The 55,441-nt window shown below is 73.4% G+C and carries 59 protein-coding genes, 1 tRNA gene, 1 pseudogene and 1 other annotated feature (2 of these 62 running past the window's edge); of the genes and pseudogenes, 23 read left to right on the forward strand and 38 right to left on the reverse strand.

Features of this window, described 5'->3' with window-relative positions; genetic code table 11:
* Positions 1 to 59, forward strand: the final stretch of a protein-coding gene (locus ACZ5HG_RS12915; protein WP_464176876.1) for a hypothetical protein. The gene continues 73 nt to the left of window position 1, outside the view; the window shows 59 of its 132 coding nt (coding positions 74-132); its start codon lies beyond the left edge, outside the window; it ends in the stop codon at positions 57 to 59.
* A gap of 74 nt (positions 60 to 133) precedes the next feature.
* A complete protein-coding gene (locus ACZ5HG_RS12920) occupies positions 134 to 436 on the forward strand; it encodes a DUF7662 domain-containing protein (RefSeq protein ID WP_464176878.1) in 303 nt (100 codons plus the stop codon).
* 36 nt (positions 437 to 472) lie between these two features.
* On the opposite strand, the gene ACZ5HG_RS12925 is transcribed toward ACZ5HG_RS12920, so the two are convergent.
* From ACZ5HG_RS12925 to ACZ5HG_RS12950, 6 genes are all read right to left on the reverse strand, one after another.
* A complete protein-coding gene (locus ACZ5HG_RS12925) occupies positions 473 to 907 on the reverse strand; it encodes a hypothetical protein (protein WP_464176880.1) in 435 nt (144 codons plus the stop codon).
* A gap of 125 nt (positions 908 to 1,032) precedes the next feature.
* Complete coding sequence (locus ACZ5HG_RS12930; protein WP_464176882.1) at positions 1,033 to 1,359, reverse strand: histone-like nucleoid-structuring protein Lsr2; 327 nt, start codon at positions 1,357 to 1,359, stop codon at positions 1,033 to 1,035.
* A 273-nt stretch (positions 1,360 to 1,632) separates the two neighbouring features.
* Positions 1,633 to 2,870, reverse strand: a protein-coding gene (locus ACZ5HG_RS12935; RefSeq protein ID WP_464176884.1) for an IS3 family transposase whose coding sequence is annotated in 2 segments (ribosomal slippage) — positions 1,633 to 2,591 and positions 2,591 to 2,870 — 1,239 coding nt in all. Because the reading frame shifts where the segments join, the coding sequence is not laid out codon by codon here.
* Positions 2,479 to 2,592: a sequence feature (AL1L pseudoknot), on the reverse strand. Its footprint overlaps the gene before it by 114 nt.
* 87 nt (positions 2,871 to 2,957) lie before the next feature.
* Positions 2,958 to 3,197, reverse strand: a complete 240-nt coding sequence (locus ACZ5HG_RS12940; protein ID WP_464176886.1) for a hypothetical protein — start codon at positions 3,195 to 3,197, stop codon at positions 2,958 to 2,960.
* A gap of 99 nt (positions 3,198 to 3,296) precedes the next feature.
* A complete protein-coding gene (locus tag ACZ5HG_RS12945; RefSeq protein WP_464176888.1) occupies positions 3,297 to 4,100 on the reverse strand; it encodes a DUF2690 domain-containing protein in 804 nt (267 codons plus the stop codon).
* 237 nt (positions 4,101 to 4,337) lie between these two features.
* A complete protein-coding gene (locus ACZ5HG_RS12950; protein WP_464176890.1) occupies positions 4,338 to 4,616 on the reverse strand; it encodes a helix-turn-helix domain-containing protein in 279 nt (92 codons plus the stop codon).
* Between the two features lie 172 nt (positions 4,617 to 4,788).
* Between ACZ5HG_RS12950 and ACZ5HG_RS12955 the strand changes: the two genes are divergently transcribed.
* Positions 4,789 to 6,021 carry a hypothetical protein gene (locus ACZ5HG_RS12955; RefSeq protein WP_464176892.1) on the forward strand — a complete coding sequence of 411 codons (1,233 nt, stop codon included), beginning with the start codon at positions 4,789 to 4,791 and terminating at the stop codon, positions 6,019 to 6,021.
* Between the two features lie 6 nt (positions 6,022 to 6,027).
* Positions 6,028 to 6,702: a class F sortase gene (locus tag ACZ5HG_RS12960; RefSeq protein WP_464176894.1), complete on the forward strand. Its 675-nt coding sequence runs from the start codon at positions 6,028 to 6,030 to the stop codon at positions 6,700 to 6,702.
* Between the two features lie 174 nt (positions 6,703 to 6,876).
* Here the strand turns inward: ACZ5HG_RS12960 and ACZ5HG_RS12965 are convergent, their stop codons facing one another.
* Genes ACZ5HG_RS12965 through ACZ5HG_RS12975 form a run of 3 tightly spaced genes read right to left on the reverse strand, consistent with a single transcriptional unit; the run spans position 6,877 to position 8,492 of the window.
* Positions 6,877 to 7,734, reverse strand: coding sequence for a helix-turn-helix domain-containing protein (locus ACZ5HG_RS12965; protein ID WP_464176896.1), 858 nt, complete (start codon positions 7,732 to 7,734; stop codon positions 6,877 to 6,879).
* On the reverse strand, positions 7,731 to 8,264 hold the full coding sequence (locus ACZ5HG_RS12970; RefSeq protein ID WP_464176898.1) for a DUF6879 family protein: 534 nt from the start codon (positions 8,262 to 8,264) through the stop codon (positions 7,731 to 7,733). The genes ACZ5HG_RS12965 and ACZ5HG_RS12970 overlap by 4 nt, the downstream gene beginning before the upstream one ends.
* A gap of 48 nt (positions 8,265 to 8,312) precedes the next feature.
* Positions 8,313 to 8,492, reverse strand: coding sequence for a hypothetical protein (locus ACZ5HG_RS12975; protein WP_464176900.1), 180 nt, complete (start codon positions 8,490 to 8,492; stop codon positions 8,313 to 8,315).
* A gap of 371 nt (positions 8,493 to 8,863) precedes the next feature.
* Between ACZ5HG_RS12975 and ACZ5HG_RS12980 the strand changes: the two genes are divergently transcribed.
* The 9 genes and pseudogenes from ACZ5HG_RS12980 to ACZ5HG_RS13020 all read left to right on the forward strand — a co-directional run.
* Positions 8,864 to 9,184: a hypothetical protein gene (locus ACZ5HG_RS12980; RefSeq protein ID WP_464176902.1), complete on the forward strand. Its 321-nt coding sequence runs from the start codon at positions 8,864 to 8,866 to the stop codon at positions 9,182 to 9,184.
* Positions 9,181 to 9,387: a hypothetical protein gene (locus ACZ5HG_RS12985; protein WP_464176904.1), complete on the forward strand. Its 207-nt coding sequence runs from the start codon at positions 9,181 to 9,183 to the stop codon at positions 9,385 to 9,387. The genes ACZ5HG_RS12980 and ACZ5HG_RS12985 overlap by 4 nt, the downstream gene beginning before the upstream one ends.
* A 309-nt stretch (positions 9,388 to 9,696) precedes the next feature.
* Positions 9,697 to 10,395: an MT-A70 family methyltransferase gene (locus ACZ5HG_RS12990; RefSeq protein ID WP_464176906.1), complete on the forward strand. Its 699-nt coding sequence runs from the start codon at positions 9,697 to 9,699 to the stop codon at positions 10,393 to 10,395.
* A gap of 15 nt (positions 10,396 to 10,410) precedes the next feature.
* The gene (locus ACZ5HG_RS12995; RefSeq protein WP_464176908.1) at positions 10,411 to 10,608 is read left to right on the forward strand and encodes a hypothetical protein; all 198 of its coding nucleotides are present in this window, start codon (positions 10,411 to 10,413) and stop codon (positions 10,606 to 10,608) included.
* Between the two features lie 34 nt (positions 10,609 to 10,642).
* Entirely contained in the window at positions 10,643 to 10,837 is a 195-nt protein-coding gene (locus ACZ5HG_RS13000; protein WP_464176910.1) for a hypothetical protein, read from the forward strand.
* Positions 10,838 to 10,854: 17 nt separating this feature from the next.
* Positions 10,855 to 12,981, forward strand: a complete 2,127-nt coding sequence (locus ACZ5HG_RS13005) for a type IV secretory system conjugative DNA transfer family protein (protein ID WP_464176912.1) — start codon at positions 10,855 to 10,857, stop codon at positions 12,979 to 12,981.
* Positions 12,982 to 13,147: 166 nt separating this feature from the next.
* Positions 13,148 to 13,945, forward strand: a complete 798-nt coding sequence (locus ACZ5HG_RS13010; RefSeq protein ID WP_464176914.1) for a replication-relaxation family protein — start codon at positions 13,148 to 13,150, stop codon at positions 13,943 to 13,945.
* Between the two features lie 20 nt (positions 13,946 to 13,965).
* A complete protein-coding gene (locus ACZ5HG_RS13015; RefSeq protein WP_464176916.1) occupies positions 13,966 to 14,415 on the forward strand; it encodes a hypothetical protein in 450 nt (149 codons plus the stop codon).
* A 91-nt stretch (positions 14,416 to 14,506) separates the two neighbouring features.
* Positions 14,507 to 15,571 (forward strand): annotated as a pseudogene (locus ACZ5HG_RS13020) (recombinase family protein); the annotation flags it as partial.
* Between the two features lie 315 nt (positions 15,572 to 15,886).
* Here ACZ5HG_RS13020 and ACZ5HG_RS13025 read toward each other — a convergent pair.
* From ACZ5HG_RS13025 to ACZ5HG_RS13085, 13 genes are all read right to left on the reverse strand, one after another.
* The gene (locus ACZ5HG_RS13025; protein WP_464176918.1) at positions 15,887 to 16,129 is read right to left on the reverse strand and encodes a hypothetical protein; all 243 of its coding nucleotides are present in this window, start codon (positions 16,127 to 16,129) and stop codon (positions 15,887 to 15,889) included.
* Positions 16,130 to 16,247: 118 nt separating this feature from the next.
* A tRNA-Ala gene (locus tag ACZ5HG_RS13030) sits at positions 16,248 to 16,323 on the reverse strand.
* Between the two features lie 87 nt (positions 16,324 to 16,410).
* Complete coding sequence (locus tag ACZ5HG_RS13035; protein ID WP_464176920.1) at positions 16,411 to 17,106, reverse strand: histidine phosphatase family protein; 696 nt, start codon at positions 17,104 to 17,106, stop codon at positions 16,411 to 16,413.
* Complete coding sequence (rsfS, locus tag ACZ5HG_RS13040; RefSeq protein ID WP_464176922.1) at positions 17,103 to 17,501, reverse strand: ribosome silencing factor; 399 nt, start codon at positions 17,499 to 17,501, stop codon at positions 17,103 to 17,105. Before rsfS ends, ACZ5HG_RS13035 begins: the two co-directional genes overlap by 4 nt.
* A 57-nt stretch (positions 17,502 to 17,558) precedes the next feature.
* On the reverse strand, positions 17,559 to 19,253 hold the full coding sequence (locus ACZ5HG_RS13045; RefSeq protein ID WP_464176924.1) for a hypothetical protein: 1,695 nt from the start codon (positions 19,251 to 19,253) through the stop codon (positions 17,559 to 17,561).
* Positions 19,250 to 19,852: a nicotinate-nucleotide adenylyltransferase gene (nadD, locus tag ACZ5HG_RS13050; RefSeq protein WP_464176926.1), complete on the reverse strand. Its 603-nt coding sequence runs from the start codon at positions 19,850 to 19,852 to the stop codon at positions 19,250 to 19,252. Before nadD ends, ACZ5HG_RS13045 begins: the two co-directional genes overlap by 4 nt.
* Positions 19,853 to 19,890: 38 nt before the next feature.
* Entirely contained in the window at positions 19,891 to 20,043 is a 153-nt protein-coding gene (locus tag ACZ5HG_RS13055; protein WP_464176928.1) for a hypothetical protein, read from the reverse strand.
* Between the two features lie 58 nt (positions 20,044 to 20,101).
* A complete protein-coding gene (locus ACZ5HG_RS13060; RefSeq protein ID WP_464176930.1) occupies positions 20,102 to 21,472 on the reverse strand; it encodes a glutamate-5-semialdehyde dehydrogenase in 1,371 nt (456 codons plus the stop codon).
* Positions 21,473 to 21,552: 80 nt separating this feature from the next.
* Positions 21,553 to 22,722 (reverse strand): glutamate 5-kinase, encoded by a 1,170-nt coding sequence (gene proB, locus ACZ5HG_RS13065; protein ID WP_464176932.1) that lies wholly within the window; start codon positions 22,720 to 22,722, stop codon positions 21,553 to 21,555.
* 67 nt (positions 22,723 to 22,789) lie between these two features.
* A complete protein-coding gene (obgE, locus tag ACZ5HG_RS13070) occupies positions 22,790 to 24,304 on the reverse strand; it encodes a GTPase ObgE (protein WP_464176934.1) in 1,515 nt (504 codons plus the stop codon).
* Positions 24,305 to 24,394: 90 nt separating this feature from the next.
* On the reverse strand, positions 24,395 to 24,649 hold the full coding sequence (rpmA, locus tag ACZ5HG_RS13075) for a 50S ribosomal protein L27 (protein ID WP_464176936.1): 255 nt from the start codon (positions 24,647 to 24,649) through the stop codon (positions 24,395 to 24,397).
* A gap of 63 nt (positions 24,650 to 24,712) precedes the next feature.
* On the reverse strand, positions 24,713 to 25,021 hold the full coding sequence (gene rplU / locus ACZ5HG_RS13080; RefSeq protein ID WP_464182157.1) for a 50S ribosomal protein L21: 309 nt from the start codon (positions 25,019 to 25,021) through the stop codon (positions 24,713 to 24,715).
* A 259-nt stretch (positions 25,022 to 25,280) separates the two neighbouring features.
* Positions 25,281 to 28,964, reverse strand: a complete 3,684-nt coding sequence (locus ACZ5HG_RS13085) for an Rne/Rng family ribonuclease (protein WP_464176938.1) — start codon at positions 28,962 to 28,964, stop codon at positions 25,281 to 25,283.
* A 314-nt stretch (positions 28,965 to 29,278) separates the two neighbouring features.
* On the opposite strand from ACZ5HG_RS13085, the gene ACZ5HG_RS13090 reads away from it, so the two are divergent.
* From ACZ5HG_RS13090 to ACZ5HG_RS13110, 5 genes are read left to right on the forward strand one after another with little or no spacing between them, the layout of a single operon-like run.
* The gene (locus ACZ5HG_RS13090) at positions 29,279 to 30,763 is read left to right on the forward strand and encodes a cytochrome ubiquinol oxidase subunit I (protein ID WP_464176940.1); all 1,485 of its coding nucleotides are present in this window, start codon (positions 29,279 to 29,281) and stop codon (positions 30,761 to 30,763) included.
* Positions 30,764 to 30,776: 13 nt separating this feature from the next.
* Positions 30,777 to 31,820 (forward strand): cytochrome d ubiquinol oxidase subunit II, encoded by a 1,044-nt coding sequence (gene cydB / locus ACZ5HG_RS13095; RefSeq protein ID WP_464176942.1) that lies wholly within the window; start codon positions 30,777 to 30,779, stop codon positions 31,818 to 31,820.
* Positions 31,821 to 31,836: 16 nt separating this feature from the next.
* Positions 31,837 to 33,558, forward strand: coding sequence for a thiol reductant ABC exporter subunit CydD (gene cydD / locus ACZ5HG_RS13100; protein WP_464176945.1), 1,722 nt, complete (start codon positions 31,837 to 31,839; stop codon positions 33,556 to 33,558).
* Positions 33,555 to 35,483: a thiol reductant ABC exporter subunit CydC gene (gene cydC / locus ACZ5HG_RS13105; RefSeq protein ID WP_464176947.1), complete on the forward strand. Its 1,929-nt coding sequence runs from the start codon at positions 33,555 to 33,557 to the stop codon at positions 35,481 to 35,483. The genes cydD and cydC overlap by 4 nt, the downstream gene beginning before the upstream one ends.
* Positions 35,468 to 37,267, forward strand: a complete 1,800-nt coding sequence (locus tag ACZ5HG_RS13110) for a GAF domain-containing sensor histidine kinase (protein WP_464176949.1) — start codon at positions 35,468 to 35,470, stop codon at positions 37,265 to 37,267. The genes cydC and ACZ5HG_RS13110 overlap by 16 nt, the downstream gene beginning before the upstream one ends.
* 107 nt (positions 37,268 to 37,374) lie before the next feature.
* Here ACZ5HG_RS13110 and ACZ5HG_RS13115 read toward each other — a convergent pair whose 3' ends face one another.
* Complete coding sequence (locus ACZ5HG_RS13115) at positions 37,375 to 38,004, reverse strand: response regulator (RefSeq protein ID WP_464176951.1); 630 nt, start codon at positions 38,002 to 38,004, stop codon at positions 37,375 to 37,377.
* A 196-nt stretch (positions 38,005 to 38,200) separates the two neighbouring features.
* Here ACZ5HG_RS13115 and ACZ5HG_RS13120 point away from each other — a divergent pair, with 196 nt between their 5' ends.
* Positions 38,201 to 39,154, forward strand: a complete 954-nt coding sequence (locus ACZ5HG_RS13120; RefSeq protein ID WP_464176953.1) for a phosphoglycerate dehydrogenase — start codon at positions 38,201 to 38,203, stop codon at positions 39,152 to 39,154.
* A 207-nt stretch (positions 39,155 to 39,361) separates the two neighbouring features.
* Here ACZ5HG_RS13120 and mutM read toward each other — a convergent pair whose 3' ends face one another.
* The 11 genes from mutM to ACZ5HG_RS13175 all read right to left on the reverse strand — a co-directional run bounded on the left by mutM (position 39,362) and on the right by ACZ5HG_RS13175 (position 49,503).
* The gene (gene mutM, locus ACZ5HG_RS13125; RefSeq protein WP_464176955.1) at positions 39,362 to 40,279 is read right to left on the reverse strand and encodes a bifunctional DNA-formamidopyrimidine glycosylase/DNA-(apurinic or apyrimidinic site) lyase; all 918 of its coding nucleotides are present in this window, start codon (positions 40,277 to 40,279) and stop codon (positions 39,362 to 39,364) included.
* A 40-nt stretch (positions 40,280 to 40,319) separates the two neighbouring features.
* Positions 40,320 to 41,039 carry a ribonuclease III gene (rnc, locus tag ACZ5HG_RS13130; RefSeq protein ID WP_464176957.1) on the reverse strand — a complete coding sequence of 240 codons (720 nt, stop codon included), beginning with the start codon at positions 41,037 to 41,039 and terminating at the stop codon, positions 40,320 to 40,322.
* A 73-nt stretch (positions 41,040 to 41,112) separates the two neighbouring features.
* The gene (rpmF, locus tag ACZ5HG_RS13135) at positions 41,113 to 41,307 is read right to left on the reverse strand and encodes a 50S ribosomal protein L32 (protein WP_464176959.1); all 195 of its coding nucleotides are present in this window, start codon (positions 41,305 to 41,307) and stop codon (positions 41,113 to 41,115) included.
* 2 nt (positions 41,308 to 41,309) lie between these two features.
* Positions 41,310 to 41,888, reverse strand: coding sequence for a YceD family protein (locus ACZ5HG_RS13140; RefSeq protein WP_464176961.1), 579 nt, complete (start codon positions 41,886 to 41,888; stop codon positions 41,310 to 41,312).
* Between the two features lie 107 nt (positions 41,889 to 41,995).
* A complete protein-coding gene (locus ACZ5HG_RS13145) occupies positions 41,996 to 42,478 on the reverse strand; it encodes a hypothetical protein (protein WP_464176963.1) in 483 nt (160 codons plus the stop codon).
* The gene (gene coaD, locus ACZ5HG_RS13150; protein WP_464176965.1) at positions 42,475 to 42,966 is read right to left on the reverse strand and encodes a pantetheine-phosphate adenylyltransferase; all 492 of its coding nucleotides are present in this window, start codon (positions 42,964 to 42,966) and stop codon (positions 42,475 to 42,477) included. The genes ACZ5HG_RS13145 and coaD overlap by 4 nt, the downstream gene beginning before the upstream one ends.
* Before the next feature lie 68 nt (positions 42,967 to 43,034).
* Positions 43,035 to 43,622 carry a 16S rRNA (guanine(966)-N(2))-methyltransferase RsmD gene (rsmD, locus tag ACZ5HG_RS13155; RefSeq protein WP_464176967.1) on the reverse strand — a complete coding sequence of 196 codons (588 nt, stop codon included), beginning with the start codon at positions 43,620 to 43,622 and terminating at the stop codon, positions 43,035 to 43,037.
* The gene (locus ACZ5HG_RS13160) at positions 43,619 to 45,433 is read right to left on the reverse strand and encodes a DUF6297 family protein (protein WP_464176969.1); all 1,815 of its coding nucleotides are present in this window, start codon (positions 45,431 to 45,433) and stop codon (positions 43,619 to 43,621) included. Before ACZ5HG_RS13160 ends, rsmD begins: the two co-directional genes overlap by 4 nt.
* Positions 45,430 to 46,122, reverse strand: coding sequence for an ABC transporter ATP-binding protein (locus tag ACZ5HG_RS13165; RefSeq protein ID WP_464176971.1), 693 nt, complete (start codon positions 46,120 to 46,122; stop codon positions 45,430 to 45,432). The genes ACZ5HG_RS13160 and ACZ5HG_RS13165 overlap by 4 nt, the downstream gene beginning before the upstream one ends.
* Positions 46,123 to 46,246: 124 nt before the next feature.
* Entirely contained in the window at positions 46,247 to 48,553 is a 2,307-nt protein-coding gene (locus tag ACZ5HG_RS13170) for an ATP-dependent DNA helicase RecG (protein ID WP_464176973.1), read from the reverse strand.
* Positions 48,550 to 49,503: a DAK2 domain-containing protein gene (locus ACZ5HG_RS13175; RefSeq protein WP_464176975.1), complete on the reverse strand. Its 954-nt coding sequence runs from the start codon at positions 49,501 to 49,503 to the stop codon at positions 48,550 to 48,552. The genes ACZ5HG_RS13170 and ACZ5HG_RS13175 overlap by 4 nt, the downstream gene beginning before the upstream one ends.
* A gap of 305 nt (positions 49,504 to 49,808) precedes the next feature.
* Between ACZ5HG_RS13175 and rpmB the strand changes: the two genes are divergently transcribed.
* Complete coding sequence (gene rpmB / locus ACZ5HG_RS13180; protein ID WP_464176977.1) at positions 49,809 to 50,000, forward strand: 50S ribosomal protein L28; 192 nt, start codon at positions 49,809 to 49,811, stop codon at positions 49,998 to 50,000.
* A 119-nt stretch (positions 50,001 to 50,119) separates the two neighbouring features.
* Complete coding sequence (locus ACZ5HG_RS13185; RefSeq protein ID WP_464176979.1) at positions 50,120 to 50,638, forward strand: N-acetyltransferase family protein; 519 nt, start codon at positions 50,120 to 50,122, stop codon at positions 50,636 to 50,638.
* 22 nt (positions 50,639 to 50,660) lie between these two features.
* On the opposite strand, the gene ACZ5HG_RS13190 is transcribed toward ACZ5HG_RS13185, so the two are convergent.
* A complete protein-coding gene (locus ACZ5HG_RS13190; protein WP_464176981.1) occupies positions 50,661 to 51,641 on the reverse strand; it encodes a thiamine-phosphate kinase in 981 nt (326 codons plus the stop codon).
* 41 nt (positions 51,642 to 51,682) lie between these two features.
* Here ACZ5HG_RS13190 and ACZ5HG_RS13195 point away from each other — a divergent pair, with 41 nt between their 5' ends.
* Positions 51,683 to 52,240, forward strand: coding sequence for a DUF3515 family protein (locus ACZ5HG_RS13195; protein ID WP_464176983.1), 558 nt, complete (start codon positions 51,683 to 51,685; stop codon positions 52,238 to 52,240).
* 19 nt (positions 52,241 to 52,259) lie between these two features.
* Here the strand turns inward: ACZ5HG_RS13195 and ACZ5HG_RS13200 are convergent, their stop codons facing one another.
* The gene (locus tag ACZ5HG_RS13200; protein WP_464176985.1) at positions 52,260 to 53,423 is read right to left on the reverse strand and encodes a D-alanine--D-alanine ligase family protein; all 1,164 of its coding nucleotides are present in this window, start codon (positions 53,421 to 53,423) and stop codon (positions 52,260 to 52,262) included.
* 73 nt (positions 53,424 to 53,496) lie between these two features.
* Here ACZ5HG_RS13200 and ACZ5HG_RS13205 point away from each other — a divergent pair, with 73 nt between their 5' ends.
* Positions 53,497 to 54,657, forward strand: a complete 1,161-nt coding sequence (locus ACZ5HG_RS13205) for a trans-sulfuration enzyme family protein (RefSeq protein WP_464176987.1) — start codon at positions 53,497 to 53,499, stop codon at positions 54,655 to 54,657.
* A gap of 63 nt (positions 54,658 to 54,720) precedes the next feature.
* Here ACZ5HG_RS13205 and ACZ5HG_RS13210 read toward each other — a convergent pair whose 3' ends face one another.
* Both ACZ5HG_RS13210 and ACZ5HG_RS13215 read right to left on the reverse strand, forming a co-directional pair.
* Positions 54,721 to 55,056 carry a hypothetical protein gene (locus ACZ5HG_RS13210; protein WP_464176989.1) on the reverse strand — a complete coding sequence of 112 codons (336 nt, stop codon included), beginning with the start codon at positions 55,054 to 55,056 and terminating at the stop codon, positions 54,721 to 54,723.
* Positions 55,057 to 55,201: 145 nt separating this feature from the next.
* Positions 55,202 to 55,441: the end of a hypothetical protein gene (locus ACZ5HG_RS13215; RefSeq protein ID WP_464176991.1), read on the reverse strand. The gene runs 861 nt beyond the window's last position; 240 of the gene's 1,101 nt are visible here — the last part of the coding sequence; its start codon lies off the right edge, out of view; its stop codon occupies positions 55,202 to 55,204.

The raw sequence follows: 55,441 nt of genomic DNA on the forward strand, positions 1-55,441 counted from the left end.
TCCAGGCGCTCGACAAGGCAGCGGCCGAGCCTGACACGCGCCGAGACCACGCCGAGTAGGTCTGCCCCCCGGCAACCCTCTCGCGGCTACTTCAGCGACACGCGGGATCCGTCGCCTATGCCAAGATCGGCTCATGCCTCGACCGCTGAAGTACGCTCCCCTGACAGAGCATCTCTCTGCGTTCGCCGAACGAGGTCGGAGCAGCCACGAGATGTCGTTCGAGCAGCTCGACGAGTTGGTGGGTGGGCTCCCGCCGAGCGCTCGCGCTCTGCGCGTCTGGTGGAGCAACGACTCCAAGTCCCAGGCCCGCGCGTGGCGGACTGCCGGCTGGCACGTCGAGAGCGTCTCGCTTGAGCGCGAGCACGTCCAGTTCGCGCTCGGCGCTGTCGGCGGCACACGCGATGCACGCCTGCGTCGACGATCCACCGACGCCTGATCTCGAGCGCCTCAGGCCAGATGACCAGCCCGGAGATCAGTCCGTCTCGGTGTCCCTGACCGCTCGGCGCTCGGCGTGGAGCCGCGCGATCAGCACGTGCGACGTGCGCACCATCCCGACCGCCATGACCAGCGGCAGCGCCGGCGCCGTCGGCGGGTGCGCGAACGAGTTCCGGAGCTCGCGCGCGGCGTGCAAGAACTCTCGGTCATCGTCGCTGAGTGGCAGTTCCCGACCCAGCTGCTCGATCAGGTCGTAGAAGCGGCCGTCCGCCACGCCGAGGCAGGCACGCACCGCTCGCTCGACAGCCTGGAGCGACTTCTCGACCGCGAGAGCCGCGAACTCGTAGTGCACGACGCTGGTGCGAAGCAGCTTGTGCGCGAGATCAAGAAGCGCTGCCACGTCGGCCGGCATCGTGTCCGCAGCAGGGAAGGTAGCAACGATCTCGTCAACCGCATTCGGGGTCGCGAACACAACGTCCCCCGGACTCTCCGCAGGCGCCAGCGACATGTGCGTTGCCCTGGGATCGAGCGGGAACGTCCACGTGGCGGGATGTTCCACGGTCGTGGACGCCTCGACTTCCTGGCGAGTGGTGGGGGTCAGCTGTTCGCTGCTCGGTACTGCTCGATGACCGCGCCTGGGATCCGTCCACGCTCCGGCACGTCGATCTTGTTCGCCACGGCCCAAGCTCGCACTGCCTTCGGGTCGTAGTCACGCCCGACACCACGCCGCGGTGCGGTGCGCGGCGGCGCCGAGACGCGCCGGCCGGCCGACTGGAAGGGCGCGATCGCCTCACGAAGCGCCTTCGCGTTCTTTTCGTTCAGGTCGATCTCGTAGTTCACGCCATCCAGTGCGAAGGTGACCGTCTCGGCCGCCTCTCCGCCGTCGACGTCGTCGGTGAGCTGAACGACAACCTTCTGGGCCACGAGATTTCTCCTTCGAGTTGATGCGCGACACCCTAATCCAGAGCATACGGGAGGGTCAGCGGGCGAGGGCGCTGGCCAGGCACGCGTCACTGCGCCATGGTTGGTGGACTGGCGGTGCGTCATCCCCCTGCGGCGTACCGCCAGTTCGCTCGAAAGCACCCGACCCGAGGATGTCGCTCGCCCCATCGGGCATCGCACACGCACCCGCGGGAGCAGAACACCCGAGCGTCGGTACGAACCCTCGGCCCCGGGCCAGACTGAACCGCCCCGGGTTCAGTGGAGGCTCGGTTCTCTGGTTTCCAGCGTCGTCGACGCGGGGTTCTGACGGTAGTGGTTGGTCTCGTGCTCGGTGGGCGGGATGTCGCCGAGCTCGGTGTGCAGGCGGCGGTTGTTGAACCAGTCGACCCACTCCAGGGTCGCGATCTCGACGTCGTCCAGGGTCCGCCAGGGCCCGCGGCGGCGGATGAGTTCGGTCTTGAACAGCCCGATCGTCGACTCGGCCATGGCGTTGTCGTAGGCGTCCGCGACCGTTCCGATGGAGGCCCGGATCCCGAGCGCTGCGAGGCGCTCGGTCAGCGCCAGCGAGACGTATTGAGACCCGGCGTCGCTGTGGTGGATCAGCCCGGACAGGTCCGCGACGCCGGCTCGGCCCCGGGACCAGACCGCCATCTCGAGGGTGTCTGTGACCAGGGCCGCGCGCATGTTCGTGTCGGCCTTCCAGCCCACGATCATCCGGGAGAACACGTCGATGACGAACGCGACGTAGCAGAACCCCGACCACGTCCGGACGTAGGTGAAGTCCGCTACCCACAACTGGTTCGGTGCGGTGGCGTCGAAGGCACGGTTGACCAGATCACCGGCTCGGCAGCCGTCCTTGCCCGGGATCGTGGTGCGCTTGGCTCGGCCGCGAACCGCTCCGCGCAGGTCAGCGGCCCGCATGAGCCGCTCGACCCGGCAGCGCCCGACCGGATGCCCGAGGCGGTGCAGGTGCCGCCACATCTTCCGCGCCCCATAGACCCCGTAGTTCGCGGCGTGCTCGACGCCGATCACCTCGGTCAGCTCCGCGTCGGCCACCGACCGCGGCGAGGGTGGGCGGGACCTGGCCGCGTAGTACGTGCTCGGGGCGACCTGCAGTTGCGCGCAGATCGGCTCGACCCCGAACTCGGTGCGGTGGGCGTCGATGAACTCGACTACCTGGTGGACGGGCGGTCGAGCTCCGCCGCGAAGAAAGCCGACGCACTGCGCAGGATCGCGTTCGCCCGCCGCAGCTCCCGGTTCTCTCGTTCCAGCTCGGCCAGTCGCTGGGCGTCGCTCGTCGTGGTCCCGGGCCGGTCGCCGGCGTCGACTTCGGTCTGGTTGACCCATCCGCGCAGCGTCTCGGGGTTGATCCCGAGCTGCTCACCGATCCGCCGGCACGCCCCAGGGCGCGTCACCGGGTCCTTCCGCGCGTCCAGCACGAGCCGGACCGCGCGCTCACGCAGCTCGTCCGGGTACTTCCTCGGTGCAGCCATGACCCTCATCCTCCGTGGATTGAGAGCCTCCATGGAAGCCGGGGCGGTTCAGACCGCATCCGGATCACCACGGCCCGGCGCTAGACCTCAGGTGGTGTGGCAGTCGTTCGCGCAGTAGTAGCAGCCGTTGACGTCGCTGTAGTAGCTCCGCGCGGCCGCGACCGCACCACTGCACGACGAGTGGTACCCGAGATCGATCCGGCTGGCCGAGTCGGGCAGGCATCCCTTGGTGGAGCCGAGGTCGTGCACCTCGTGGTCCCCGGACCCTGGCTGGGCGTTCTTGTTGACGCAGTAGTACGGCATCGCGTTCCCCCTCGGTCGGCGCATGCACCCCGTTGTGCACACCTCGCAGGATATCCGCTCAGCAAGACGTGCCGTGGGCGAAAGCCGAGTCGGTCTCACAATTCGTTACCGCGGTCGCTCCGTCTACAGGCACACGGGTGAGCCGAGATCAATCCGCTCACCCTCGAGGGTCACCGCACCGGAGGCGCAGAGCCTGGTCTGCGGGGTCTCGCGCACGATCAGGGTCGTGTACGCGCTCTGGGCGTCGGGCTCGGTCGTGTCCTGCCGATCACCGGCGTCCGGTGCGATCTGTCGGTAGATGCTGGCGGAGATCGTGTTGCCGGCGGACGCGCCGTCGTAGCGGGTGATCCTCGCCCAGGCGGCGTGGCACGCCTCGGAGTAGACGATCTGCAGCTGGGTGTCACGCTCCCGCGTCTCGCTAGCCACCACCACGGCGTCATCGACGCATGGCGTGTTGGCTGGATCGGTCCCGTTCTCGACGACGAACTTCGGCTCGACCGACGTCGTGGCGGTTGGCCCCCAGGCCACCCAGGCTCCCGCAAGTGTCAGAGCGGATGCGACCACCGCGCTCGCGAGCGCCAACCCGACCGCGGTTCGGCTGCGGACAACCGCCGCTCGCGCCGGAAAGGCATCGCGCTGCGCGCGGGCACCCGGGTCCAGCGCTCGTCGACGCTCGATCCACCCGGCCACGTCGGCATCTAGGGCGTACGCAAGCCCTTCGACTGTGCGCTCAGTCGGAAGAGCCTTGCCATTGAGCGCATCGGACAGGACGGACTTCGAGATCCCGCTCTTGCGGTCCAACGCCGCCAACGTGGGGTTGCCGGCCGCGCGCCGGAGTTCCCGCAGATCGCTCGCGAAGCGCTCGAGGCTGTCGCCCTCGGACGGGTCCGAGGTGGATCGATCTTCGCGGGTGGTCTGCTGTGACACCAAGGCTCCCTGTGGCCGGGGACATGGACGCGGTCGACGCGCGCCGAGCACAGAAGTACCAGATCAGAGCGTTCCGAAGTGTCCGTTCGGGCTCGGACGGCACCAGGAATCGAGGGGCCCGCGCCATGCTCATCGAAGGCTGACAGTGCGCCAGGTGCGCGCCTGGAGCAAGGACCGAAGGGAGGCACTCACCACGCGGACCAGCGCACAGAGCGTCGGGGCAGGCAAGGGACGTGGTCAGCGTCCGGTTCGCATGTCCGGGGGCTCGGACGGAAGCAGCACTTCGACCGTGGTCTCAAGCACCTGGGCGAGGGCGATCAGGTTCTGAAGTGTCGGGTTGGCGACCCGCCCGGTGCGCGAGGCCCCTTGCTCGAGCTGCTGATAGTAGCCGCGGGTGAGGCCAGCCGCGTTCGCCAACCGTTCCTGCGAGAGCCCCACCTCGTGGCGACGTCGGTTGAGCGCGATGCCGAGGCGGCGGGCGTAGTCCGCCCACTCATCGGTCTTCGCTCCGGTCACCAAACAACCGTGACCTGAAGCAGCACTAGGAGTTGCACGCTATAGCGTGCATACTCGGGCGTGCAGACGTCGACCGGAACAGCCGGTCGGGCGAGACGTCCTGCGCGGCGAAGAGTTCACAGCATCAGCGCGGCCGAGACAGGTTCGCCGCGCTACCAACAAGGGAGTGTTCATGCGGGTGCGGGACCAGATCACAACAACACAGAGTCGAAGCCGACGTGGACCAGCCGGACGGGTCATCGCTGCGCTGGTGTTTGGCGCGGCGCTGCTGGTGCCGGGGGCGAGCGGTGCCAGCGCTGAGGATGAGATGCAGCCGTCGGCGTGGGTCGGCAACCCGTCGTCGTCGTGCGTGGCGACGAGCAGCGACACGGCCACGGTGCAGTTGACGTTCAACAACATCGGTTCGGATGTACGCGGTGGCTTTGACCTCGAGTACGAAGAGACGCCCGACCGAGGCGGCAACATCGGCTCGATCCACTGGGTTGAGCCCGGTGCGGTGCAGCAGATGTCAGTCACGATCTCGCCTGGCATCAGCTACCGCTTCCACCTGCGCTACTTCGTCGATGGCGAGGACGGAGTCAACGCCTTCGTCCGCGAGCTCGCCGATGAGACGCGCACCATCGCACTGTGCGATGCCGGCACGCAGACGGACCCGACTGCGACCTACGCGCTGAGCTGCGTGGACGGCGCGGGTGCGCTCGCACTGACGCTCACCGGAACGAAGGACTGGGGATTCATCTACGGGGTCGGGGGCGTGGACGACTCCGACGACAACTTCGTGGATGCCTGGCCCACCAGCGCCACGCTCGACTTCGCGCCGCTCGCTGACGGTGAGTACCCGCTGCACGTCGAGACCTACGACCTGGGTCCCGGCTCCAACGGCCCGTGGTCGACCTCACGTCCCCCGATCACGCTGATCGACACCACGGTGACCGTCGCCTGCGCGTCCACGGCCACCGATGGCGTGTCACCGGTGGATGAGTCCACCCTGACCGAGGCCAACCGCGGGTCGGTCAGCGTGCCCTCGAGCGCCGTGCGTGGCTCGGCCGTGACCGTGACGGTCGGGACGAACCACGCCGGCCAACAGGTGAGCGCCTGGATCTATTCGACCCCGACAGCGCTCGGGCAGCGCACCGTCGCCGCTGACGGCACCATCTCGGTGACCATTCCCGCCAACCTGCCGGCGGGCGCGCACCGGATCGCAGTGCTTGACGCCGCCGGTGCCCTGATCGGGTGGGACGACATCACCATCACGACCGGCACAAACACTGTGCCCAAGGCCGCCACCGGCCTCGATGAGGGCGCGAACTCGCCCGGACCGCTGCTTGCTGGCGGTGCCGGCGTGCTCCTGGCTGCCAGCCTCACTACGGTGCTCCTGCGCCGCCGCTCCCACACGGCCGCCTGATCGAGCGTGACCACGAAGCAGCCCACCAGCCCCCGCCGACGACTCATCATCTGGGGGCTGGTGGGCAGCCTCATGCTCGGAGCCACCGCCGGGTGGACCGTCTGGCACAGCCGAACGGGCACCGCAGACAGCGCAAAGGCCTCGACGGCGACGCCCAGCGTCACACCCAGCCCGACGTCACCCGCACCAACGCCGACCGCCACCGCTCCCGAGGTGGTGGTGCCGCCGGCTCCTCCGACGCGTATTCAGGTCCCATCGCTCGGCATCGATGCTGCGGTCGAGGAGTACACCGACGCGATGGTCGCCGCGGCTGACGGCTGGGTGGACCCGCCCCACCGGGACGTCGTGGCCTGGTGGGCTGGCGGGGGAACGCCCGCCGACCCAGCCGACAACACCGTTTACCTCTATGGGCATGTCTCACGGCTGGAGGCCGTCTTCAACGAGCTCGCACAGGCCGAGGTAGGGGACGAGATCGTGGTTATAACAGGGGCGGGGACGCTCCGGTACCGGGTCAGCGAGATCTTGGCGCCCGTACTCAAGGAAGACCTCCCAAGCACGCCCGAAGTAACAGACGCCGTCCCAGGCCGCCTAGTGCTGATTGGGTGCCATCGAGACGATGACCAGGGCACACGGCCGACAACCATGAACAACGTCGTCGTGGCGCAGCAGATCGACCCTTGAGGTCTCAAAATCGCAGTGTACCCAAGATCATGCGAGCGGCCTGCCACCTGGAGAGGCACTCTGATGACCCCGGGTTCGTCTGACGACTTCTCGCTCTTAATGATCAGATGCTCATTGCCGACCAATGGAGCGCCCGGACATCACGGCGACCGATCGTTCATGATAAAGCGCATGTCAGCCCTCAGGGGCAAACGCCACAAGTGCTTGCGCTATCACTTCCCGAGATCCCTCATTGGAGGTGGCACTTTGCTCGATCTCCTCGAACGCCGCCTCGTACTCGCGAATCTCAATATCCCTGGTGGACACGAGTTCTTCGATCGTTGTCTCCGCGGACACATATCGTCGATCGAAGATGCAGAACGGATTTCCCACCGCGAGCGGGTACGGCTTGCGCGCCTGGAGAATCCCGAGTCGCACATTCTCGAGATAGGTCTGACTCTTAAGGAAGTCAAGCTGAATCCGATGTTCGGAACGCCGAAGGGATCCCGGAGGAGAGTAGAGCGTGCTTTCGTGGAAGGCGAATACGAACCGTTTTCCCGGCGCACGAAGCGCGGCCTGTCGGCGCAGCCTTGCATCGGCACCGCGTGTTGCGGACTCAGCATCGTGGCCTAGGGCGAGGAAGAGTTCTCGCGAGTAGTCATAGGTCTGCAGAAGGCCAGGTATAACCGCAATCTGGTACACGCGGATGAGTGCGGAGGATTGTTCGAGCGTGGCGATTTGGCCCTGCTTGCTCGCGAGTCCATCTGAGCCCGTTGAAAGATACGACGTTGGACTGAGTTGGGCGATCTCGTACTGCCGCCAGATGCGGGCAGACTCCTCACCAAAGACGCCTAGCGACTCGACGATGGACTCAAGGTCTCGCCGGTCCGGCAGTCCGTACTTGCCTGTCTCGATCTTCGAAATCCTAGATTGACTCAAATGAGCGATCGACGCAAGCCTCACGCCCGTTATGGACCGTGAGACTCGTGCGTCTCGCAGCAAGTTTCCAAGGCGCACCAGCGGGGCACCGCCGACGGAATCTTCGAGGTTCACCTTGGAAGCATAGACCGGAGAAACTCGTCGAGAGGTGTCGCTCGGTCGAACACCCGCCGCCACGAAGCGACGAGCGCTCGATCCTTGTCGTCGCTCTCGCTCAAGCGCGCTCCCAGATACCCGCCCTTCGCATCGTACTCGAGCCACTCGATGCCATCGTCGTCGTATGCCCAAAAGTCCTGGGGCGCTGCGACGTGCCGACGTTCTGCGATCCGAATACGCTCGCCGGCTTTCACGCCCGGGCCATATCCGGCGGTAATCTCGTAGCGCTCATACTCCGTCAGAGGCGAAGACACGAGGCGCAGTCTCTCAATCACGGCTCCGCGATTCACGGCAGCTGAGACTACATCCACCCATTCGCTGTTATGCCCCTTGGGGAGCTCGCCATGCTCATAGAAATGGACCATCGCCGGACTGCGACCACCGTCTACGGTGTACTCGGGGAGGGCTTCGACCCGGAACGCGGCGCGGCGAAAATTATCAATTGTACTTGGCATCAGTATCGCCTCCTTTGTTCGATAATGAACCATCGAGAGTGGGCGGTCAAGACAACCGCCCACTCTCGACCGAGATTGCCCCTACAGGCCCAGGTCCCGAATGAGGCTCAGCGGGATCTCGACCGCCTGCTCGCCATCCGGGAGGTCCGTTGAGAAGAGATTGTCGGCGACATACCCCTGGATAACCAAGGTTTCGTCGTCCTTCATGTAGATCGTCGGGCAGTTCTTCCCCTCGCATCCAACCTTCGCCAAGACCCGCATCACAGTCTCCCTCTTCCCAAGAGAATCGGACCGCCGAAGTGGCGGCTCCTGGCAGCCTAGCGCCCGCCGACGACCTGCTCAACCGTATTCGGCATCTCGGAATACTCGGGACATGTGCTCCGATCGACGCAAGATCGAAGCCCATATTCACGGCTTCCTCAAAGTATTCCTCACGAGACCTCAGGGTGATTCACTGCTCGCGTCAGTCACGACGGGCGATCGATGAAGGGACGACCGATGACGGATCGTGAAAAGGACCGGAGCGAGGTGAGCGTCGACGACGACTGCGACGTCGAAATCGTGCTGCACGACGACGGCACCATCGACGAACTTTCCACATTCGGCATGCTGTTCGACTAGGAGGCCAAGACATGTCTGAAATGATGCCGTTCCAGCGCCCGTCGACGGCGCTGACCCGCAAGGTCCAGCAGCAGCTGACGCACCTGGTGGCCGAGACCGGTCTGTCCCAGGCCCGGGTGCAGTCCCGTGCCGAGGTCGAGGCCGCGAGGGCGTCGGCGGTGGCGCAGGTGGGTCAGCGAGCGATGACGGAGATCGCGATGCTGACCAAGCTCGAGCGCGACCTGACCGAGACCGTCCCGGCCGCCCAGGCGCGCCTGGTGGCGATCGGGGACCTGACGCAGATCGCGCTCGGGTCGGTCGTGATGAACGCCGCCCGCCGGATCGGCGGGTGACCCCGATGCTGGCCGGTCTGATCATCCTCGGCGTGCTCCTGGTCGCGATGTGCGTACTCGCGTGGCTCGCGCTCAGGGGTTCGCCGACCGACGAGGCCACCCGGGTCGCCACCGAACAGCGCATGGCCGAGTGGCAGCTGCAGCAGGTGTCCGCGCAGGCCCGTGAGGCAATGCGCCGCGCCGCGGGCGGCAACGGCCCGTAGATCGGCGCACCAGGGCGCCGCAGCCCGACCGAGGCCCCTCGCGTCCGGCTGCGGTGTCCTGGCCCACCGACCACCTTCAGACCGGGCTCATGCCCGTCTGCGCTCGCGCGTCGTTGCGTATTCCACAACATCACCTCTGATGGCACCCCTGTGCCTCATTCGACCGCGTAAGCGGATGTCGCGCCGGGAGACGAAGCGCTTCGTCTTGCTCTTCATCTCCGGACTCATCTGGCGGTTACTGAGTTCTAGACCGCCGTTCGTGGCGTTGTCGCTTTTCTACTACCTCATGTTCGAAGGAGGACTCTGCCCATGACCGAACACCACACCAATCACAACCACCCCGACGCCACGCCCCGGTCGGGGACCTTCACCGCCGTCTACGCGGACCCGCCGTGGTCGGTGGGCCAGATCGGGGAGCAGGGAGCCATCCGGCACTACGACCTGATGAGCAACCGGCAGATCCTCGACATGGGCGCCGCCATCCGTGAGGTGGCGGCGGAGAACGCGTTCTGCTTCCTGTGGGTGACCACCGCCACCGTGCCCCTGGGCATCCAGGTGCTGGAGGACTGGGGGTTCCGGTACACCTCCTTCTACTTCTGGGCCAAGCCGCGCTTCACCCTGGGCAACACGTTCCGTAACGCCGGGGAGCTGTTGCTGCTCGGGGTGCGGGGCAAGGGCACGAAGGTCGCGTTCCGGTCCCAGCCGAACTGGGGCTTTCACGCCCTGCAGGCCCACTCCCACAAGCCCGAGGAGATCCACCAGATCATCGAGCGCATGGTCGGCGGGGACGGCCCGTTCCTGGAGCTGTTCGCGCGCCGCCCGGCGCCGTCGGGCAAGCACTGGGACGTCTGGGGCAACGAGTGCGAGGCCACGGTCTCACTGGCCCGCTGGGGCTACCGGGTCCCCGCCGATGACGCCCGCACCACGCCCGAGCCCGACCCCACAGGCACCGGCATGCCGGACGACACGAGCGAGGGCGTGACGGGTGCGGCCGAGGGGGCCGCGTGATGAGAGGGGTCAAGCATGCCGGACGGTTCGTCGCCGACCTCCTGGACGAGGCGACTCCTGAACGGGGCACTGCGGATCCTGGGTGCCGCCTGCGCGCTCGTGATCGCCGTGCAGCTGCTGGAGCGGATCTGGGTGGTCCTGCTGATCGTCGCCCTCGCGGCCGGCGGGGTGAGCGTGGGCGTGTGGTGGTGGCGTCGACGCCGCACCTGGTGACCACCCGCCGCCGCAAGCGTGGCGAGGGCGGGCGATGACTGCCCGCCGCCGCAAGATGCCGACGCCGACGCGCCAGTCGCGGCATCGGATCGTGCCGGTTTGGCGTACCGAGATTGACCGTGAAGCTTTCGCCAAAGCCTTGCTGTTGTTGGTCCTACATCTTGACGAAACCAACCGCGACGCGCATAAACAAACAGAGAAAACAAACATCCGGGGGAGGGAAGAATGAATCAGGGTAGTTCGAGCATGGCGTGGCAGGAAGTGGTGTGGCAGGCCGCGGTTCCCCGGAAGGCCGCCGATGACGCCCTGGAGCAGCTGGCGGCCTCCCCCGACCTCGGGACGATCGCCCTGGAGCTGCGTGCCGTCGCGGACGGCGCCCGCTGGCTGATCGGCGCCGCCCCGGAGAAGGTGCACGCCGTGGCCGACCTGGTCGCGGACCATCTGCCGGCCCGCACTCACGTACCGCGTCGGGTGCGTCGGACCACGGAACAGGCGGGGCGGCTGCGGCTGACCGGCACGCGCCTGGCCCTGTCCCCCGACCGCGTCACGGCCGCCGTGCGGGGCTTGTTCGGGGCCCTGACGCGTCTGGAGGGCCGCGAGGAGGTGGTCGTGCAGCTGCTGCTCGGGCGCCGACACAGCGGGCCTCTGCAGCGTCAGCCGGCCTCGCGTGCCTGGCTGGACCTGATCTGCGGACCCACAAAGTCCCCCCGTAGCGGCCCGCGTTCGGCGGCCGACACGCGCCGGGACGGGCTGCATGGCTTCTCCGCCACGGTCCGCGTCGGCGTCTCCGGTGCGACGGCTGCGCGGGCGCGGCATCTCGCCCAGCAGGTGCTCGGGGCGTTGCGAGTGCTGGAAACCTCCACCTCCCGGCTACGCCTGGACCTGGACACCCCGACGCACCTGGATCAGGCGCGCCGCCCGTGGCGGTGGCCGCTGACGTTGTCTTCGGGCGAGGTCGTGGGGTTGACGGGGTGGCCGGTGGGTGAGGCGCCGCTGCCGCTGCTCGGCCCCGAGCACCCTCGCCAGACCATCCCCGACATCCCGCTCATGACCACGGCCCGCGTGTTCGGGCAGACCGCCGCCACCGGCCACCCGGTGGAGCCTGTGGGTCTGCCGATTCGGGATGCGGCGTTCCACACGCACCTGCTGGGGCCGACGGGGTCGGCGAAGTCCACGGTGATGCTCTCGCTGATCACCGCCGACATGGACGCCGGGCTCGGCGTGCTGGTCCTGGACCCCAAGGGCGACCTCGCCACCGACGTCCTCGCCCGCGTCCCCGCCAAGCGCCGCGGCGACGTGGTCGTGATCGACCCCACGAACGCCGCCCCCGTGGGCTTCAACCCGCTGCGCGGCCCGGCCGGGATGGAGGCGGTCACGGCGGACACGCTATTGGCGACGTTTCAGTCGCTGTTCGCCCAGCACTGGGGCATCCGCTCCGCCGACATCCTCACCGCGTCCTTCCTGACCCTCGCCCGGGTGCCGGGGGCGAATCTGTTGTGGTTGCCGCCGCTGCTGACCGACCCGACCTTCCGCCGCCGTGTCCTGGCACAGGTCGACGACCCGCTGGGGGTGGGGGCGTTCTGGGCCCGCTACGAGACGAAGAAGTCCGACCAGCAGGCCGAGGAGATCGCTCCGGTCCTGAACAAGCTCCGCCAGCTGATCCTGCGCCCCGGCCTGCGCGCCGTCCTGGGACAATCCGAACCCCGCTTCGACGTCGGGGAGCTGTTCACGAAGCGGCGGATCGTGGTCGTCAACCTCAACCGTGGGCTGCTCGGCGCGGATGCCGCCCGGCTGCTCGGCACGCTGCTGCTCGGGCAGCTGTGGTCACGGATCCTGGCCCGCCAAGCCTCACCTCTGACGCACCGGCACATCGTGTCCGTCTACATCGACGAGGTCCACGACTTCCTCGCCGGCCTGCCCGGTGACCTGTCCGACGCTCTGGCCCAGGCGCGTTCCCTCGGGGCGGCGTTCACGGTCGCGAACCAGTACCTGGCGCAGCTGTCTCCGGCGATGCGGCAGGCGTTGGAGACGAATGCGCGCTCGAAGGTCTACTTCGGGCTCGGCGGCACCGACGCCACCACCGCCGCGAGAAGCGCCCCCGGGTTGGAGGCGCAGGACTTCATGCTCCTGCCCCCGTTCCACGCCTACACCCACCTCATCCAAGCCGGCAGGCCTACCGGCTGGTTCCTGACCGCCACCCACCCCGCACCACCCGCCACCGGCGACGGCGCCGACCTCTACGCCGCCTCCCACACCCGCTACGGCGTCCCCGCCGCCCAAACGGAGCAGGCGATCCTCGACCTCATCACGCCCGGCACGAACGGCGTCGACGAGGCCGACGACGACGCGCCGATCGGGAGAACCCGCCGATGACCCCGCCAATCCGTGCGCAGAGGGGGAGACGTGCCGGCAGACGCATCGCCCCGACGAACGTCCGCCGCTTCGGCCGGTCACGGGCGTGCCCGGCGCGGGGCATGGAGGTGACTGACCCCACCATGTGGGCTCACCCCCGACCGCCCCACGGCCCCGGAGTCCGTTCGTGATCCCGGCCCGCCTCGACCAGTTCGACGACCGGCTGTCCCACCCCGTCCACGCCGAACTCTTGGGCCTGCTGGGCACCTTCCGGTTCGCCACCACCGCCCAGCTCGCCCGGGCCACCCGTCCCGCCTACGGCAGCGACCGCTCCGCGCTACGCCAGACCGCCCGCCACCTGACCACGCTCCACGACGCCGGACTCATCTCGCACCTCGAGCGCCGCATCGGCGGGTGGCAGGGCGGCTCTCAGGCCGCCGTCTGGGCGCTGACCACCCGCGGGCACCGAGCCCTGACCGGGTCGCGGGCGAGGCAGCGTCCGCAGCTGACGTCCACGACGTTCCTGGCGCACCTGCTCGCGATCACCGAGACCCGCGTCCTGATCACCGAGACCATCCGCACCCTGCCCGGCACGACCGCGGACGTGGTCGGGGAGCCGGGGTGCTGGCGCCGGTTCCTCGGCCCCCACGGCGTGCCCGTGACGCTGCGCTCGGACCTGCACGTGACCGTCACCTCGCCGCAGTACCGGGACGGCTACTTCTTGGAGATCGACCGGGCCACGGAGAACCCGGCCCGGGTCGTCGCGACCTGCTGGACCTACCAGCGCTACCGCCGCACCAACACCGAACAACACGCCACCGGGGCCTTCCCGATGGTCGTCTGGCTCGTCCCCTCCACCCACCGCCAAGACCAGCTACGACGCCACCTGGCTGCCGAGCCGGGGCTCGCGAGCGACCTGTTCCTCGTCATCACCCCGGACCAGCTGCCCGCGCTGATCCGCACCGGGCCACCTACCACCACCTGAACACCGAAAGGAGGACCCCTATGGAGTCTCACCCTCACGACACCGGGCCGCGCCACCGCGCCCCCGAACACCCACCCACATCCACCGGCACCGACGCCGCCGAGCTCATCAACCAGGCGATCGACCGCGCCACGAGCGAGACCGCCCGCCTGCGCCTGGTCGCGCTCTACGCCGAGCACGGACCGCCGTTCGCGGCGTTCACCACGCTGCCCGACACCGACCTGACCTCCGAGAGCCTCGAAGCCGACTTCCTCGACAGCCACCACGGGTCGTTCTTCACCCGCGAGACCCTGATCGCCGAGCACCTGGACGCCATGGGCTGGAGCGGAGCCCTGGCCGAGTTCCGTCGCACCTGGGCCATCCCCGACGGCCTGCTCACCTGGGACCCCGACGCGGCCTTCCGCGGGATCACCACGCGCCTGTATGACGTCGTCGAAGCCGGAGGTCTCATCCATGCCTTCGCCCGATGACCCCGCCCACACCGACCTGCCTGTGGATAAACGTGCAGGTCAGGGCGATTTCGCACTGGACTCTTCGGGCGAAGAGAGCATGAATGGAGACATGCCCTTCACACCAACCACCCCCACACCACCTGGCGCCGCCGTCGATCCGCTGGCCGCGTTGACCTCGCAGTTCACGATCAAGCGGGCCGTGTCCTACCTGCGGGTCTCCACCCGAGAACAAGCCGAACGCGGCGGTCGCGAGGAGGGCTTCTCGATCCCGGCGCAGCGGGAGGCGAACAAGAAGAAGGCCGCCGCCATGGGTGCGAAGGTCGTCAAGGAGTTCGTCGAACGCGGCGCCTCGGGCACCACGACCCGGCGTCCCGCGCTGCAGGAGATGCTGCGCTACCTCGACGAAGAAGGCGAGGGGATCGACTACGTCATCGTGCACAAGCTCGACCGGCTCGCCCGCAACCGCGCCGACGACGTCGCCCTGAACCAGCGGTTCGACGCCCACGGCATCCGCCTGGTCTCCACGAGCGAGAACATCGACCAGACCCCCGGCGGGATCCTGCTGCACGGCATCATGTCCTCGATCGCGGAGTTCTACTCCCGCAACCTCGCCGGCGAGGTCATCAAGGGCATGAGCCAGAAGGCCCAAGCCGGCGGCGTCATCACCCGCGCACCGCTCGGTTACCTCAACACCCGGCGGATCACCAACGGGCGCGAAGAACGCACCGCGACCCTCGACGAGCAGCGTGCGCCGCTGATCCGGTACGCGTTCCAGGCCTACTCCAGCGGGGACTGGTCGTTGAAGACCCTGACCCGCGAGCTCAACGAACGCGGACTGACCACCCTCGCCACCGCCCGGACCGCCTCATCGCCGGTGCAGGTCCGCACCGTCCACGGGATCCTGACCAACCCCTTCTACACCGGGGTGGTCACCTACCGCGGCGTGACCTACCCCGGACAGCACACACCGCTGGTCGACCCCGGCACCTTCGAGACCGTCCAGACCATCCTGCACGGCAAACTCAACGGCGAACGCGTCATCACCCACGACCACTACCTGAAGTCCACCCTGTACTGCGGGCAGTGCGGGTTCCGGATGATCGTGCAGATCACCACCAACCGCCACGGCACCACCTACCCCTACTACGCCTGCCTCGGACGGCACTCCAAGCGCACCACCTGCACCCTGCGCTCCATCCAGATCGACCACGTCGAAGACCTGATCACCGATCTGTATGAGCGCATCGTCCTCACCCCCGAGTTCCGCACCGCCCTCGAGACGCTCCTGCGCGCCGGGCTGAAGCTCCTGCGGAAGGACACCGACACCGAACGCGAACACCTACACCAGGCGAAGCTGTCCATCCAGCGGCGCCAGCGCAAGCTCCTGGAAGCCCACTACAACGACGCCATCCCCCTGGACGTGCTGCGCACCGAGCAGCAACAGCTCACCACCGAGCTCAACGCCACCACCCGCCGCCTGGACGCCCTCTCAACCGACTACACCGAAGCCGACCGGCTCATCACCCAGGCCCTCGACCTCGCCCAGCACTGCGCCACCCTCTATAGCACCGCACCCGAGCACATCCGCCGCCTGATCAACCAGACCCTCTTCCAGCGCATCGACGTGATCGAAGACACCGACGGCACCCACCACATCCAGGTCACGTACAACGAGCCATACGGCATCTTCTTCGCCTCCAGCACCCGCGACCTCGTCGCACAGGTCAGCCACGCGGCGCGGACCGCCGGACCCCAGACACACGAAGAGCCCGCCGAAACCGGCGGGCTCTCCCTGAACTTGCTATCCGAACCGCTGCTTACTCGTGTGTCGGGTTCGAGTAAGAGCGTCATGGTGGAGCTGAGGGGATTCGAACCCCTGACCCCCTGCATGCCATGCAGGTGCGCTACCAGCTGCGCCACAGCCCCGAAGAACGACCCGAAGGTGTTCCTCCACCCGCTGAGCGGGCGTGAAGAAGCATACGTGATCCGAGGCCCGGAGTGCGAATCGGCTGCTCAGGCCGGTTCGCCCACCTCGTCCTCCACCTGGTCACGCGGGTGGTCCGGGCCCGCGTTCCAGTCCGAGGACGCATGCGTCGGGCCGAGGTTCAGGGCCTCCAGACGCCAGTCCACACCCGCCCCCGGGCGGGCCGGCTGGACCTCCGCCCAGTGGGCGTTGGACATGCCGGTGATCCCCCGCCACCCGGCGGGCAGACCCAGCAGACCGATCAGCCCGAGCGCGATGGCGGCACCGTGCGAGACGACCACCAGCGTGTCGTCGCGGTCGAGGGCCGCGGCCTCCTCGGTGACGACCTCGACCATGCGGGCCAGCACCTGCGCGCGGGTCTCCGCGCCGACCCGCTCCGGCTCGCGGCCGGACACCCAGGCGGCGTGCTGCTCGGGCCAGCGCTCGGCGATCTCCGCCGACGTCATGCCCTCCCACTCGCCGAAGGAGCGCTCGCGCACGCGGGCGTCCGTGTGCACCGGCAGGCCGACCAGGTCGGAGAGCGCCTGCGCGGTCGCGCGAGCACGGCCGAGGTCGGACGCGACGATCCGGGTCGGCCGGTACCGCGCGGCGAGCGCGTCGGCGGCCGTGGCCGCCTGCCAGCGACCGACCTCGTCCAGCGGGATGTCGGACTGGCCCTGCAACCGGGCGGCGGCGTTGTGCGCGGTGCGCCCGTGCCGCCACAGGATGACGCGTCCGGCGGTCACTCCCCCGCCTCGTCGCCCTCGGCGGGCCCTCCGTGCAGGTCGGCCGGCAGCTCGATCACCGGGCAGTCCTTCCAGAGGCGCTCCAGGGCGTAGAACACGCGGTCCTCGGCGTGCTGCACGTGCACCACGATCTCGCCGAAGTCGATGAGGACCCAGCGGCCCTCCTGCTTGCCCTCGCGGCGCAGCGGCTTGGCGCCGAGCTTGTGCAGCGACTCCTCCACGGCGTCGACGATCGCGCCGACCTGCCGCTCGTTGGTGCCGGAGGCGATCAGGAACACGTCGGTCAGGACGAGCTGGGCGCTGACGTCCAGCGCGATGATCTCCTCGGCCTTCAGGTCGGCGGCGGCACGGGCGGCCGCCAGGGTGAGCTCGACGGCGCGGTCGGATGCCGACACGGGTCTCCTCGGGTTCGATTCGGGTGGGACAGGCTGGGTGGCAGGAGCCGCGCGCGCTCAGGGCGCCGGGCTGGCGTCCTGCACGGTGAGGGCGAGCGCGGGCACGTCGGGCCCGAGAGCCTCGCGGGAGGTCGCGGCGTCGGCCACGGAGTAGATCAGGAAGCCGAGCACGAACGCGACGACCACCAGGATCACCCACTGCAACCAGGTGAACGGCAGCGGGCGGCGGATCCGCTCGGGGACCTCCGGCTCCGGCTCGAACGCGGGCACCGGCAGGTGGGTGTCGGTGTCGGCCGCGTCGGCGGTGGAGCGCGCGGGCGCCGCCTCCTCCTTGGGGGCCATCGCCTGCAGCAGCGAGCGCCACTGCGGGACCGGCACGTCCTCCTCCTCCGCGGGTGCGGGCAGGAAGGTGCCGGTGCCGGACGCTGCGGTGCCGGCGGCGCCGGCGGGTGCGGTGCCGAAGCCGGTGGCGGTGGCCGACGCGGCGCCGGCGGGGGCGAAGCCGGGCGTTGCGGACGCGCCGAGAGCCCCGGGCGTCGCGGTGCCGGCGGGCCGGAACGTGCCGGGCTGCGCGGCGCTCGGGTGCCCTGCGGGCGCCTGCACGGTGCCGAGCGACGTGGCCGCGACCGGCTGCCCGCCGACGGGTGCGCCGGTCTGCGGGAAGCCGGGGCGTGCGCCGGGCCGCGCCGACGGGGTCCGCCCGGGCAGGAAGGACGTGGGCGTCGGCGCCGGGGTGAGGCCCGGGGTGCCGGGGGCGATGCCACCGGGCCGGACGGTGGCGGCCGAGGCCGCTCCGGCGGCGGTCGCAGCACCCGCGGCGCTGCCGGCCGTACCGGCGCCGATCGCACCGGCGGCGCCCGCTCCGGCGCCGGTCCCCGCCAAGCGGTCGCGCGCGGAGGTCCGCCCCGACGGCGTGCCCGTCGCGGGGCCGGTCGAGCCTGCCGTGGGGCTGGTCGCGCCCGTGGTCGCCGGCCAGCCGGTCGGCGCGGCACCGGACGGGGTCGCACCACGGATCGGACCGCCGGGGGCGGCAGCAGAGGCACTCGGGGCGCCAGCGGTACCGGCCGCGCCGGTCGTGCGAGCGGTGCCCCAGGAGCCGGGGGTCGTGCCGGGAGCCGGCGGGAAGGAGGTCGGGGCACCGGCACGCGCCCCGCCCGGCGCGGCGGAGGCGGGAGCACCGCCCGCGCCCGGAGCGCCCGGACGGGTCGCCAGCGGCCCACGGGCACCGTCCGGCGCCGAGGAGGCGGCCCGGCGCCCCGGCACCGCACCGGCACCGGCGTCGGCGTCGGCGCGCGCGGCCCACCCGTCCGGCGCGCCGCCGTCGGACGCGGGCGTCTCGCGGATCGAGCGGCGGGTCCGCGCCACCGGGTCGGGCTGCAGCCCGGGCACCCGGTACGGGCCGTCGTCGGTGGTGCCGCCGTCGGGTCCGGTCGCCGACACGCGGCTGCGCAGCGCGCGACGGGAGGTCGAGGCGTCGGCGGCGGGCGTGGAGGGCGCGGTCGGACGCGCTGCCGGGGCGGCGGGGTCGCCGAGACCGGGGGCACCGCCGGGGCTCTGCGCCCGCGCGGCCGCACGGGTGGTCGGCGCGGGCGCGCTCACGCGGGCAGGCGCCGCGCCGGGCGCGTCCACGCGAGCCGGTGCGGGCAGCGTCCGTGCGGGGGCAGGGGCGGCGGCGCCCTCGGCCTCGGCGAGCCGGGCGGCCTCGCGCTCCCGCAGCTCCCGTCGGGTGAGCGGGGTGCCGGGTGTGCTCATGACTGACTTCCTCGGTACAGGCCGTGCTTCGCGATGTACTGGACCACGCCGTCCGGCACCAGGTACCAGACGGGCTTGCCGGTGCGGGCACGGGCCCGCACGTCGGTCGAGGAGATGGCCAGCGCGGGGATCTCCCACTGGCTGACCCGGTCGGCGGGCAGGCCGTCGACGGAGAGCTGGTGGCCGGGCCGGGTGACCGCGACGAACTCGGCGCGCTCGAACAGCTCGGCGGAGTCCTTCCAGCTGAGGATCTGCGTGATGGCGTCGGCACCGGTGATGAAGATCAGGTCGGTGTCCGGCCGCTCGGCGGCGAGGTCGCGCAGGGTGTCCACGGTGAACGTCAGCCCCGGGCGGTCGATGTCCGCCCGGCTCACGGTGAACCGCGGGTTGGACGCGGTGGCGATCACCGTCATCAGGTACCGGTGCTCGGCGGGCGTGACGTCGAGGTCCTGCTTGAAGGACGGCTGCCCGGTCGGCACGAACACGACCTCGTCCAGGTCGAACCGCGCGGCGACCTCGCTGGCGGCGACGAGGTGACCGTGGTGGATGGGGTCGAAGGTGCCACCCATCACGCCCAGGCGGGCTCGTCGTCGCGTCATCGTCGGGTCGTGGTCCGATCGGTCGGTGCGGGCAGGCGTCAGTGACGCGTGCCGACGCTCCGGAAGGCGTAGGTGACGAGCAGCAGGGCGATGAGGGCGCCGAAGCCGGCGAGGCCGAATACGACGGGCGAGAACGGCAGCTCGGTGCCGTGCTCGGCGGCAACCTCGGCGGCGCGCAGGGCAGCGTTCACGGGGTCCTCCCGGGGGGTCGGTGACGATCGGTCTAGTGTCGCACGGTGGAGCAGTCGGTCAGGGGCGGGTCTGACCCTCCCCGTGCACGATCCACTTGGTCGTGGTCAGCTCGCCGAGGCCCATCGGACCGCGGGCGTGCAGCTTCTGGGTCGAGATGCCGATCTCCGCGCCGAGGCCGAACTGGCCGCCGTCGGTGAACCGCGTGGAGGCGTTGACCATGATCGCGGCGGAGTCGAGCTCGGCGACGAAGCGCTCGGAGGCGGCGAGGTCACGGGTGACGATCGCCTCGGTGTGCCCGGAGGTCCAGGTGCGGATGTGCTCGATCGCCTGGTCCAGGTCGTCCACCACGCGCACGGCGATGTCGAGCGACAGGTACTCGGTGGCCCAGTCGACGTCGGTCGCCGGGACCACCTCGACACCGGCGGGGGCCGACGCGGCGGTCGCGGCGTCGCCGTGCACGGTCACCCCGGCCTCGGCCAGCGCGGCGAGGGCGGCGGGCAGGAAGGCGTCGACGGCGTCCCGGTGCACCAGCAGCGTCTCGGCGGCGTTGCACACGCCGACGCGCTGCGTCTTGGAGTTCAGCAGGATCGGCAGCGCGACCGCGGGGTCGGCGCTGGCGTCCACGTAGACGTGCACGTTGCCGACGCCGGTCTCGACCACGGGCACGGTGGCCTCGGTGACGACGGTGCGGATCAGGTCGGCGCCGCCGCGCGGCACCAGCACGTCCACCAGCCCGCGCGCGTGCATCAGCGCGACGCCGCCGGCACGGCCCCAGGCGTCGATGGACTGCACCAGGTCGGCGGGCAGCCCCTGGGCGGCCACCGCCTCGCGCAGCACGTCGACGATCACCTCGTTGGAGCGTGCCGCCGCGGAGCCGCCGCGCAGGATCACCGCGTTGCCGCTCTTCAGCGCGAGGCCGGCGGCGTCCACCGTGACGTTCGGGCGGGCCTCGTAGATCATCCCGACCACGCCCATGGGCACCCGCACCTGCCGCAGCCGCAGGCCGTTCGGCAGCGTCGACCCGCGGACGACCTCGCCGACCGGGTCCGGCAGGCTCGCCAGCTCGCGCAGGGCGTCGGCGATCACGGCGATCCGGCCCTCGGTGAGCGCCAGGCGGTCGAGCAGCCCGGCGGAGGTGCCGTTCTCCCTCCCCCGCGCGAGGTCCTCGGCGTTCGCGGCGACGATCCGTGCGGACTCGCGCACCAGGGCGTCCGCCATGGCGCCGAGCACGGCGTCCTTGGTGGCGCGGTTGGCGACGGCCAGCGCCCGCGAGGCGGTCTTGGCGCGACGCGCGACGTCGAGCACCTGCTCGGCGACCTCGGCGCTCGGCACGGCCGGCACCACGGGGGCCGGAGCCGTCCCGTCGGGTCCGCCGGTCGGCGCGAGGGCTCCCCCGGCGACGGCCGGGGTGTCGAGGGAGGTGGTCATCCGTCCAGCCTAGCCCCGCACCCTGTGCCCGTCCGCCGACGCCGGTGGAACCACCCGAAAGTGCAGGTGAGGGCGGTGCGTCAGCGTGCGGCCGGGGCCCGGCGCACCGATCGGCGCACGAGCACCAGGTCGTCGCGGTGCACCAGCTCGCGGTCGTAGCCCTTGCCCAGGTGCTCGCGGAGGTCCGAGGTGGAGCGCCCGAGCAGCTCCGGCGCCTCCTCCGCGGAGTACGCGACCAGCCCCCGCGCCACGACCACGCCCTCCGGGTCGACCAGCTCGACGGGGTCCCCCGCCTCGAAGTCCCCCTGCACGGCGGTGACGCCGGCGGGCAGCAGCGACTTCTTCCGCTCGACCACGGCGCGCACGGCCCCCTCGTCCAGCACCAGCCGGCCCCGGGTGCGCGCCGCGTAGGCCAGCCAGAGCAGCCGCGTGGAGGTCCGCCGACCGGTGGCCGCGAACCAGGTGCCGACGTCCTGCCCGTCCAGGGCCGGTGCCACCTGCGCGGCGGAGGTCAGCACCACCGGCACGCCGGACGCGGTGGCGATGGCCACCGACTCGAGCTTGGTGACCATGCCGCCGGTGCCGACCCGGCTGCCCTTGGCGCTGACGTCGATGCCCTCGAGGTCCTTCGGGCCGCGCACCTGGGCGATCCGCTCGGAGCCCGGCTGGTCCGGCGGGCCGGTGTACAGCCCGTCGACGTCGGTGAGCAGCGCCATCGCGTCGGCGTGCACCAGGTGGGACACCAGCGCGGCGAGCCGGTCGTTGTCGCCGAACCGGATCTCGTCGGTGGCGACGGTGTCGTTCTCGTTGACGATCGGCACGATCCCGAGGTCGAGCAGCCGGTCGAGCGCGCGCTGCGCGTTGCGGTACTGCCCGCGCCGCATGGTGTCGTCCGCGGTGAGCAGCACCTGGCCGACCCGCAGGCCGTGGTCGGCGAAGGCGCGCGTGTAGTGGGCGATCAGCAGGCCCTGCCCGACGGAGGCGGCCGCCTGCTGCGTCGCGAGGTCGCGCGGGCGCCGGGTCAGTCCCAGCGGGTCCATGCCGGTGGCGATGGCGCCGGAGGAGACCAGCACCACCTGGTGCCCGCCGAGCACCCGCGCCGCCAGCACGTCGACCAGCGCGCGCAGCCGGGCCGGGTCGAGCCGTCCCGCCGGGTCCGTCAGCGAGGAGGAGCCGACCTTGACCACCACGCGGTGGACATCGGGCAGCAGACGACGGTCGGACAGCGCAGCGGCACTCACGCCGGTCATCATCCTCCGATCGCCGCGCGCGCCGGTCCGCGGTCCGCACCCCGGACCCCGTGCGCCCACGCGGGGCTCAGGCCTCGTCGGTCCAGAGGCCGGCCTCGCGCTCGGTCCACAGCTCGGCGCGGGCCTCGGCCTTGGCGTCCATCCGCTCCTTGTACTCCTGGCGCTTCTCGCCACGGGTCGGGCGCGAACGCTCCTCGAGCCGCATGTCGGTGCCGCGCGGGCCACCGAGCAGCTCCGAGCCGGTGAGCAGCGTGGGCTCCCAGTCGAAGACGACCGCACGCGGACCGTCACCGATCACGACCTCGGCACCGGCGACGGCACCCGCGGCCAGCAGCTTCTCCTCGACGCCCAGGCGGGCCAGCCGGTCGGCGAGATAGCCGACGGCCTCGTCGTTGGTGAAGTCGGTCTGCCGCACCCAGCGCTCCGGCTTGCTGCCGCGCACCTGGAAGAACTCGTGGTCGCCGTCGTGGCGACGGGTCACGGTGAAGCCCGACTCGTCCACCGCGCGCGGACGCAGCACCACGCGGGTCGGCTCCGGGGCGGGCGCCTCGCGGCGGGCCTGGTCGACCAGCTCGGCGAGCGCGAAGGTCAGCGGGCGCATGCCCTCGTGGCTGGCGGTGGAGATCTCGAACACCCGCAGGCCGCGGGCCTCCAGCTCGGGGCGCACCAGCTCGGCGAGCTCACGGGCCTCGGGCACGTCGATCTTGTTCAGCACCACCAGGCGCGGACGCTCGGTCAGCGGCACACGGCCACCCTCGATGCCCAGGTCGCCGGAGTACGCGGCGAGCTCGGCCTCGATCACGTCCAGGTCGGTCAGCGGGTCGCGGCCGGGCTCCAGCGTGGCGCAGTCCAGCACGTGCACCAGCACGGCGCACCGCTCGACGTGCCGCAGGAACTCCAGGCCGAGGCCCTTGCCCTCGGAGGCGCCGGGGATCAGGCCCGGCACGTCGGCGACCGTGTAGCGCGCGTCGCCGGCCTGCACGACGCCCAGGTTCGGCACCAGCGTGGTGAACGGGTAGTCGGCGATCTTGGGCCGCGCGGCGGACATGGCCGCGACCAGGCTGGACTTGCCGGCGCTCGGGAAGCCGACCAGCGCGACGTCCGCGATCGTCTTGAGCTCGAGCACGACGTCGCGGGCCTCGCCCTCCTCGCCGAGCAGCGCGAAGCCGGGGGCCTTGCGGCGCGGGGAGGACAGCGCGGCGTTGCCGAGGCCGCCGTGGCCGCCCTGGGCCACCACGAAGGAGGCGCCCACGCCCACCAGGTCGGCGAGCACCTCGCCGTCGGTGGACTTCACGACGGTGCCGTCGGGCACGCCGAGCACCAGGTCCTGCCCGATCGCGCCCTGCCGGTGGTCGCCCATGCCCTGCGAGCCCGAGGGCGCGTGCCGGTGCGGGGCGTGGTGGTAGTCGAGCAGGGTGGTGACCTGCGGGTCCACCACGAGCAGCACGCTGCCCCCGTTGCCGCCGTTGCCCCCGTCGGGGCCGGCCAGCGGCTTGAACTTCTCCCGGTGGATGGACGCACAGCCGTGGCCGCCGTCTCCGCCCGAGGCGTGCAGCACCACGCGGTCGACGAACGCGGCCATGTCGGCGTCCTTCCTGGTCAGGTGTTCAGATCACATGGAGAAGGGGCGCACCGCCCAGCGGTGCGCCCCTCGTCCGAGGTGCGGGTGGCGTCAGCCGGCGACCACGATGTCGATGACCTTGCGGCCACGACGGGTGCCGAACTGGACGGCGCCGGGGGCCAGGGCGAACAGGGTGTCGTCCTTGCCGCGGCCGACGTTCACGCCGGGGTGGAAGTGGGTGCCGCGCTGGCGGACGATGATCTCGCCGGCGTTGACGACCTGGCCACCGAAGCGCTTCACGCCCAGGCGCTGCGCGTTGGAGTCACGACCGTTGCGCGAGGAGCTCGCGCCCTTCTTGTGTGCCATCTCAGGCCTGCTTTCCTGCGGTGCTGATCGGGGGTCGTTCCACGGGCCGGGGCCCGCGGGAGGTCACTTGATGCCGGTGACCTTGAGGCGGGTCAGCGCCTGGCGGTGACCCTGACGACGGCGGTAGCCGGTCTTGTTCTTGTACCGCAGGATGTCGATCTTCGGCCCCTTCTCGGCCTGGACGACCTCGGCGGTGACCTTGACCTTGGCCAGCTTGCCGGCGTCGGTCGTCACGGTGGTGCCGTCGACGAGCAGGAGCGCGGGCAGCTCGACAGTCGCCCCGGCCGCCGCCGCGATGCGGTCGACGACGACGACGTCGCCGACGGCGACCTTCTCCTGACGGCCGCCGGCCTTCACGATCGCGTACACCACGTTGATGCTCATCTCTGCTCGTCGAACTTCAGGTCACTGCGGCCCGGAAGGGCCTGTACGGCGCGGTGCCGGCCGTCTTGCTGCCGACCCCGGCGCGCCACAGCCGTGGCTGCGAAACTCGGGGACGTCGGCGCCGGACGGCGGCACGCACGAGCGGCGCACCGTTGCTGGGAAAGTCCCCGTGCCGACGCACCGACGATCAAGGATACGGACTCCCGTCCCCGAGGGTCAAACCACGGCCCTCGGGGACGGGCCCGGATCAGGAGTCCTGGTCCTCCTCGGCCCCCTCCGGGAGGTCGAACAGGCGGGGGTCCACCAGGTTGAGCTCGAGGCGCTGCGCCCCGCCACCGGCGGGCGTCGCGGCACCCTCGGGCTCGTCGGCGGCGTCCGTGCTGGTCACGGGCGTCGTGCGCGGGGCGAGGTCGCCCAGGGCGGCCAGCACGTCCAGCACCGGCTCGGCGCCGCGTGCCTCGGCGGGGCGCTGCTCGGCCGAGCCGCGGGCACGGGTGGCCCGACGACGCCGCGCGGGTGCCGTGGCGGGCTCCTCGGCCGGCGTGACCTCGGTCACCGTCTCCGGCTGCTCCGCGACCACGACCTGCACGGCCACCGGGGCCTCGGGGGCCGCCTGCTCGGCCGGGGCCGCCGGGGCCTCGGCACCCGGCTCCTCGTCGTGGACGTGCGCGTGGGCGGCCGCCGCGGCGATGGTCGCCAGGGTCGCCTTCACGGCCTCGCGCGCCTCGGGCAGCACCGGCACCGCGGGGGCAGGGGTCGTGGCCGCCGGCTGCTCCTTGGCACCGCCACGCTTGCGACGCGCCCGCTTGGACTCGCCCTCGGCGGCCGGCTGCTGGGGCGCCCCGGCGTCCGGACGGGAGTTCTTCTCCACCGGGTCGGTGTGCACGACGAAGCCGCGGCCGTTGCAGTGCTCGCAGGTCTCCGAGAACGCCTCGACCAGGCCCTGGCCCACGCGCTTGCGGGTCATCTGCACCAGGCCGAGCGAGGTGACCTCCGCCACCTGGTGCTTGGTCCGGTCACGGCCCAGGCACTCCACCAGACGGCGCAGCACCAGGTCACGGTTGGACTCGAGCACCATGTCGATGAAGTCGATGACGATGATGCCGCCGATGTCCCGCAGCCGGAGCTGACGGACGATCTCCTCCGCCGCCTCCAGGTTGTTGCGGGTGACGGTCTCCTCCAGCGTGCCACCGGCGCCGGTGAACTTGCCGGTGTTCACGTCGACCACGGTCATGGCCTCGGTGCGGTCGATCACCAGCGAGCCGCCGGACGGCAGCCAGACCTTGCGGTCCATGCCCTTGGCGAGCTGCTCGTCCACCCGGTGCGCCGCGAAGACGTCGCCCTGGCCGGTCCAGCGGGTGACCCGCTCGGCCAGGTCCGGGGCCAGCTCGCCGACGTAGCCGGAGACGGTGGACCACGCCTCGTCGCCCTGGACGACCAGGGAGGAGAAGTCGTCGTTGAAGATGTCGCGGACCACGCGGATCGCCAGGTCCGGCTCGCCCTGGAGCAGCGTCGGGGCGGAGGCGGTCTTCGCCTTCTTCTCGATCGCCTCCCACTGGCTCTGCAGCCGGACGATGTCGGCGCGCAGCTCCTCCTCGCTGGCCCCCTCGGCCGCCGTGCGCACGATCACGCCGGCGGAGTCCGGGACGGCCTCGCGCAGGATCTTCTTGAGGCGGGCACGCTCGTTCTCCGGCAGCTTGCGGCTGATGCCGGTCATGCCGCCGCCCGGCACGTAGACCAGGTACCGGCCGGCCAGGGTGATCTGCGAGGTCAGGCGGGCGCCCTTGTGGCCGATCGGGTCCTTGGTGACCTGCACCAGCACCGAGTCGCCCGACTTGAGCGCCTGCTCGATCCGGCGCGGCTGGCCGCTGTCCAGACCGGCGGCGTCCCAGTTGACCTCACCGGCGTAGAGCACGGCGTTGCGGCCCTTGCCGACGTCGACGAACGCGGCCTCCATGCTCGGGAGCACGTTCTGCACCCGGCCGAGGTAGACGTTGCCGGCCATCGACACCTGGGCCTGGCGGGAGACGTAGTGCTCGACCAGCACGCCGTCCTCGAGCACGGCGATCTGCGTGCGGCCGTTCGACTCGCGCACGACCATCGACCGCTCGACCGACTCGCGGCGGGCCAGGAACTCGGCCTCGGTGATGATCTGACGGCGGCGGCCGGCGTCGCGACCCTCACGGCGGCGCTGGCGCTTGGCCTCCAGGCGGGTGGACCCGCGCAGGGCGGTCACCTCGTCCGAACGGCTGCTGGAGCGGCGCGAGGAGGAGGTGGAGCCGCTGGGCTCGCCCTCGCCGTCACCACCCCGGCCGGAGCGGCGGCGACGGCGGCGACGACGGCTGCTGCCGCCCTCCTCCCCCGCGTCGGCGGACTCGTCCTCGGCCTCGTCGGCGCCCTCGGCGTCCTCCGCGCCGTCCGTGGCCTGCTCGCCGGCCTCGTCCTCGGCGCCCTCGTCCTCACCCTCGCCGGCGGCGCGGGAGCGACGACCACGGCCGCCACGACGGCGGCGACGACGCGGGGACTGCTGGGCGTCGTCCTCGTCCTGCTCGGCGGTGTCGACGTCCTCCTGCTCGGCGTCCTCCGCCTCGACGCCACCGGCGGGCACCAGGGCGTCGACGGCCTCGTCCTCGGCCGTGTCCGTCGCGTCGCCCTCGGCGACCTCGGTGGCGTCGGCGGCGGGCTGGGCGCTGCGCTGGCCGCGCGAGCCGCGACGACCGCGCGAGCGGCGCGCCCCGGTGGGGGCCTCGGCCTGCTCCGGCGTGACCTCCTCGGCAGCAGCGGTGGGCTCCTCGACGACCGGCTCGGCGTGCGCGGCGGCGGAGATCGCCTCCGGCGAGCCGGACGGCGCGGAGGCGCGACGACGACGCGGGCGGGCCTCGGGCGCCTGGAACAGCAGCGCGGTGGTGGCCAGGCGCGCCTGGGCGGCACGGCCCTGCTCGCCGGAGGGCTGCTGCTGCGGGGTGCCGAGCTCGGCGATCACGTCCAGCGCGGGGGCGGGGGCCGGCGCGGCGACCTCGGCGGTCTCCTCCTCGACCTCCTCGTCCTCGACGACGGGCTCCGCCACGGGGGCGGGGGCGGCGGGGGCCTCGGCGGAGGCGGCCGGGCGGGTGGCACGGCGCGAGCGACGGGCGGGCTTCTCCGGCGCGGCCTCGGCGGGTGCGACCTCGGCGGGGGCAGCCTCGACGGGCGCGACCCCGGCGGCGGGCGCGGGAGCGGCCTCGGCGACCGGCGTCTCGGCGACCGGCTCGGCCGGCGCGGCGGCGGTGCGGGTGGCGCGACGACGCGCCGGCTTCTTCGGCACCTCGGCGGCGTCCTGCGCCGGAGCGGCGTCGGCGGCGGGGGTCTCGGCGACCGGGGCCTCGGCAGCCACCGGCGCGGTCGTGGCCGCAGCCTGGGTCGGTGCGGCCTCGGCCACCGGCTCGGCCGGCGCGGCGACGGTGCGGGTGGCACGGCGACGGGCCGGCTTCTTCGGCGCCTCGGCCGCGGCGGGCCCGGTCTCGGCGGCCGGCGTGGCGGCCACGACGGTCTCGACCGGGGCGTCCACGGCGGCCTCGAGCGTGTCGGCGACCGGCTCGGCCTTCTTGCGGGTGCGGCGGGCCGGCTTCTTCGGCGCCTCGGCAGCGGCCTCGGCCGGAGCCGGGGTCTCGGCGGGCGCGGCCGTCGCGTCGGTGGCGGGGGCGGCGGGCGCCTTGCCGGAGGAGGTGGCGCGCCGGCTGCGGCGGGCGGGCTTGGTCGGCGCCTCGGCGGCGGCCTCCCCCGTGGTCGCTGCGGTGCTGGTGCCCTCGGGGGTGGTGTCGAGCGTCACGAGATGGTGCTCCTGCGTGCCCGGGGGTGCCGTCCACACGTCACGGCGCCCGTCGGGCGGTCGGTCGTCGCTCGCGTCCCCGCGGCGACGGAAGTCGTCGTTGTCGCTCCGCTGCGCAGGCATCGGCGCCATCGCCTGCCCTGGCTCCTCGCGACCCCGTGGGGCGAGCGGCCGGGCGGCGCCTGGCGAGCGCGGTGCGCTGCTGCGGCGGGCACAGTCAGGGCTCACGGGGTGTGTGGTTCCCGCAAGACCACGACGAGTATCGCACAGTGCCCTAGATCACGCGTGTGTGCCGCGTCACGACGAAGCGACACGGTGTCAGATCACGGGACCTTTGTCCTAGGCTTGTGAACCGCGGCGCAATACCTTCGGATCGGGCCTGCACCTAGGCCTATCGGCCCACAACACCCGCCTCAGCACTCTGGACGGAGCCCCCCGTGGACGCCCTCGACCTGGCACGCTGGCAGTTCGGTGTCACCACCGTCTACCACTTCATCTTCGTCCCGCTGACGATCGGGCTCGCACCCCTCGTCGCGATCATGCAGACCATCTGGGTCCGCACCGGCAACGACGCCTGGCTGCGCCTCACGAAGTTCTTCGGCAAGCTCATGCTGATCAACTTCGCGATCGGCATCGCGACCGGCATCGTGCAGGAGTTCCAGTTCGGCATGAACTGGAGCGAGTACTCCCGGTTCGTCGGCGACGTCTTCGGCGCGCCGCTCGCCATGGAGGCGCTGGCCGCGTTCTTCGTGGAGTCGACGTTCCTCGGCCTGTGGATCTTCGGCTGGGACAAGCTGCCCAAGAAGATCCACCTGGCCTGCATCTGGGCCGTCGCCATCGCGGTGAACCTGTCCGCGTACTTCATCCTCGCGGCGAACTCCTGGATGCAGCACCCGGTCGGCACGACCTTCAACACCGAGACCGGCCGCGCGGAGATGACCGACGTCGTCGCCGTGCTGACCAACAGCACCCTGCTGGCCGCGTTCCCGCACACCGTCACCGCCGCGTTCCTCACCGCGGGCACCTTCGTCGCCGGCATCGCCGCCTGGTGGATGGTGCGCCTGGTCCGCAAGGGCGACGCCGACAAGGCCCGCACCGTGTACCGCCCGGCGGTCATGCTCGGCGTGTTCACCATGCTCGTGGCGGGCATCGGCCTCGGCATCACCGGTCACGCGCAGGGCCAGCTCATGTTCGAGCAGCAGCCGACCAAGATGGCCGCCGCCGAGGCGCTCTGCGAGACCGAGGACGGCGCCGCCTTCTCGATCCTGGCGATCGGCGACCTGTCGAACAACTGCGACGGCGTCGCGCACCTCATCTCGATCCCGGGCCTGACGTCCTTCCTCGCGAACAACGACTTCGACTCGCGGATCGAGGGCGTGAACGACCTCCAGCAGCGCTACGAGGAGAAGTACGGCGAGGGCGTCGACTACATCCCCGACCTCACCGTCACCTACTGGAGCTTCCGCCTGATGATCGGCTTCGCGGCGGGCTCGGTGGCGCTCGCCCTGGCGGCGCTGTGGTTCACCCGCAAGGGCCGCGTCTCGGACAGCACGTGGCTCGCCCGCATCGGCATCTGGGCCATCCCGACACCCTTCCTCGCCTCGGCCTTCGGCTGGATCTTCACCGAGATGGGCCGCCAGCCCTGGGTGGTCGCCCCGAACCCGGACGGCGTGGACGGCGTGTGGCTGCTCACCCAGCGCGGCGTGTCCACCGTGGTCAGCCCGACCACCGTGATCATCTCGATGGTGGCCTTCACGCTGGTCTACGGCGTGCTCGCGGTGTTCTGGTTCCGCCTGATGAAGCGCTACGCCGTCGAGGGCGTCGCCGACGTCGAGAAGGACTACAGCCCGGACAACCCGGACAACAAGCCCGACCCGAACGATCCCGACGCGGCAGAGCGCCCGCTGTCGTTCGCCTACTGAGAGAGGATCGGCCATGGACCTCACGCTCGTCTGGTTCGTCCTGATCGCGGTCCTCTGGACCGGCTACCTCGTCCTCGAGGGCTTCGACTTCGGCGTCGGCATGCTGCTGCCCTTCCTGGGTCGCAAGGACCGGGATCGCCGGGTCATGATCAACACCATCGGCCCCGTCTGGGACGGCAACGAGGTGTGGCTGATCACCGCCGGCGGCGCCACCTTCGCGGCGTTCCCGGAGTGGTACGCCACCCTGTTCTCCGGCTTCTACCTGCCGCTGCTGCTGATCCTGATCGGCCTGATCCTGCGCATCGTCTCCTTCGAGTGGCGCGGCAAGATCAACACCGACACCTGGCGGGCCTGGGCCGACCGCGGGATCATGGTCGGCTCCTACATCCCGGGCATCCTGTGGGGCGTCGCCTTCGCCAACCTGGTGCGCGGCGTCGAGCTCGACGCGGACCACCAGTACGTCGGCGGGTTCTTCGCGCTGCTCAACCCGTTCGCCCTGCTCGGCGGTGCGGTGACCGCGCTGCTGTTCGTGCTGCACGGCGCGATCTTCCTGTCGCTCAAGACCTCCGGCGAGATGCGCGAGCGCTCCGGCGCGCTGGCCGCCCGCCTGGCGCCGGTGGCCCTGGTGGTCGCCGCCGCCTGGGCGATCTGGGCGCAGATCGCGTACTCGGTGGCGTGGACCTGGGGCGCGGTGGCGCTGGCCGCCGTCGGCCTGGTCGCCGTGGTGCTGACCACCCGGGCGCGCCGCGAGGGCTGGGCGTTCATCTGGTCCGCGATCGTGCTGGTCGCCGCGGTGATCCTGATCTTCGGGTCGATGTACCCGGACGTCATGCCCGCGTTCGACCCGGCGAACTCGCTCACGGTCACCAACGCGTCGTCCACGGACTACACGCTGACGATCATGACCTGGGTCGCGGTGATCCTCACGCCGATCGTGCTGCTCTACCAGGGCTGGACGTACTGGGTGTTCCGCAAGCGGATCTCCGCCGAGCACATCCCGGAGCACACCGGCCTGACGTTCGCCAAGGTCACCGAGCGCGCCGGCGCGAAGGGCTGAGGGGCCGACCGATCGCGTGAAGCCGCTCGACCCGCGTCTGCTCCGCTACGCCCGCGCCGCCCGGGGCTATCTCGCCCTGACCGTGAGCCTCGGCATCGTCACCGCTGCCCTGGTGATCGCCCAGGCGATCCTGCTGGCGCAGGTGCTCGCCGCAGCCGCGCACGACGGGGTGCCGCTCGCCGACCTGCTCGGCAAGATCGGCCGGCTCGCGGTGGTGGTCGCCGTCCGTGCGATCACCACCGCGGTCCAGGAGCGGTACGCCCACCGGGCCGCCACCCGCGCCGTGGCCGAGCTGCGCGAGCAGGTGGTGGCCCGTGCCGCCGCCCTCGGCCCTCGCTGGCTCGCCGAGGGCGAGGGACCGCGCGTCGTCACGCTCGCCACCCGCGGGCTGGAGGCGCTCGAGCCGTACTTCGTGAAGTACCTGCCACAGCTGGTGCTCTCCGCCACCGTCACCCCGGCGACGCTGGTCGTGGTGCTGCGGCTGGACTGGGTGTCCGCGGCGATCGTGGCGGGCACGCTCCCGCTGGTGCCGATCTTCATGATCCTGATCGGCCAGCTCACCCAGGGCCGCTCCGAGCGGAGCCTGCGCGTGATGCAGCGGCTCGGCTCGCAGGTGCTCGACCTGGTCGCGGGCCTGACGACGCTGCGCGCCTTCGGGCGGGAGCGCGGGCCGGCGGCGCGGGTGCGCGAGCTCGGCGACGCCCACCGCCGCGCCACCATGAGCACGCTGCGGATCGCGTTCCTGTCCGGCATGGTGCTCGAGCTGCTGACCACGCTGTCGGTGGCGCTGGTGGCCGTCGCGATCGGCCTGCGGCTGGTCTACGGCGAGCTGGACCTGGTCACCGGCCTGGCCGTGCTGGTGCTCGCCCCCGAGGTCTACCTGCCGCTGCGGCAGGTCGGCATGCAGTTCCACGCCTCCACCGATGGCGTCGCCGCCGCGGACCAGGTGTTCCGCGTGCTGGAGACCCCGCTGCCCGCCGCCGGCAGCACCCCCTCCCCCGACCTGCGCACCGCGACGGTCCGCCTGCGCGGCGCCACCGTGCGCGCGCCGGGCCGCGACCTGCTGGCCCCCGCCGACCTCGACCTGGAGATCCGCCCCGGCAGCACCGTGGCCGTCACCGGGCCGAGCGGCGTCGGCAAGACCACCGCGGTCGAGCTGCTGCTCGGCCTGCTGCGTCCGGAGCGCGGCGCGGTCGAGGTGACCGGCGCCGACGGCCGCACGGTGCCGCTGGCCGAGATCGACCTGCGCACGTACTGGCCGCAGATCGCCTGGCTCCCCCAGCGCCCCGTGCTGGAGCCCGCCACCGTCGGCGTGCTGGTCGCCGGGCAGCCGGACGCCGCGCTGGACGCCGCCGCACGGGAGCGCCGGGACCGCGCCGCCGCCCTCACCGGTCTGGACGCGGTGCTCGCCGAGGTGCCCGGCGGCTGGGACGCCGACCTCGGGCGTGGCGGCGCCGGCCTGAGCGTGGGCCAGCGGCAGCGGGTGGCGCTGACCCGGGCGCTGCTCTCGGACGCGCCGCTGGTCGTGCTGGACGAGCCCACCGCCCACCTGGACGCCGCGGGCGAGCAGGTGGTGCTGCGCACCGTGCAGGCGCTGCGGGCCGCCGGGCGGACCGTGGTGCTGGTGGCGCACCGGCCCTCGCTGATCGCCCTGGCCGACGTGGTGGTGACCGTGCGGTCCGCGCCGCTGGACGCCACGGACGCCGCGGACGCCGGCGTGCAGGAGGACGCACGATGACCGCGCCGAGCCCGACCTCCGCCCCCCAGGCCCGCAGCACCTCCCCCGCCGAGGCGACGCCCCGCGGGCCGATCGCCCGCCGCCTCGCTGCCGACCCGCTGTGGCGCGCCGTCCGGCTGCTCGACGTCGACCCCCGCCGGTTCACCCTCGCGGTGGTGCTCGGCGTGGCCGCGCTCGGGTCGGCGGTCGCGCTGGCCGCCGTCTCCGCCTGGCTGATCACCCGCGCCGCGCAGATGCCGCCGGTGCTCACCCTGTCCGTCGCCACCGTCGGCGTGCGGGCGTTCGGCATCGGTCGCGGGCTGTTCCGCTACCTGGAACGCCTGGTCTCGCACTCCGTCGCGCTGCGCGGCATGACCACCCTGCGCACCACGCTCTACACCCGCCTGGCCGAGGGCCGTCCGGAGGCCACCCTCGCGCTGCGCCGGGGCGACCTGCTGGCCCGGGTGGGCGCCGACGTGGACGCCGTGGGCGACGTGGTGGTGCGCGGGCTGCTGCCCGCCGCCGTCGCCACGGTGCTGGGCGTGGCCACCTCGGTGGCGATGGGGATCATCCTGCCCGCCGCCGGGATCACGCTGGCCCTGTGCCTGGTGCTCGCCGGGGTGGTCGCGCCCTGGCTGGCGCAGCGGGCCGCCCGGCGCACCGAACGGCTCGCCGCGCACGCGCGCTCCGAGATGGCCGCCACCGCCCTCGGGCTGCTGGACGACGCCGGTCCGCTGGCCGTGCAGGGCCGCACCGATGCCGAGCTGGCCCGGCTGCGCGCCGCCGACGCCGACCTGGCCCGTGCCACCGACGCCGGTGCCGGTCCGGCGGCCCTCGCCGCGGGCCTGGGCAACCTCGCGGTCGGGATCGCCGTGCTCGCCGCGCTGCTCACCGGCATCCCGGCGGCGACCTCCGGATCGCTGGCCGCCGTCGGGTTGGCGGTGGTCGTGCTGACGCCGCTGGCCGCCTTCGAGGCCACCAGCGTGCTGCCCGCCGCCGCGATCCAGGTGCACCGCTCCCGCGCCGCCGCCGCCCGCCTGGTGGCGCTGCTGGACGACGCCGAGCAGGCACCGACCGGGCACCCGGCGCACCCCGAGCACCCCGCCGGCCGCTCGCGTACCACGACGACGCCCCGACCGGCCGACGCGGCAGGCACGTCCGGCGCGGCGTCCCCCGCCGGACCGCGCCTGACCGCCCGCGGCCTGGTCTGCGGCTGGCCCGGCCGGCCGCCCGTCGTGCACGACCTGGACCTCGACCTCGCCCCCGGGCGAGCCCTCGCCGTCGTCGGCCCCTCCGGCACCGGCAAGACCACGCTGCTGCTCACGCTGGCGGGCCTGCTGCCCCCGCGCGGCGGCGAGCTGCTGCTGGACGGCGTCCCGCTGCACGAGGTCGACCCCACCGCCCGGCTGGCGCGGATCGCGCTGACCACGGAGGACGCCCACGTCTTCGAGACGAGCGTGCTGGAGAACCTGCGCGTCGCGCGCGGCAGCACCACGCCGGAGGAGGCCGTCGCCGCCCTGGAGCGCGCCGGGCTGGGCGACTGGCTGGCCGGTCTGCCGGACGGCGTCGAGACCGCCCTCGGCCCGGATGCGCGCAGCGTCTCCGGCGGGGAGCGCCGCCGGCTGCTGCTCGCCCGCTCGCTGCTCGCCCCGGCCCCGCTGATGCTGGTCGACGAGCCCGCCGAGCACCTGGACCCGCCGACGGCGGACCGCCTGGTGCACGACCTGCTGGCGGTCGCCCCGGCCGACACGGACCGCCCGCGGGGCGTGCTGGTGGTCACCCACCGGCTGTCGGCGCTGGCCGCGGCGGACGAGGTGGTGCTGCTGGACGGCGGCCGGGTCGCGGCGCGCGGGACGCACACGTACCTGCTCGGGGCCGACGCGCACTACCGTGAGGCCCACGCCAGCGAGCAGGACGCGGAGAGGGAGACATGGCCGACGACGTGACGACGCCGACCGGGGACGACCCGACGGCTGCGCCCACCGGCCCGGTGCACGGTCCGGGCGTCACCACGACGATCCACCTGAAGGACCCGTCCGGCGGCACCAGCGTGCGCGTGGGCCAGGCCCAGGAGACCGGTGACGAGCTGTCCGACCTGCTGGACGCGGTGCTCTCGGTCGCCTCGCGGCTCGAGCTGCCCAGCGTGCTGGAGCGCTTCGTGCGGGTGTCGGTCGAGCTGACCGGGGCCCGGTACGGCGCGATCAACGTGCTCGACTCCCGTGGCGAGTCCACCACCTTCGTGCAGACCGGCGTCCCGGCCTCGGTCGCCGCGATGATGGACCACCCGCCGCACGCCCAGGGCGTCCTGGGGAAGATCCCGGACCACGGCGTGCTGCTGCTGGACGACCTGACCCAGCACCCGGCCTTCATCGGCTGGCCTGCCGACCACCCGCCGATGGGCTCCTTCCTCGGTGCCGCGGTGCGGGTGCGCGACGAGGTCTACGGCTACCTGTACCTGTCGGACAAGGCGGGCGGCTTCACCGCGCAGGACGGCGCGAAGGTCGTGGCGCTGGCCGCCACCGCCGGCGTGGCCGTCGCGAACGCCCAGCTGTACGCCGAGGGATCCCGCCGCGAGCACTGGCTGCGCGCCGGCCAGGACATCACGACGATGCTGCTCTCCGGCGCCGACGAGGAGGAGGCGCTGGCGCACATCGCCGCCACCGCCCGCGAGGTCGCCGACGCGGACGCCTCCGCGCTCGCGCTGCCCGGCGTCGGCGGCGAGCTGCTGATCGAGCTGGCGGACGGGCACAACGCGAGCAGCCTGATCGGCTCCACCCTGCCGGAGGACGGCCGCTCCTGGTCCGTGATGACCGAGGGCAGCGGCATGCTGGTCGACTCGCTGTCGAAGTCCCGGCAGATCAAGGTGCCGGCGATGCGGTCCTTCGGGTCGGCGATGTTCGCGCCCCTGCAGACCTCCGGGCGCGGTGTCGGCGTGCTGATCCTGCTGCGGCGGATCGGCGCTCCCGCGTTCGAGCCCTCCGACCTGGCCACCGCCGAGTCCTTCGCCTCGCAGGCCGCGCTGGCCTTCGTGCTGGCCGAGGCCCGGCACGCCCAGGACGTCGCGGCGCTGCTGGACGAGCGCGAGCGGATCGCCCGCGATCTGCACGACCTGGCGATCCAGCAGCTGTTCGCCACCGGCATGCAGCTGGAGACCGTCCGGCGGCGCTCCGCCCGCGGCGTGGACCCCACGGAGCTGACCAGCATCGTCGAGGAGGCGCTGGACAACGTCGACGCCTCCGTGCGGCAGATCCGGCAGATCGTCTACGCGCTGCGCGACCCCGACGCGGCCACCGGGATCGTGGAGCGGCTGCGCCGCGAGGCCTCGCTGGCCCGCACCGGCCTCGGCTTCGCCCCGTCGCTGGTGGTCTCGCTGGACGACGAGACCGTGCCGGACGGCGACTACATCGTCGCCGACCTGCTGGACGAGCGGATCGGCCAGGACCGCACGGACGACGTGGTGGCCGTGGTGCGCGAGGGGCTGGCGAACGCCGCCCGGCACGCGCACGCGTCCTCGGTGAGCGTGCGCGTCGGGGTGCGGGGCACCGGGCCGACCGGCGTGGTGCACATCGAGGTCGAGGACGACGGCCACGGCCTGCCCGACCAGCGCGACCGCCGCTCCGGCACCGGCAACCTCGCCGCCCGGGCGCGCCAGCACGGCGGCACCTTCTCGCTCGGGGTCGCCCCCGGCGGCACCGGCACGCTGCTCAGCTGGGAGATCCCGCTCGGCTGAGCGCGATCCGTCGCACGGCTGGCGATCCCGCCGCGCCGAGCCCTGCGCCGTCCAGCGGCACCGGGAGCAGTCGTCCGCCCGGTCGCGCGACCCGGCGGACGACGCGGTCAGGACTGGCCGGTCTCCGCGCGCCAGCCGCTGTGCCGACGGGCCGCGACCCACGCGGCGACCTGGGTGCGGCGCTGGAGGCCCATCTTGGACAGCAGCGACGTGATGTGGTTCTTCACGGTCTTCTCCGCGACGCCCAGACGCTCGGCGATCTCGCGGTTGGACAGGCCGTCGCCGATCAGGTCGAGCACCTTGAGCTCGCTCGGCGTGAGGTTCTCGGTGGGGTCCTCGTGGCCGGCGCGGCGGCGGGTGACCGTGCGCTCGTCCAGCAGGGTCCGGCCGGAGGCGACGGCACGGATCACGTCGGTGATCTCCGCGCCGCGCACGCTCTTGAGCAGGTAGGCGGCGGCCCCGGCGTCCAGGGCGGCGGCCAGCGCGTCGTCGTCGTCGAAGGACGTCAGCACGATCGCGCGCGCCGAGGGCAGCGTCTGGCGCACCTGGGTCATCAGGTCGATCCCGGTGCCGTCGGGCAGCTGCAGGTCCACCAGCAGCACCTGCGGGTGCACCAGGCTGGCCCGGCGGACGCCGTCGGCGACGGAGCCGGCCTCGGCGACGACCTTCATGCCGTCGGCGCGCTCCACCACCTCCGCGATGCCGCGCCGCACGACCTCGTGGTCGTCGACGATCATGACGGAGATCGGACCCGAGCGGGCCGGCGGGGGGGCGCTGTTCGAGGCGGTCACCCCGGCATCGTATCGATCACCGGGCAGGACCTGTGCGCGGCGCTCCGAGCGAGGTGTGACCGGAGCCGTGCCGCGCACTGATCAGGCAGGGCTCACCCGCCCCTGCCTGGCGCGCCGACCGACGGTGCGGGAACCTCCTGCCATGATTACGGTGCTGCTGCCCACGACGATCCCGCTGTCCCCCGCCCTGCCCGACGGCGTGCGCACGCAGCTCTACGAGGTCGACCGGCCGCTGCCCGACGATCTCACCGAGGCCGAGGCGCTGGTCGTCTGGGGCAACCCGACCGCGCAGCTCGCGGACGCCGCACGCCGGATGGGCCGGCTGCGCTGGGTGCAGACCCTCGCCGCCGGGCCGGACGCGGTGCTCGGTGCCGGCTTCGCCCCGCACGTCCAGGTGACGTCCGGGCGCGGCCTGCACGACGGCCCGGTGGCCGAGCACACCCTGGCGCTGGTGCTCGCGGTGGCCCGTCGGCTGCCCGACCTGGTCCGGGCGCAGCAGGAGCACCGCTGGGCGGAGGACCTCGGCGGGCTCCAGCCCGACCACACCGTCGCGCACGCCCGGCAGTTCCGCAGCCTGTCCGGCGCGCGCGTGCTGATCTGGGGCTTCGGGTCCATCGCAGCACGGCTGGCCCCGCTGCTGACGGTGCTCGGCGCCCAGGTGATCGGCGTGGCCTCGCGGGCGGGCGAGCGGTCCGGGTACCCGGTGATCGCGGCGCAGGACGTCGGCGAGGCGCTGCCCGGCACGGATCTGCTGATCGGCGTGCTGCCGGCCACCCCCGCCACCCGGAACGCCCTGGACGCCACCGTCTTCGCCCAGCTGCCCCCGCACGCCTGGGTGGTGAACGTCGGACGCGGCGCGACCCTGGACGAGGCGGCGCTGCTGGCCGCGATCCGGGAGGGCGGGATCGCCGGTGCGGCGCTGGACGTGTTCGCCACCGAGCCGCTGCCCGCCGACTCCCCGCTGTGGGACGAGCCCCGGGTGCTGATCAGCCCGCACGCCGCCGGCGGACGCCCCGTGGGCGCCGACCTGCTGCTGTCGGACAACATCGCGGCGTTCGTCCGGGAGGAGCCGCTGCGCAACCTCGTGCGGCGCTGAGCCGCGCGGCAGGCCGACCGGTGCGGCGCTGAGCCGCGCGGCAGGCCGACCGGTGCGGCGCTGAGCCGCGCGGCAGGCCGACCGGTGCGGCGCTGAGCCGCGCGGCAGGCCGACCGGTGCGGCGCTGAGCCGCGCGGCAGGCCGACCGGTGCGGCGGCAGCGGCCGCGCGGTCGGCCGACCCGTGCGGCGGTAGCCCCGCGGGGGCCCTACGCCGCCGCGGGCGCCGGCTGGCAGCGCGGGCAGACGTGGCTCGACCGGTTCATGAACGACTCGCGCACCACCGGCGCCCCGCAGCGCGGGCACGGCTCCCCCGTCTGCCCGTACACGGCCAGCGAGCGGTCGAAGTACCCCGAGGCGCCGTTCACGTTCACGTACAGCGCGTCGAAGCTGGTGCCGCCCTGGCGCAGCGCCGCGCGCATCACCCCGGCGGTGCCCTCGAGCACCCGCAGCGCCGTCGCCTGGTCCAGGTCGGCGGTCGCCGCGCGCGGGTGCACCCGGGCACGCCACAGCCCCTCGTCGGCGTAGATGTTGCCCACCCCCGACACCAGCGTCTGGTCGAGCAGCGCGCGCTTGACCGCCGTGCGGCGTCGGCGCATCGTCCGGGCCACCGTGTCCAGGTCCAGCGCCGGGTCCAGCAGGTCGCGGCCGATGTGCGCGGCGGGCTCGGGCAGCACGGACAGCGCCGATCCGGCACCGCCCGGTCCGCCGTCGTGCGTGGGCACCAGGTCGACCACGGCGACGTGCCCGAACGTCCGCTGGTCCACGAAGTCGAGGGAGCCGCCGTCGTCCAGCAGCAGCCGCACGCGCAGGTGCGGGTGCGCGCTCCCGGTGGTGACGTCCGAGGCGGTGCCGCGCACCAGCAGCTGGCCGCTCATGCCGAGGTGCACCAGCACGGCCTCGTCCGGGGTGTGGCCGGCGGCGTCCAGCGGCAGCCAGAGGTACTTGCCCCGGCGCACGGCGGCGACCAGCGTGCGACCGGTCAGCCGGCCGGCGAGGTCCTCGGGGCCGGCGAGGTGACGGCGCACCGAGTACGTGCGACGGACCTCGACGGCCCGCACGGCGCGGCCGACGACATGACGCTCGAGGCCGTCACGGACGGTCTCGACCTCGGGCAGCTCGGGCACGACGGCGCTCCGGTGACGGTCGGGAGGGTGCGGCGGTCGCTCAGCCGAGCGGGGCCGACGGCGCGGCGTCGACGGGGGCCGCGTCCTGGAGGTTCTGGTAGGCCAGCGCGGCGGCGCGCTGCTCGGCGAGCTTCTTCGCGCTGCCGGTGCCGGAGCCGCGCACCTCGCCGGCCACGACGACGTCGGCGGTGAAGGTGCGTGCGTGGTCCGGGCCGTCGCTGGACACCTGGTACGTCGGGGCGCCGAGGCCGAGGCTCGCGGTCAGCTCCTGCAGGCTGGTCTTCCAGTCCAGGCCGGCGCCCAGGTCCGCCGCGGCGGTGAGGGTCGGACCGACCATCCGGAGCACGACCTCGCGGGACGTCTCCAGCCCGTGCGAGAGGTACACCGCGCCGAACAGCGCCTCCAGGGTGTCGGACAGGATCGAGTCCTTGTCCGCGCCTCCGGTGGCGAGCTCCCCCTTGCCGAGCAGCGTGTACGAGCCGAGGTCGAGCGTCCGTGCCACCTCGGCCAGCGCGCGCTGCGAGACGGTGGCCGCCCGCATCTTGGCGAGCTCACCCTCGGACTGCGTCGGGTGGCTGCGGTACAGCTCCTCGGTGACGACGATCCCCAGCACCGTGTCGCCCAGGAACTCCAGGCGCTCGTTGGTGGGGATGCCGCCCGCCTCGTGGGCGAAGGACCGGTGGGTGAGTGCCAGCACGAGAAGCTCGGGGTCCAGGTGGACCCCGAGCTTCTCGGCGAGCTGTGCTGCTGCGGTGCTCATGCGTTCACTGCGGAGCGCGCGTGCTGCGCGGGGACTCGCGTCCCGGGGCGGCACGGCGCGGGCGGCGCGTCGGTCAGCCGGCGTGCTCGGTGCGCAGGGCCTCGGCGTAGCGGCGGCCGTTGTAGGCACCGCAGGAGGGGCACGCCTGGTGCGGACGGGTCAGCTCCTTGCACTGCGGGCAGGTGCTGGTCGTCGTGGCAGTGGTCTTCCACTGCGACCGACGCGCACGGGTGTTGCTGCGCGACATCTTGCGCTTCGGAACAGCCACGGCTAGCTCTCTTTCGTCTCGTCAAGCGTGCTCTGCAGACCACCGAGGGCGGCCCACCGAGGATCAAGGGTCTCATGCGAATGCGTCGGGTCGTCCGCCAGGTGCGCTCCGCAGAGGGAGCACAGCCCGGGGCAGTCGTCCCGGCACAACGGTTGGAACGGTAGCGCAGTCACGACCGCGTCCCGCACCACGGGCTCGATGTCGGCCAGGTCGCCGTCGAGCTCGGGCAGGTCCTCCTCGTCGTCACCGTTCTCCGCGGCGACCTCGGCACGACCCGGGTAGACGAACAGCTCCTGCAGCGAGACGTCGACGTCGTCGACGATCTCGTCCAGGCAGCGCCCGCACTCCCCGACCGCCCGGGCACGCACGGTGCCGGTGACCAGGACCCCCTCCACGACGGCCGAGAGCTGGAGGTCCAGCTCGACGTCCGCCCCGGTGGGGATGCCGATCATCTCGTTCCCGAGATCCCCCGGGGACGCGACCGTGCGCTGCACCCGACGCGTCGATCCCGGACGTCGGCCGAGCTCGAGGGTGTCGAGCACGAACGGCGAGCGGGGATCGAGGTGAGTCGCGCGCTCCACGGTCCACGTTCCTGTCATGAGGGGTCTCGGTCCGCACGACGACCGGCAGGACCAACGGTCGATGGTACGGCACACCAGGGCCGTCGCCCAAACCGTCGGGCGGTCGCTCAGTCGGCCGGCGCGTCCAGCCGCCCGGCGAGCTTGGCCCGCCCGGCCTGCACCTGGCTCAGCACCTTGCCCAGGTCGATCTCGAAGTCGGCCAGCCGGCGGTCGCAGTAGTCGTCCGCGTCGTGCCGCATCACCCGGGCCTGCTCCTCGGCGTCCCGCACGATCTGCGCCGCGCGCTCCTGCGCCTGCGCGACCACGGACTCCTGCTCCACCAGGGCGGCCGCCCGGCGGCGAGCGTCGGCAAGGATCTCCTCGGCGTCGGCACGGGCCCGCGAGCGCGCCTCGTCCGCCTCGGCGAGCACCTGGTCGGCGCGGCCGAGCTGCGAGGGCAGGGCGGCGCGCGCCTGGTCGACCAGGTCCAGCAGCTCGGCGCGGCTCACCAGCACCGAGGAGGACATCGGCATCGCGCGGGCGGCACCGATCGCCTCGGCCAGCGCGTCCAGCACGCCGGTCAGGCCCTCGGGACGGTCGTCGTGGCTCATCGCGTGCTCCTCTCCTCCGCCAGCGCGGCGTGCACCGCGGCGGCGATCCCCGGCGGCACCAGGTCGTCGATCGGGCCGCCGTGCCGCGCCACGTCCTTGACCAGCGAGGACGCCACGTGGGACAGCGCGGGGTCGCCGACGACGAACACGGTCTCCACCCCGGACAGGTGCCGGTTCATCAGCGCCATCGGCAGCTCGCCGTCGAAGTCGGCCCCGCCGCGCAGCCCCTTGACCACCATCGTGGCGCCCAGGTCGCGCAGCTGGTCGGCCAGCAGCCCCTGGGAGGTGGCGACCCGCACGCCGGGCAGGTCCGCCACGGCGTCCTCGATCAGCGCGACCCGGGTCTGCGGCGCCAGCAGCGGCCGCTTCGCGGAGTTGTGCGCGACCAGGACGACCACCTCGTCCGCGAGCCGCGAGGCGCGGCGCACGACGTCCAGGTGGCCGAGCGTGAAGGGGTCGAACGAGCCGGGGCACACCGCGAGAACCACAGCGACAAACTACCCCGGGTGCGCGCGGGCAGCCCGGAGCGGGGGCCGCGCGGCGTGGGCGGGCCGCGTCAGGCGGGCGCGGGGTCGGCGCCGGTCGCGGCGTCGGGGTCCGGCTCGGCGAGGTGGACCGCGGTCTCCCCGTAGGTCCGGGTGTCGAAGCCGACCAGGCCGGCGGGCCACACCGGGGCGGGCGTGCGGGTGGACCGCTCGACCAGCACCACCGCGCCCGGCGCCAGGGCGGGCACCAGCGCGGTCAGCACCACGTCGAGGGCGGCGTCGTCCAGGTCGTAGGGCGGGTCCAGCAGCACCAGGTCCCAGCCGGTCGCCACCGGGCGCGCGACGAAGCGCTCGACCTTGTCGTGCACGACCTCGACGGTGCCGCGCAGCCCGAGCGCGCCGACGTTCTTCCGGCAGATCTCGGCGGCCACCCGGGCGCCCTCGACCAGCACCACGTGCGCGGCACCCCGGCTGGCGGCCTCCAGCCCGAGCGCGCCCGATCCGGCGTAGGCGTCCAGCACCCGCGCGTCCTGCACCACGCCGAGGTGGTCGAGCCGGGAGAACAGCGCCTCGCGCACCCGCTCGCTGGTCGGCCGGGTGCCCGACGGCGGCACCGCGAGGGTGCGCCCGCCGACGGTGCCCGCGACGATCCGGGTCACCGCTTGCCCGCCCCGGTGCCCAGGGCGGCCTGCTGGTCCTGCGCCTCGGACAGCCGGTCCATCATCGTCTTGGTGGAGGTGCTGGACCCGACCAGCAGCGCGATCACCGAGAACACCGCCTGCACCACCAGCAGCGTCGGGCTGACCGTGCCGAGCGCCACTGCGATCACCACCGGGATCAGGCCGAGCACCGCGACGTCCGGCCCGCGCGAGAGCACCGCCGCCACCCCGCCGGGCAGCGCACCCATCGGGGTCGCGACCAGCGGGCCCTCCCAGTTCGGCGACGGGCGGTAGGCGGCGCGCAGGGCGGCACCGGCCCACACCGGGGTCGAGACCAGCCCGAGGGCCAGCCACATCAGCGGGTCGCCCTCCCAGCGGCCGATCGCGGCGTAGGCCACCACCGACCACGCCAGCATCGCGACGCCGGGCACGATCAGGCGCACCCGCCGCACGTCCTTCGCCGACATCGGCAGCAGCCGGTCCACGATCGGTGCCATCTCGGCGCGCCGGGCGCCCTCCGAGGTGGCGAGCATGCCCACGTAGCCGCTGACCAGCACGGCGATGCCGACGCCCAGGGCTCCGGCGAGCTGCGGGGTGATCACCACGACCACCGGCACCAGCGCCGACACCACGAGCTGCACCACGTGCCGGGGCGAGCGCAGCAGCACGGTCAGGTCGGCGACCACGATCGCGGACACCGGCCCGCGCACGGTGCGCATCCGGCGGGCCCGGCGACGGCGCGGCTTCGAGGCGCTGTCGGTCAGCGCGCGACCCAGCTCGCGGGAGTCCAGCGACACCAGGGCGCCGCTGGCCTGGGTGGCGACGGAGCCACCCTCGCGCAGGTCGCGCCCGCGGATCCGCCCGAGCCGGCGGTCCAGCAGCACGCCGGTGCCGGCCACCAGCACGGCCAGCAGCACGATCAGCCACCACGGCACGTCGGGCAGCGCCGAGACCCGCCAGCCCGCGAGCGCCGCGACCAGCGCGAGCACCGGGGCCGCCGCGATCACCAGGTCGCCGATCAGCGCCGTGACGCCGCGCCGCACCTGCCGGGTCTGCGCGAGCCCGGCCAGCAGCACCAGGGCGCCGGACACCAGGGCGGTGGTCAGCCCGAGCCGCAGCACGTGGCCGAACCCGTGATCGGCGAGCAGCCCGCCGTCGAGCAGCGCGACCACCAGGCCGGCGACCAGACCGCAGACGATCGGCAGCCGCAGCAGGGCGGGGCGCAGCAGCCCGCGCCGGTCCACCGGCAGGCCGAGCCACCAGGTCGCCTCCGCGCCCTCGGCGCCCACCGGCCCGAGCCGCGCGGCCAGCGAGAGCACCACGCCGGCGACGACCACCGCGCACACGGCGACCACCGTCGGCAGGCTGATCCCGCTGCCGAGCGCCCGGTCCGGCACGTGCGGCAACGTCTCGCGCAGCTGTCCGGCGACCCCCAGGGCCACGCCGAGACCGATCGCGGTGGTGATCACCGCGTAGTACACGTCGCCCAGCACCCCGCCGAGGCCGGCGCCGGAGCGACCGCGCGCGACGGCGGCGGTGTAGCGGCGGATCGACCGGGCGCCCGGCACGGGCGTGCTGCCCTCGCCGGTCGGCACCGCGATCGGCGGCGCGTCGTCCCAGCCGAGGGCGGTCGCCGGCTCGGTCTCGGTCGGGTCCGGCAGGAAGTCGCTGTCCGGCAGGTCCTCGACCGGGGCGGGCACGGGGCGCGCGGGGGCGGCGGCGGCCTCGGGCGACGGGGTCGCGGGGGTGCCCGGGGTGCCGGAGGTACCCGAGCCACCCGGAGCGGCGGCGCGCGGACGGCGGCGGCTCACAGCACGCCCGGGCGCAGCGCCTCGACCGCGTCGGACACGCTGAGCAGCCGGGAGACGTCGTCCGCCACCAGCACCGCGCGGTCGGCGACCACGCGCAGCAGGTCCGGGTCGTGGGTGGCCAGCAGCACGGAGCCGCCGGCACGCTTCTCGGCGACCAGACGCTCGGCGAGCTGGTCGCGCATCGCGACGTCCAGCCGCTGCTCCGGCTCGTCCAGCACCAGCAGCGAGCGCGGGCGCACCAGGCCGGCGGCGAGCAGCAGGCGGCGGCGCTGCCCGGAGGAGAGCGCCACCGGCAGGGCGGTGGCGTGGTCGGTCAGGCCGAACTCCTCCAGCAGCTCGGACACCAGCGTGTCGGCACCCTGCACCCCGTGCCCGCGGGCGGTGAGGTACAGGTGCTCGGCCACGGTGAGCGCCGGGAAGTAGGCGTCGTCGTCCAGCACGCTCGACACGCGGGTGCGGAAGCCGACCTCGCGCTCGTCCACCGCTCGGCCGAGCACCTCGACGCGCCCGCCGACCGGCTCCAGCAGGCCCAGCACCGCGCGCAGGACGGTGGACTTGCCCGATCCGTTGGCCCCGACCAGCGCGACCGCGCGTCCGGGCGGGAGGGTGAAGGACACGGGAGCGCACACCGGCTCCCCTCCGTACCCGACGAGCAGGTCGACGGCACGGATCACGGGGGTCTTCGACACGGGGGGAAGCGTACGCGTCACGGCTGGGGCGCCTGCGCGGGACCTGGGTCCCGCCCGGATCGGCACAGCGACCTGGGTCCCGCGGACCGGCACGGCGACCTGGGTCCCTCCGGACCGCCCCGCGTCAGGCGCGGTCGAGGAACTCCACGCGCTCCCCGGTGAGCATCGACTCGATCGCCGCGCCGAGGTGCGGGTGCGTCAGCAGCTCGGGGTCCACCTCGACCACGGCGCGTGCGGCCTGCCGGGCCTGCTCGATCACCTCGACGTCCCGGGTGACCCGCAGCAGCCGCAGCGAGGAGGACCGTCCGGACTGCGCGGCGCCGAGCACGTCGCCCTCGCGGCGCAGCTCCAGGTCCACGGTGGCGAGCGCGAAGCCGTCCCGGGTCTCGGCGAGGGTGGCCAGCCGGGTGGCGGCGGGGGTGCCCTCGGGGGCGGTGGCGACCAGCAGGCAGACGCCGGGGCGGGCGCCACGGCCGATCCGTCCGCGCAGCTGGTGCAGCTGGGACACGCCGAACCGGTCCGCGTCGAGCACCACCATGGCGGTGGCCTCCGGCACGTCCACGCCGACCTCGACGACGGTGGTGGACACCAGCACCGGCACCGTCCCGGCGGCGAAGTCGGCGAGCGCGCGCTCCTTCTCCTCCGGCGACATCCGCCCGTGCAGGATGCCGACCGGCACCCCGGCCAGCGCGGCGGAGGCCCGCAGCTCCTCGGCGACCTCGAGCACCGCACGCAGCGGCGGGCGGGCCGGGGCGGCGGCACCGGCGGCGGGGTCGAGCAGCAGCGCGGGGTCCTCGGTGACCAGGTCGGCACCGTCGGCGCCGTCGACCCCCTCGCCCTTGGCGCGTCGGGAGGCGGGCGCCTCGGGGTCGTCGGGGTCGATCCGGGGGCAGACCACGTAGGCGCGGCCGCCGCCGGCCACCTCCTCGCGGACCCGCTGCCAGGTGCGCTCCATCCAGGACGGCCGGTCGGCGGGGACCACGTGCGTCACCACGTCGGCGCGCCCGGCGGGCACCTCGCGCAGCACGGAGGTCTCCAGGTCGCCGAAGACGGTCATCGCCACGGTGCGCGGGATCGGGGTCGCGGTCATCACCAGCAGGTGCGGCACCCCGTCGGCCTTGGCGCGCAGGGCGTCGCGCTGCTCGACGCCGAACCGGTGCTGCTCGTCCACGACCACCAGGCCGAGGTCCGCGAACTGCACGGTGCCGGACAGCAGCGCGTGGGTGCCCACCACGATCCCGGCCGAGCCGCCGGCCGCCTCGCCGAGCGCCCGGCGCCGGGCCGCCGACCCCTGGGAACCGGTGAGCAGCACCACGCGGGTGGCGCGGTCGTCGCCGCCGAGCATCCCCGCCTCGCCGAGGTCGCCGAGCAGGGTGCGCAGGGTGCGCTCGTGCTGGGCGGCCAGCACCTCCGTCGGCGCGAGCAGGGCCGCCTGCCCCCCGGCGTCGACTACCTGGAGCATGGCGCGCAGCGCGACGACGGTCTTGCCGGAGCCGACCTCGCCCTGGAGCAGGCGCTGCATCGGCACGTCCCCGGCGATCTCGGTGGCGATCTCCGCGCCGACCGTGCGCTGGCCGTCGGTGAGCGTGAACGGCAGCCGGGCGTCGAAGGCCTCCAGCAGCCCGCCGGTGCGCGGGGGCCGGGCGGTGGCGGCCTGCCGGGCGGTCCGGGCGCGGCGGCGGGCGATCTCCGCCTGGAGCACGAACGCCTCCTCGAAGCGCAGCCGGTGCCGTCCGCGCCGCCAGTCCTCGTCGGTGAACGGCTCGTGCACGTCGGACAGCGACTGGCGCAGCGAGCGCATCCGGCGCTCCGTGCGCACGTCGGCGGGCAGCGGGTCTGGCAGGTCGTCCTCGGTCAGCGTGCCGAGCACGGTGCGCACGCAGGTCGCGATCCGCCAGCTCGGCGCGGAGGCGGACGCCGGGTAGATCGGCACCGGGCGCGCCATCTCGATCACCGCGCTCGCCTCGTCGGCGACGTCCACGCCGAAGATCGAGTAGTCCGGGTGCGCGAGCTGCGCCTGGCCCCGGTACTCGGAGACCACGCCGGAGAACATCCCGGTCTCCCCCGGCGTCAGGCGGTGCTCGTGCGTGCGCAGCGCGCCGGCGTGCTTGGCGAAGAAGGTCAGGTGCAGGTCGGTGCGGCCGTCGGTGACGACCACCTGGAGGATCGTGCCGCCGCGCGAGCGCATGGTGCGGGCGGTGGCGCTGCGCACCTGCGCGATCACCGTGACGTGCTCCCCCGGCTCCAGCGCCGCCAGGTCGGTGAGCTCGCCCCGGTCGAGGTACCGGCGCGGGTAGTGCCGCAGCAGGTCGCCGACGGTCGCGATGCCCATCTTCGCCAGGGCGGCGGCGGTGCGCTGACCCAGCTCGCGGTCCAGCGGGGTCGCCAGCCGCGGGCCCGGTCGGACCACGGCGTCGTCGGGCACGGTCACGCGTCCTCCCGGTCGCTCGTCACCAGGTCGACCACCGCGCCCGGGGCGGCGGCGTCCAGCGCCTCGACCCGGGCCTCGTGCGCGCCGGCGTCCCGCAGCAGGGCGAGCACCGGCGCGGGGTCCGTGGTGTGCACGTGCGCGTGCCGCACCGGTCCTCCGTCGGCGTCCACCCCCGCGACCACCGCCACCGCGTCGCCGAGCCCGTGCAGCCGGTCGGCGAGGTCGGGCAGCGCGGAGCCGGGCAGCACCGCCATCACCTCGACGGTGCCGGGGGTGATCGGGACGCCGCAGGCGCGGCCGTCGGTCGGGCACGGGGCGGCGGGCAGCCAGTCCAGGTCGACCTGCGGGGCGTCGGCGGGCGCGAGCGCCACCGCGAGGGCGTCCAGCACCACGATCAGCGCGCAGGCCCCGGAGTCCACCACCCGCGCCTCGCGCAGCACGGGGTGCGCGGCGCTGACCCGGTCCAGGGCACCGCGACCGACGTCCAGGGCGGCGGCGAGCTCGGCGGCGGGCGTCGCACCGCCCGACCGGGCCGCGTCGGCGACCACGGCCGCCATCGTGAGCATCGTGCCGTCCTGCGGGTCGGGCACGGCCTCGCGCGCCCCCGCGGCCGCTGCGGCGAGCGCCGTCGGCAGGTCGGCCCCGTCGCGCGCCGCACCCGCCAGCGCCCCCAGGTACCGGCTGAGGATGATCCCGGAGCTGCCGCGCGCCGCGAGCAGCGCCCCCCGGGCCAGCGCCGCCAGGGCCGCGTCGGCACCGGAGCCCTCCGGCAGCGCGTCCAGGGCGTCGGCGGCCCCGCGCACGGTGAGCAGGGTGTTGGTGCCGGTGTCGGCGTCGGCCACCGGGAAGACGTTCACCGCGTCGATCCGCTCGCGCGCCGCGTCCAGCGCCCGCTGGGCGCCGTGGGCCCAGGCGCGCACGACCGGCTCGTCCAGCAGTCCCCCAGTCACGTGCTGCGCTGTCCTTCCGTCGTCCCGGTCCTCGCCCTTACTCTGCCCCACGTCGAGGACATCCCCGTCCCGGACCGCCGTCGCCGACGGACCGCTCGGGGCTCGGGGGCTCGTCGGGCGCAGGTCGCAGCACCGCGGTTTGGGTCGGACGGGGCTCGTGGGCTAGTCTTGCCCGGTTGCCTGGGCCTCGCTCGGGCTCGGAGGTGTGCTCGTGCGGTCCCTGGACCGCCACCGAGGACCCCCGGAAACCACACGACTTGTCGTCCGGTCCTCGGGCGGCGCGCATCACTGATCAGGAGAAGACCGTGGCTGCCAACTGCGACGTCTGCGCCAAGGGCCCGAGCTTCGGGCACAGCATCTCGCACTCGCACGTGCGCACCAAGCGCCGCTGGAACCCGAACATCCAGCGCGTGCGCGTGGTGGTCGCCGGCACCCCGAAGCGCCTCAACGTCTGCACCTCGTGCCTCAAGGCCGGCAAGGTGCAGCGCGCGATCTGAGCGCCTGACGCACATCGTCGAAGGCCCGCACGGGAGGAACCGTGCGGGCCTTTGTGCTGCCCGCGCACAGGTCGCCCGGAAGGGCTGTGCCCGCCGGATCCGTGTGGCAGGGTGACGGCATGACGGAGCAACGGCGCGAGCACACCGTCCGGCCTGCCGAGCCCGCCGACGCGGCGGGGATCGCGGCGGTCCACGTGCGGTCCTGGCAGCAGGCCTACGCAGGCCTGCTGCCAGAGCGCGTGCTGGCGTCCCTCGACGTGGAGCGGCGGACCGCGGAGTGGCAGACCGCGCTCGGCCCGCACAGCCACCTGCAGGCGTGGGTCGCCACCATCGGCGACGACGTCGTGGGCTTCGTGTCGATGGGCCCCGCGCAGGACGAGGACGCCGACCGCAGGACGCTCCAGATCTACGCGATCTACCTGGACGCCGGGATGTGGGGGCAGGGAGCCGCGCGCGAGCTGCTGCGCACCGCCCTCGCCGAGGTGCCGCCACGCACGCCGGTCACGCTGTGGGTGTTCGCCGAGAACGAGCGCGCCCGGCACTTCTACCGCCGGCACGGGTTCCAGCCCGACGGCACCGAGCGCACGCAGGACTACGACGACACCTCACTGCTCGAGGTCCGCTACCGCCGGGGCTGATCCCACCGCAGCGGTACCCGGATCAGCGGTGGAAGTGGTCCCAGCCGAGCCCGTCCAACACCTCGGCCGCCGGCCGCCCGTCCACCCGCACACCCGGGCCGTCGCCGTGCAGCACCCGGCCGATCGCCCGGAACCCCGCCGGAACCGCCCCCGGCGGGAAGGTCGCCAGCATGCCGTGGTCCTCACCCCCGGTGAGCACCCACGCCAGCGGGTCGGCGCCCAGCCCCTGCGCCGCCCCGGCGACCGCCGCCAGGTCCTCCGCGAGCGCCGCCCGGTCCACGTCGATCCCGACCCCGCTCGCCCGTGCGAGGCGCCCGGCGTCCCGCAGCAGCCCGTCCGAGACGTCGAGCATGGCGGTCGCACCGGCGGCGGCTGCCACCGGACCGGCGGCCAGCGGCGGCTGCGGACGGCGGTAGACCGCCACAGCGGCGGGATCGACCTCCGGGGTGCCGGCGTCGAGCAGGGCCAGCCCGGCGGCGGACCGCCCGAGCGTGCCGGCCAGCGCGAGCACGTCCCCGGGGCGGGCACCGTCCCGACGCACCGGGTCGTGCCCGTCGAGGTCGCCGTGCACGGTCACCGCCACCACGATCACCGGCCCGCCGGACAGGTCGCCGCCCACCACCCCGGCGCTGGCGGCACCGCACGCCTCCCCGAGCCCGCGTGCCAGCCCTTCCACCCAGGTCACCGGCACGTCGCCGGGAACGACCAGCGAGACCACCAGGGCGGTCGGGCGGGCGCCCATCGCGGCGACGTCGGCGAGGTTCTGCGCGGCGGCGCGGTGGCCGACGTCCTCGCCGGTGGACCAGGCGCGGCGGAAGTGCCGGTCCTCGACCAGCACGTCGGTGGAGACCACGAACCGCCCGTCCGGCGCGGCCACCACGGCGGCGTCGTCACCGGGGCCGAGCAGGGTGCCGGCGCCGAGCGGCAGGTGCGGGAAGATCCGCGCCAGCAGCTCCTCCTCGGCGAGGTCGGCGACGACGGGGATGGGTGAGGGGTCGATCACGTCCGCCACGCTAGCCGTCCGCGCCGGGTTACCGTGACCGGGTGACCCGCTCCCCCGTCGTCGCGCGCCGCCGCGCCCTCGCGCTCACGGCCCTGCTGGTCGGGGCGCCCGTGCTGGCGGGCTGCTCCTCGGCGGTGACCGTGGCGGTCGCCCCGCACGCCACCGACCCGCTGTGCGCGAGCGTGGTGCTGGCCCTGCCGGACACCCTGGCGGACCTGGAGCGGTCGCGGACCACCAGCCAGGCGACGGCGGCGTGGGGCTCCGGCGCGGACGCGGTGACGCTGCGCTGCGGCGTGGAGCCGCCCGGGCCGACCACCGAGCAGTGCGTGACCGTGGAGACCCCCGCGGGGCCGACGGTGGACTGGCTGGTGATCGCCGACGCCGAGACCGCCGACGGCGCGACCCCCACCGCGGCGGCGACCCCGGGCGAGGCCCCGACCACCGGCGCGGACGCCGACTGGACCTTCGTCACCTACGGGCGCGACCCCGCGGTCGAGGTGCACGTGCCCGCGGCCGTGGTCGCCGAGCGGTCCGCGTCGTTCCTGGACGCGCTGGGTGTCGCGGTCTCCCGCGTGGAGGCGACCCGCTCCTGCCTGTGACGCCCCGGGCCGGCGCGGCTCAGCGCAGGCCGGTGGGGCGCTCCAGCGCGAGCCGCAGCAGCTCGTCCAGCAGCTCGGCGTAGCTCAGCCCGCTCTGCTGCCACATGCGCGGGTACATCGAGAACGGCGTGAAGCCGGGCATGGTGTTGATCTCGTTCACCACGACCTCGCCCTCCGGCGTGACGAACACGTCCACGCGGGCCAGCCCCTCGCAGTCCACCGCCTCGAAGGTCCGCACCGCGGCGTCCTGCACGGCTGCGATCACGTCGGCGGGCAGGTCGGCCGGGCAGGTCAGCTCGACGGCGGACTCGTCCAGGTACTTGGCCTCGAAGTCGTAGAACCCGTGCGAGGCGTCGGTCACCACGATCTCGCCGGGCAGCGAGGCGCGCGCCCGGGCACCGCCCCGGCCGCCGAGCACCGCGCACTCGATCTCCCGGCCGACGATCCCGGCCTCCACGACCACCTTGGGGTCGTGCTCCTGGGCGGTGGCCACGGCGGCGTCCAGGTCGGCCAGGTCGGTGACCCGGGTGATCCCGATGCTCGACCCGGCGCGGGCCGGCTTGACGAACAGCGGCAGCCCCAGCGCCTCGATCCGGGCGCGCACGCCGTCGCGGTCCACCGCCAGGTCGTCGCCGCGCAGGGTGACGAACGGGCCGACCGGCAGCCCCGCCCCGGCGAGCACCACCTTCATGAAGTGCTTGTCCATGCCGACCGCCGAGGCGAGCACCCCGGCGCCGACGTAGCGCACGTCCGCCAGCTCGAGCATCCCCTGCAGGGTGCCGTCCTCGCCGAAGGGGCCGTGCAGCAGCGGCAGCACCACGTCCACCGTGCCGAGGTCGGCGGCGGGGAGCCCGGGCTCGATCACCCGCAGCTCGCGCGAGCCGGCCTCCTGCGGCAGCAGCACCTGCTCGTCGGCCGCCGTCACCTCGGGCAGCCGCCCGTCCACGATCGACCAGCGGTCCGGGTCGTCGGCGACGCGCACCCACCGGCCCTGCGGGGTGATCCCGATCGGCAGCACGTCGTACCGCTCGCGGTCCACCGCGCGCAGCACGGCACCGGCGGTGGCGCAGGAGATCGCGTGCTCGCCGGACCGGCCGCCGAACAGCACGAGGACCCGGGCGCGCCCGGCGGGACCGGTGGACGGGTGGACGGGCTGGGGCTGGGGCTGCGGCGTCGTGGACATCGGGCAGGAGCCTACCGAGCCGGGGTGTGGGACGGTGGCGTCCCACACCGACCGGTGTGGTTACCCTGCGCGCATGAGCGACGACCTCACCGGACTGCACCCCGCGACCGTGGCGGTGGCCGCCGGTCGTCCCGCCCGCGTGCAGGGCGCCCCCGTCAACCCCCCGGTGGTGCTCTCCTCGACCTACGTCTCCCAGGGCGTCCCGCAGCCCGGCGAGATGATGTACGCCCGCGGCGACACCGAGACGTGGGGGCCGTTCGAGCAGGCCCTCGGCGCGCTGGAGGGCTCGACCCGCCCCGCGCTGGTCTACGGCTCCGGCATGGCCGCCATCGCGGCGGCGCTGTCCCTGGTGCCGCACGGCGGCCGGCTGGTGCTCCCCCGGCACGCCTACCAGGTGACCCTCGGCTACGCCCGCGACCTCGCCGAGCGCTCCGACGTCGAGGTCGCCCAGGTGGACGTCGCCGACACCGCCGCCGTCACCGCCGCCCTCGACCCCGCGGCCTCCCCGACCGGGCGCGCGACGTCCCTGCTCTGGCTGGAGTCCCCCACCAACCCGATGCTGGAGGTGGCCGACCTGCCCGCGCTGGTCGCCGCCGGCCACGCCGCCGGGGCGCTGGTCGCGGTGGACAACACCTTCGCCACGCCCCTGGTGCAGCGCCCGCTCGCGGTCGGCGCCGACGTGGTCGTGCACTCGGTCACCAAGTACCTGGCCGGCCACTCCGACGTGGTGCTCGGCGCGACCCTCGCCGACGACGCCGACCTGCACGCGCGGATGCACACCTACCGCACCGTGCACGGGGCCATCGCCGGCCCGTTCGAGGTCTACCTCGCGCTGCGCGGCCTGCGCACCCTCGCCCTGCGCGTGGAGCGCGCCCAGCGCAGCGCCCTGGACCTCGCGCAGCGCCTCGCCGCCCACCCCGGCGTGGTCGAGGTGCGCCACCCCGGCCTGCCCGGCGACCCCGGCCACGAGCGCGCCGCCGCCCAGATGGCGGGCTTCGGCTCGATCATCGGGCTGCGCCCCGCCGGCGGTGCGGCCGGTGCCGACGCCGTGGTCGCCGCGCTGCGGCTCTGGGTGCCCGCCACCAGCCTCGGCGGCGTGGAGTCCAGCATCGAGCGCCGGCGGCGGTTCGCCACCGAGTCGCCCACCGTGCCGGAGGACCTGCTGCGGCTCTCGGTGGGGATCGAGGACGTCGAGGACCTCTGGCGGGACCTGGACCAGGCGCTGCGCGGGTGATCGAGCCCGGCGCGCCGCGCGGCCGGGCGGATCCGGCGCGCCGCCCGACCCGGCGGATCCCGCTCAGTCGAGCGTGGTGTACGTGACCGAGCCGTCCGGGCCGATCTCGACCCGGGTCCGCGGGCACAACGGCTCGTCGACGGTCGCGAGCGCCGTCCCCGTCGCGGTCTCCACCACGAAGCCCGTGCCGGTGCACCCGTCCAGCGCGATGAGCACCGAGGCGCCCGCGTCGACCCCGGCGCTGTGCGGACCGTCGGGCTCCTCGCGTCGCAGCACCACGTCCTGGTCCGACCGGTTGACGACCTCGGCCTCCGCCGGGGCGCGGTCGAGCAGCCCGCACCCGCCGATCCCCACCAGCACCACGGCCATCTGCGCCACGACCACCGGTGCTCCGCGCACGCTCGTTCCCCCGGGTCCGCGGCGCCCCGGCACGGGTGCACGATGCGGGAACGGTAGCGCCGACGGGACGGCGCCGGCGGCCGGAACGGCGGCGGTCACCCGATCGACGCGTGGTGCGATCGGGCTGCGTGCACGACGCGACGGCTCAGCGCCCACGGCCGGTGTCCAGCGCAGCGACCCGCAGCGCGACCGACCAGCCGAGCAACGGAGCGAGCACCGCACCCACCCACCACAGGACGAGGTCACGCAGGTAAGGGGCCGCGACGCCGTCGACGGTGAGATCTCGCGAGACCAGGGCCGTGACCCAGAGCATCGCGAGCAGCGCGGGCAACCACACCGCGAGCGCGACCTCGGTGGTCAGCAGCAGGCGCAGCATCCCCCGCGG

Source organism: Cellulomonas sp. GTC20042, assembly GCF_055389595.1.

What these genes read in the sequence shown, in the direction of transcription:
- ACZ5HG_RS12955 (WP_464176892.1), top strand. Translation starts at nt 4,789, where the DNA reads ATGCGGGTGCGGGACCAGATCACAACAACACAGAGTCGAAGCCGACGT.
- ACZ5HG_RS13185 (WP_464176979.1), top strand. Translation starts at nt 50,120, where the DNA reads ATGACGGAGCAACGGCGCGAGCACACCGTCCGGCCTGCCGAGCCCGCC.
- ACZ5HG_RS13200 (WP_464176985.1), bottom strand. Translation starts at nt 53,423, where the DNA reads ATGTCCACGACGCCGCAGCCCCAGCCCCAGCCCGTCCACCCGTCCACC.
- obgE (WP_464176934.1), bottom strand. Translation starts at nt 24,304, where the DNA reads ATGGCCGCGTTCGTCGACCGCGTGGTGCTGCACGCCTCGGGCGGAGAC.
- ACZ5HG_RS13060 (WP_464176930.1), bottom strand. Translation starts at nt 21,472, where the DNA reads ATGACCACCTCCCTCGACACCCCGGCCGTCGCCGGGGGAGCCCTCGCG.
- ACZ5HG_RS13205 (WP_464176987.1), top strand. Translation starts at nt 53,497, where the DNA reads ATGAGCGACGACCTCACCGGACTGCACCCCGCGACCGTGGCGGTGGCC.
- ACZ5HG_RS12990 (WP_464176906.1), top strand. Translation starts at nt 9,697, where the DNA reads ATGACCGAACACCACACCAATCACAACCACCCCGACGCCACGCCCCGG.
- ACZ5HG_RS12970 (WP_464176898.1), bottom strand. Translation starts at nt 8,264, where the DNA reads ATGGTTCATTATCGAACAAAGGAGGCGATACTGATGCCAAGTACAATT.
- ACZ5HG_RS13115 (WP_464176951.1), bottom strand. Translation starts at nt 38,004, where the DNA reads ATGATCGTCGACGACCACGAGGTCGTGCGGCGCGGCATCGCGGAGGTG.
- cydC (WP_464176947.1), top strand. Translation starts at nt 33,555, where the DNA reads ATGACCGCGCCGAGCCCGACCTCCGCCCCCCAGGCCCGCAGCACCTCC.
- ACZ5HG_RS13000 (WP_464176910.1), top strand. Translation starts at nt 10,643, where the DNA reads ATGACTGCCCGCCGCCGCAAGATGCCGACGCCGACGCGCCAGTCGCGG.
- ACZ5HG_RS13110 (WP_464176949.1), top strand. Translation starts at nt 35,468, where the DNA reads ATGGCCGACGACGTGACGACGCCGACCGGGGACGACCCGACGGCTGCG.
- rpmA (WP_464176936.1), bottom strand. Translation starts at nt 24,649, where the DNA reads ATGGCACACAAGAAGGGCGCGAGCTCCTCGCGCAACGGTCGTGACTCC.
- ACZ5HG_RS13005 (WP_464176912.1), top strand. Translation starts at nt 10,855, where the DNA reads ATGGCGTGGCAGGAAGTGGTGTGGCAGGCCGCGGTTCCCCGGAAGGCC.
- proB (WP_464176932.1), bottom strand. Translation starts at nt 22,722, where the DNA reads ATGACCGGCGTGAGTGCCGCTGCGCTGTCCGACCGTCGTCTGCTGCCC.
- ACZ5HG_RS12940 (WP_464176886.1), bottom strand. Translation starts at nt 3,197, where the DNA reads ATGCGCCGACCGAGGGGGAACGCGATGCCGTACTACTGCGTCAACAAG.
- ACZ5HG_RS13145 (WP_464176963.1), bottom strand. Translation starts at nt 42,478, where the DNA reads ATGAGCCACGACGACCGTCCCGAGGGCCTGACCGGCGTGCTGGACGCG.
- ACZ5HG_RS12920 (WP_464176878.1), top strand. Translation starts at nt 134, where the DNA reads ATGCCTCGACCGCTGAAGTACGCTCCCCTGACAGAGCATCTCTCTGCG.
- cydB (WP_464176942.1), top strand. Translation starts at nt 30,777, where the DNA reads ATGGACCTCACGCTCGTCTGGTTCGTCCTGATCGCGGTCCTCTGGACC.
- ACZ5HG_RS13045 (WP_464176924.1), bottom strand. Translation starts at nt 19,253, where the DNA reads ATGAGCACACCCGGCACCCCGCTCACCCGACGGGAGCTGCGGGAGCGC.
- ACZ5HG_RS12995 (WP_464176908.1), top strand. Translation starts at nt 10,411, where the DNA reads ATGCCGGACGGTTCGTCGCCGACCTCCTGGACGAGGCGACTCCTGAAC.
- ACZ5HG_RS13120 (WP_464176953.1), top strand. Translation starts at nt 38,201, where the DNA reads ATGATTACGGTGCTGCTGCCCACGACGATCCCGCTGTCCCCCGCCCTG.
- ACZ5HG_RS12975 (WP_464176900.1), bottom strand. Translation starts at nt 8,492, where the DNA reads ATGCGGGTCTTGGCGAAGGTTGGATGCGAGGGGAAGAACTGCCCGACG.
- nadD (WP_464176926.1), bottom strand. Translation starts at nt 19,852, where the DNA reads ATGACGCGACGACGAGCCCGCCTGGGCGTGATGGGTGGCACCTTCGAC.
- rnc (WP_464176957.1), bottom strand. Translation starts at nt 41,039, where the DNA reads ATGAGCACCGCAGCAGCACAGCTCGCCGAGAAGCTCGGGGTCCACCTG.
- ACZ5HG_RS12980 (WP_464176902.1), top strand. Translation starts at nt 8,864, where the DNA reads ATGTCTGAAATGATGCCGTTCCAGCGCCCGTCGACGGCGCTGACCCGC.
- ACZ5HG_RS13015 (WP_464176916.1), top strand. Translation starts at nt 13,966, where the DNA reads ATGGAGTCTCACCCTCACGACACCGGGCCGCGCCACCGCGCCCCCGAA.
- ACZ5HG_RS13085 (WP_464176938.1), bottom strand. Translation starts at nt 28,964, where the DNA reads ATGCCTGCGCAGCGGAGCGACAACGACGACTTCCGTCGCCGCGGGGAC.